General features: G+C 44.9%; 50 protein-coding genes (1 of these 50 running past the window's edge). 14 read left to right on the forward strand and 36 right to left on the reverse strand.

Annotation, left to right across the window (positions count from 1 at the left end; translation table 11 throughout):
* Window positions 1-101 precede the first annotated feature (101 nt).
* Entirely contained in the window at window positions 102-722 is a 621-nt protein-coding gene (locus HWQ47_RS00540; protein WP_269969277.1) for a c-type cytochrome, read from the reverse strand.
* Window positions 723-891: 169 nt separating this feature from the next.
* Here HWQ47_RS00540 and yihA point away from each other — a divergent pair, with 169 nt between their 5' ends.
* On the forward strand, window positions 892-1,581 hold the full coding sequence (gene yihA / locus HWQ47_RS00545; protein WP_269969278.1) for a ribosome biogenesis GTP-binding protein YihA/YsxC: 690 nt from the start codon (window positions 892-894) through the stop codon (window positions 1,579-1,581).
* 718 nt (window positions 1,582-2,299) lie between these two features.
* On the opposite strand, the gene polA is transcribed toward yihA, so the two are convergent.
* The 6 genes from polA to HWQ47_RS00575 form a co-directional block, all read right to left on the reverse strand.
* Window positions 2,300-5,059 carry a DNA polymerase I gene (gene polA, locus HWQ47_RS00550; RefSeq protein ID WP_269969279.1) on the reverse strand — a complete coding sequence of 920 codons (2,760 nt, stop codon included), beginning with the start codon at window positions 5,057-5,059 and terminating at the stop codon, window positions 2,300-2,302.
* A 530-nt stretch (window positions 5,060-5,589) separates the two neighbouring features.
* Window positions 5,590-6,426 carry a rhomboid family intramembrane serine protease GlpG gene (glpG, locus tag HWQ47_RS00555; protein ID WP_269969280.1) on the reverse strand — a complete coding sequence of 279 codons (837 nt, stop codon included), beginning with the start codon at window positions 6,424-6,426 and terminating at the stop codon, window positions 5,590-5,592.
* Window positions 6,427-6,563: 137 nt separating this feature from the next.
* Window positions 6,564-6,872 carry a thiosulfate sulfurtransferase GlpE gene (gene glpE, locus HWQ47_RS00560; RefSeq protein WP_269969281.1) on the reverse strand — a complete coding sequence of 103 codons (309 nt, stop codon included), beginning with the start codon at window positions 6,870-6,872 and terminating at the stop codon, window positions 6,564-6,566.
* Window positions 6,873-6,942: 70 nt separating this feature from the next.
* Window positions 6,943-7,968 carry an L-threonine 3-dehydrogenase gene (gene tdh, locus HWQ47_RS00565; protein ID WP_269969282.1) on the reverse strand — a complete coding sequence of 342 codons (1,026 nt, stop codon included), beginning with the start codon at window positions 7,966-7,968 and terminating at the stop codon, window positions 6,943-6,945.
* Between the two features lie 11 nt (window positions 7,969-7,979).
* Complete coding sequence (locus HWQ47_RS00570) at window positions 7,980-9,173, reverse strand: glycine C-acetyltransferase (RefSeq protein ID WP_269969283.1); 1,194 nt, start codon at window positions 9,171-9,173, stop codon at window positions 7,980-7,982.
* Window positions 9,174-9,431: 258 nt separating this feature from the next.
* A complete protein-coding gene (locus tag HWQ47_RS00575) occupies window positions 9,432-10,079 on the reverse strand; it encodes a TetR/AcrR family transcriptional regulator (RefSeq protein ID WP_269969284.1) in 648 nt (215 codons plus the stop codon).
* A gap of 302 nt (window positions 10,080-10,381) precedes the next feature.
* Between HWQ47_RS00575 and waaA the strand changes: the two genes are divergently transcribed.
* The gene (gene waaA, locus HWQ47_RS00580) at window positions 10,382-11,647 is read left to right on the forward strand and encodes a lipid IV(A) 3-deoxy-D-manno-octulosonic acid transferase (protein WP_269969285.1); all 1,266 of its coding nucleotides are present in this window, start codon (window positions 10,382-10,384) and stop codon (window positions 11,645-11,647) included.
* Window positions 11,648-11,763: 116 nt separating this feature from the next.
* Entirely contained in the window at window positions 11,764-12,453 is a 690-nt protein-coding gene (locus tag HWQ47_RS00585; protein ID WP_269969286.1) for a DNA-3-methyladenine glycosylase I, read from the forward strand.
* Between the two features lie 118 nt (window positions 12,454-12,571).
* On the opposite strand, the gene HWQ47_RS00590 is transcribed toward HWQ47_RS00585, so the two are convergent.
* Entirely contained in the window at window positions 12,572-13,309 is a 738-nt protein-coding gene (locus HWQ47_RS00590) for a TorF family putative porin (RefSeq protein ID WP_269971628.1), read from the reverse strand.
* A gap of 451 nt (window positions 13,310-13,760) precedes the next feature.
* Between HWQ47_RS00590 and HWQ47_RS00595 the strand changes: the two genes are divergently transcribed.
* The 3 genes from HWQ47_RS00595 (at window position 13,761) to HWQ47_RS00605 (ending at window position 18,843) form a co-directional block, all read left to right on the forward strand.
* On the forward strand, window positions 13,761-14,933 hold the full coding sequence (locus HWQ47_RS00595; protein WP_269969287.1) for an efflux RND transporter periplasmic adaptor subunit: 1,173 nt from the start codon (window positions 13,761-13,763) through the stop codon (window positions 14,931-14,933).
* A 9-nt stretch (window positions 14,934-14,942) separates the two neighbouring features.
* Window positions 14,943-18,083 (forward strand): efflux RND transporter permease subunit, encoded by a 3,141-nt coding sequence (locus HWQ47_RS00600; protein WP_269969288.1) that lies wholly within the window; start codon window positions 14,943-14,945, stop codon window positions 18,081-18,083.
* 229 nt (window positions 18,084-18,312) lie between these two features.
* Window positions 18,313-18,843: a hypothetical protein gene (locus tag HWQ47_RS00605; RefSeq protein WP_269969289.1), complete on the forward strand. Its 531-nt coding sequence runs from the start codon at window positions 18,313-18,315 to the stop codon at window positions 18,841-18,843.
* A gap of 57 nt (window positions 18,844-18,900) precedes the next feature.
* On the opposite strand, the gene HWQ47_RS00610 is transcribed toward HWQ47_RS00605, so the two are convergent.
* Together HWQ47_RS00610 and HWQ47_RS00615 are read right to left on the reverse strand one after the other, a co-directional pair.
* The gene (locus HWQ47_RS00610) at window positions 18,901-20,517 is read right to left on the reverse strand and encodes an AbgT family transporter (protein ID WP_269969290.1); all 1,617 of its coding nucleotides are present in this window, start codon (window positions 20,515-20,517) and stop codon (window positions 18,901-18,903) included.
* A gap of 170 nt (window positions 20,518-20,687) precedes the next feature.
* Window positions 20,688-21,848 (reverse strand): helix-turn-helix domain-containing protein, encoded by a 1,161-nt coding sequence (locus HWQ47_RS00615; protein ID WP_269969291.1) that lies wholly within the window; start codon window positions 21,846-21,848, stop codon window positions 20,688-20,690.
* Window positions 21,849-22,111: 263 nt separating this feature from the next.
* Here HWQ47_RS00615 and HWQ47_RS00620 point away from each other — a divergent pair, with 263 nt between their 5' ends.
* The 4 genes from HWQ47_RS00620 (at window position 22,112) to HWQ47_RS00635 (ending at window position 27,564) form a co-directional block, all read left to right on the forward strand.
* Window positions 22,112-24,493 (forward strand): acylase, encoded by a 2,382-nt coding sequence (locus HWQ47_RS00620; protein ID WP_269969292.1) that lies wholly within the window; start codon window positions 22,112-22,114, stop codon window positions 24,491-24,493.
* A gap of 590 nt (window positions 24,494-25,083) precedes the next feature.
* Complete coding sequence (locus HWQ47_RS00625; protein WP_269969293.1) at window positions 25,084-25,653, forward strand: LemA family protein; 570 nt, start codon at window positions 25,084-25,086, stop codon at window positions 25,651-25,653.
* Between the two features lie 9 nt (window positions 25,654-25,662).
* On the forward strand, window positions 25,663-26,673 hold the full coding sequence (locus tag HWQ47_RS00630; RefSeq protein ID WP_269969294.1) for a DUF3137 domain-containing protein: 1,011 nt from the start codon (window positions 25,663-25,665) through the stop codon (window positions 26,671-26,673).
* A 39-nt stretch (window positions 26,674-26,712) separates the two neighbouring features.
* Window positions 26,713-27,564: a lytic transglycosylase domain-containing protein gene (locus HWQ47_RS00635; RefSeq protein WP_269969295.1), complete on the forward strand. Its 852-nt coding sequence runs from the start codon at window positions 26,713-26,715 to the stop codon at window positions 27,562-27,564.
* Between the two features lie 28 nt (window positions 27,565-27,592).
* Here the strand turns inward: HWQ47_RS00635 and HWQ47_RS00640 are convergent, their stop codons facing one another.
* Window positions 27,593-28,963: an MATE family efflux transporter gene (locus HWQ47_RS00640; protein WP_269969296.1), complete on the reverse strand. Its 1,371-nt coding sequence runs from the start codon at window positions 28,961-28,963 to the stop codon at window positions 27,593-27,595.
* A 155-nt stretch (window positions 28,964-29,118) separates the two neighbouring features.
* Between HWQ47_RS00640 and HWQ47_RS00645 the strand changes: the two genes are divergently transcribed.
* Complete coding sequence (locus HWQ47_RS00645; protein ID WP_269969297.1) at window positions 29,119-30,003, forward strand: LysR family transcriptional regulator; 885 nt, start codon at window positions 29,119-29,121, stop codon at window positions 30,001-30,003.
* Between the two features lie 75 nt (window positions 30,004-30,078).
* The gene (locus HWQ47_RS00650; RefSeq protein ID WP_269969298.1) at window positions 30,079-30,450 is read left to right on the forward strand and encodes a nuclear transport factor 2 family protein; all 372 of its coding nucleotides are present in this window, start codon (window positions 30,079-30,081) and stop codon (window positions 30,448-30,450) included.
* A gap of 60 nt (window positions 30,451-30,510) precedes the next feature.
* Here HWQ47_RS00650 and HWQ47_RS00655 read toward each other — a convergent pair whose 3' ends face one another.
* The 3 genes from HWQ47_RS00655 to HWQ47_RS00665 form a co-directional block, all read right to left on the reverse strand.
* Entirely contained in the window at window positions 30,511-31,353 is an 843-nt protein-coding gene (locus HWQ47_RS00655) for a 23S rRNA (adenine(2030)-N(6))-methyltransferase RlmJ (RefSeq protein ID WP_269969299.1), read from the reverse strand.
* Between the two features lie 60 nt (window positions 31,354-31,413).
* Window positions 31,414-32,649 carry a winged helix-turn-helix domain-containing protein gene (locus HWQ47_RS00660; protein WP_269969300.1) on the reverse strand — a complete coding sequence of 412 codons (1,236 nt, stop codon included), beginning with the start codon at window positions 32,647-32,649 and terminating at the stop codon, window positions 31,414-31,416.
* Between the two features lie 162 nt (window positions 32,650-32,811).
* The gene (locus tag HWQ47_RS00665) at window positions 32,812-35,142 is read right to left on the reverse strand and encodes a multiheme c-type cytochrome (protein WP_269969301.1); all 2,331 of its coding nucleotides are present in this window, start codon (window positions 35,140-35,142) and stop codon (window positions 32,812-32,814) included.
* 241 nt (window positions 35,143-35,383) lie between these two features.
* On the opposite strand from HWQ47_RS00665, the gene HWQ47_RS00670 reads away from it, so the two are divergent.
* Window positions 35,384-36,133, forward strand: a complete 750-nt coding sequence (locus HWQ47_RS00670; RefSeq protein WP_269969302.1) for a class I SAM-dependent methyltransferase — start codon at window positions 35,384-35,386, stop codon at window positions 36,131-36,133.
* Window positions 36,134-36,195: 62 nt separating this feature from the next.
* Window positions 36,196-36,735, forward strand: coding sequence for an MAPEG family protein (locus HWQ47_RS00675; RefSeq protein ID WP_269969303.1), 540 nt, complete (start codon window positions 36,196-36,198; stop codon window positions 36,733-36,735).
* 661 nt (window positions 36,736-37,396) lie between these two features.
* Here HWQ47_RS00675 and HWQ47_RS00680 read toward each other — a convergent pair.
* The 22 genes from HWQ47_RS00680 to gpM all read right to left on the reverse strand — a co-directional run.
* Window positions 37,397-40,792, reverse strand: a complete 3,396-nt coding sequence (locus HWQ47_RS00680; protein WP_269969304.1) for an RCC1 domain-containing protein — start codon at window positions 40,790-40,792, stop codon at window positions 37,397-37,399.
* 50 nt (window positions 40,793-40,842) lie between these two features.
* A complete protein-coding gene (locus HWQ47_RS00685) occupies window positions 40,843-41,844 on the reverse strand; it encodes an OmpA family protein (protein ID WP_269969305.1) in 1,002 nt (333 codons plus the stop codon).
* Window positions 41,845-42,695: 851 nt separating this feature from the next.
* On the reverse strand, window positions 42,696-44,273 hold the full coding sequence (locus HWQ47_RS00690; RefSeq protein WP_269969306.1) for a hypothetical protein: 1,578 nt from the start codon (window positions 44,271-44,273) through the stop codon (window positions 42,696-42,698).
* Window positions 44,270-44,755 carry a baseplate complex protein gene (locus HWQ47_RS00695; protein ID WP_269967203.1) on the reverse strand — a complete coding sequence of 162 codons (486 nt, stop codon included), beginning with the start codon at window positions 44,753-44,755 and terminating at the stop codon, window positions 44,270-44,272. Before HWQ47_RS00695 ends, HWQ47_RS00690 begins: the two co-directional genes overlap by 4 nt.
* The gene (locus HWQ47_RS00700; protein WP_269969307.1) at window positions 44,752-44,970 is read right to left on the reverse strand and encodes a hypothetical protein; all 219 of its coding nucleotides are present in this window, start codon (window positions 44,968-44,970) and stop codon (window positions 44,752-44,754) included. Before HWQ47_RS00700 ends, HWQ47_RS00695 begins: the two co-directional genes overlap by 4 nt.
* A 38-nt stretch (window positions 44,971-45,008) precedes the next feature.
* Complete coding sequence (locus HWQ47_RS00705; RefSeq protein WP_269969308.1) at window positions 45,009-45,311, reverse strand: hypothetical protein; 303 nt, start codon at window positions 45,309-45,311, stop codon at window positions 45,009-45,011.
* Between the two features lie 112 nt (window positions 45,312-45,423).
* On the reverse strand, window positions 45,424-47,862 hold the full coding sequence (locus HWQ47_RS00710) for a phage tail-collar fiber domain-containing protein (RefSeq protein WP_269969309.1): 2,439 nt from the start codon (window positions 47,860-47,862) through the stop codon (window positions 45,424-45,426).
* Window positions 47,863-47,872: 10 nt separating this feature from the next.
* The gene (locus tag HWQ47_RS00715; protein WP_269967198.1) at window positions 47,873-48,442 is read right to left on the reverse strand and encodes a phage tail protein; all 570 of its coding nucleotides are present in this window, start codon (window positions 48,440-48,442) and stop codon (window positions 47,873-47,875) included.
* Complete coding sequence (locus HWQ47_RS00720) at window positions 48,432-49,619, reverse strand: baseplate J/gp47 family protein (protein ID WP_269969310.1); 1,188 nt, start codon at window positions 49,617-49,619, stop codon at window positions 48,432-48,434. Before HWQ47_RS00720 ends, HWQ47_RS00715 begins: the two co-directional genes overlap by 11 nt.
* On the reverse strand, window positions 49,606-49,944 hold the full coding sequence (locus tag HWQ47_RS00725) for a DUF2590 family protein (RefSeq protein ID WP_269969311.1): 339 nt from the start codon (window positions 49,942-49,944) through the stop codon (window positions 49,606-49,608). The genes HWQ47_RS00720 and HWQ47_RS00725 overlap by 14 nt, the downstream gene beginning before the upstream one ends.
* Entirely contained in the window at window positions 49,937-52,579 is a 2,643-nt protein-coding gene (locus HWQ47_RS00730) for a phage tail tape measure protein (RefSeq protein WP_269969312.1), read from the reverse strand. The genes HWQ47_RS00725 and HWQ47_RS00730 overlap by 8 nt, the downstream gene beginning before the upstream one ends.
* Window positions 52,579-52,767, reverse strand: a complete 189-nt coding sequence (locus tag HWQ47_RS00735; RefSeq protein ID WP_269969313.1) for a DUF6890 family protein — start codon at window positions 52,765-52,767, stop codon at window positions 52,579-52,581. Before HWQ47_RS00735 ends, HWQ47_RS00730 begins: the two co-directional genes overlap by 1 nt.
* Complete coding sequence (locus tag HWQ47_RS00740) at window positions 52,767-53,024, reverse strand: putative phage tail assembly chaperone (protein WP_269967194.1); 258 nt, start codon at window positions 53,022-53,024, stop codon at window positions 52,767-52,769. Before HWQ47_RS00740 ends, HWQ47_RS00735 begins: the two co-directional genes overlap by 1 nt.
* Window positions 53,021-53,311, reverse strand: a complete 291-nt coding sequence (locus HWQ47_RS00745) for a hypothetical protein (RefSeq protein WP_269969314.1) — start codon at window positions 53,309-53,311, stop codon at window positions 53,021-53,023. The genes HWQ47_RS00740 and HWQ47_RS00745 overlap by 4 nt, the downstream gene beginning before the upstream one ends.
* Window positions 53,308-53,817: a hypothetical protein gene (locus HWQ47_RS00750; protein ID WP_269967192.1), complete on the reverse strand. Its 510-nt coding sequence runs from the start codon at window positions 53,815-53,817 to the stop codon at window positions 53,308-53,310. The genes HWQ47_RS00745 and HWQ47_RS00750 overlap by 4 nt, the downstream gene beginning before the upstream one ends.
* Window positions 53,807-54,286 carry a glycoside hydrolase family protein gene (locus HWQ47_RS00755; protein ID WP_269967191.1) on the reverse strand — a complete coding sequence of 160 codons (480 nt, stop codon included), beginning with the start codon at window positions 54,284-54,286 and terminating at the stop codon, window positions 53,807-53,809. Before HWQ47_RS00755 ends, HWQ47_RS00750 begins: the two co-directional genes overlap by 11 nt.
* Window positions 54,286-54,729 carry a phage protein gene (locus tag HWQ47_RS00760; RefSeq protein WP_269967190.1) on the reverse strand — a complete coding sequence of 148 codons (444 nt, stop codon included), beginning with the start codon at window positions 54,727-54,729 and terminating at the stop codon, window positions 54,286-54,288. The genes HWQ47_RS00755 and HWQ47_RS00760 overlap by 1 nt, the downstream gene beginning before the upstream one ends.
* On the reverse strand, window positions 54,729-55,874 hold the full coding sequence (locus HWQ47_RS00765; RefSeq protein WP_269967189.1) for a DUF2586 domain-containing protein: 1,146 nt from the start codon (window positions 55,872-55,874) through the stop codon (window positions 54,729-54,731). Before HWQ47_RS00765 ends, HWQ47_RS00760 begins: the two co-directional genes overlap by 1 nt.
* Window positions 55,875-55,883: 9 nt before the next feature.
* Entirely contained in the window at window positions 55,884-56,528 is a 645-nt protein-coding gene (locus HWQ47_RS00770) for a hypothetical protein (RefSeq protein ID WP_269967188.1), read from the reverse strand.
* Entirely contained in the window at window positions 56,521-57,024 is a 504-nt protein-coding gene (locus HWQ47_RS00775) for a phage tail protein (RefSeq protein ID WP_269969315.1), read from the reverse strand. The genes HWQ47_RS00770 and HWQ47_RS00775 overlap by 8 nt, the downstream gene beginning before the upstream one ends.
* Complete coding sequence (locus HWQ47_RS00780) at window positions 57,021-57,476, reverse strand: head completion/stabilization protein (protein WP_269969316.1); 456 nt, start codon at window positions 57,474-57,476, stop codon at window positions 57,021-57,023. The genes HWQ47_RS00775 and HWQ47_RS00780 overlap by 4 nt, the downstream gene beginning before the upstream one ends.
* 116 nt (window positions 57,477-57,592) lie before the next feature.
* A protein-coding gene (gene gpM, locus HWQ47_RS00785) for a phage terminase small subunit (protein WP_269969317.1) crosses the window boundary here: on the reverse strand, window positions 57,593-57,671 show its final stretch. The gene runs 596 nt beyond the window's last position; the window shows 79 of its 675 coding nt (coding positions 597-675); the start codon falls outside the window, past its right edge; it ends in the stop codon at window positions 57,593-57,595.

The raw sequence follows: 57,671 nt of genomic DNA on the forward strand, positions 1-57,671 counted from the left end.
TGTGATCAGTGTCAAGTCTGTTTTTAGGTGAAGTTTACGTAAAGGTAACGTTAAGGTGTAAAAAAAGGTGGCCAAGCCACCTTTTTTTAACATGTCAAAACCTAGTTAAGGCTTGATATATACTTAGATAATGCCGCTGCATCTTCAGTTGTAAGCTTGCTGGCGATATCTTGCATCATGCCGTTTAAATCGTTGTTACGACTTGTATCACGGAATTTATTAAGCTGGATTGTAAGATAATTTGCATGTTGTCCACCGATAGCGGGAAAACCTGCTAATTCAGAACCAGCACCATCCGGTCCATGACAAGCTATACAGGCTGTGATGCCACGAGTGACATCACCACTCTTGTACAACTGCTCACCGAGTTCTGGAATTTCTGCTATTTCGACTTGAGTTTGTGTCTGGGAGGCGTAAAATGCCGCAACATCTTTAATACCTTGGTCATCAAGCATCATGGCCATTCCGCCCATGATGGGATCATTACGACCTTCTTTGCCACCTGTTTGAGCAGCACTTCGGAAATCGATTAACTGCTTTTCAAGGTAAAGGGCTTGTTGTCCAGCAAGTTTAGGATACATGTCTATCATGCTGTTACCATCAACACCGTGACAGGCTGAGCAAACGATGGCTTTGGTTTTTCCCGCTTCAGCATTACCTTCTGCCATCGCTGGTGAAGAGATTGAGGCTAAAACAGATAGCGCAAGAGCAAACTTTTTCATGGCGTTCCAACTTATGGTTAAATTTTTTTGTCCTGAACTTACTAGCATAGCTTGCAAGCGTGATAAAATGTACTAAATGTGATCGAGGTAATATTTTACACGAAATTGTGAAAATGTAAGCAACTCTTCGATATTTAAAGTACAAAACGTTATATTTTTGGAGTCGGTAGTGACTGAATCTCGTATGGATTTTCGTAAAGCAAAGTTTTTAATCAGTGCTCCTGATATTGCGCATCTTAACCAGTATTTACCGGGGGATGCAGGAGTCGAAATCGCGTTCGCTGGCCGTTCAAACGCAGGTAAGTCTAGCGCGTTGAACATGCTAACCGACCAAAAAGGGCTTGCCAGAACCAGTAAAACACCGGGAAGAACACAGTTAATTAATGTGTTCGAGTTAGATGAGCACCGTCGATTAGTCGATCTCCCTGGCTATGGTTTTGCTCAGGTTCCTCTCGCGTTAAAGAAAAAATGGCAGCATGCGTTAGGTGAATATCTGCAGGAACGTCAATGTTTGGCGGGCGTTGTTGTGCTAATGGATATCAGACATCCGCTTAAAGATCTCGATATGCAGATGATTGAGTGGGCTGTTGAGAGTGAAATTCCTGTATTGGCGCTGCTAACTAAAGCGGACAAGATGAAGCAAAGCGAGCGAATGAAGATGATTAACGAGGTGAGAAAACACCTCGGGGATTATGATGACCGAGTTAAGGTTGAACCATTTTCATCGTTAAAGGGATTAGGAAAGCCAAAAGTTTTGAGCATTTTGAACGAGTGGTGTCAACCGCAATGGTTAATGGATGCGATTGCAGAAGCTGAGAGTGCAGAAGATATAGCAGAAGAGAGTGAAGGTAAAACTTAACTTTAATGCATTGATTTTGTTTTAAGAAAATAGGCCCTAGTTTCATTTTGAAGCTGGGGCTTTTTGTTTTTAAATTTAATTAATGTTGAGGATTTTAGGCAAAAAAATAGCCGATGGAAAAACCATCGGCCCAATTAGCTCTTTTGGGGAGAAGCTAAATTCAACAAGACTCAAGTATCATCAAGCTAGGCTTTTTGACACTCAATATCGATAGCATACATGGAATAGGTTTAAGTTTAAAGTAAATGCTCTAAAATATAATTTAGGCGAAAAAAAGCCCCAGCAAACCAAGTTGCTGAGGCGCCATAATCTGGCTATTCACTATAATTAGCGAATTAAAAAGGTCTGAAAGATAGAACATCTTAACCTCTGTACCCTACGTAGCGAATACTACATCATTGACCGCTATATGAAAAACTGTTTTTCATATAAAACCTAGTAATGTGACGCAGATCCAAGCTCGTGAAGTTTTTTTACACAGAATATGATCTCTATTTTTTATTTATTTGTTTGTATATTAATCGGTTAATTGGATAAGGCTAAAAAAAGCACTTGTTTTGATCTTTTTACCACATTTAGGTTTTTCATAGGAATAACGGCTAAAGCTCAGTATTTTTCAGAAAGAGCAGCGCGGTGAAGTAAGTTGTTTTATAGCAGAAGTCTAGAAACAAAAAGGCCCCAGCAAACTGGAGCCTTTTATTAGTGAGTAATGGATAGACTAGTGGGCCTGTTCCCAGTTGTCACCTATTCCACCTTCAGCTAAGAGTTCAACATCTAAGCTAACGGCATCAGCCATCATTTTGCATACCTTAGCCTGCAGTGTTTCTGCTTTATCACTGTCGACCTCAAAGACTAATTCATCGTGTACTTGCATGATCATAGTGATCTCACCCTGGGTATCTGATTTAATCCACTGGGCGATATTGATCATCGCTTTCTTGATGATGTCAGCTGCAGTTCCCTGCATTGGTGCGTTAATCGCTGCACGTTCAGCTCCTTGTCGGCGCATGGCGTTTCTATCTTTGATCGCAGGAAGATATAATCTGCGTCCGTAGAGAGTAGAGACGTAGCCAAGATCTGCGGCTTCAGCTCGGGTGTCTTCCATATACTTGAGTACACCAGGATAGCGTTTAAAGTAGGTATCAATATACTTTTGTGCTTCGGCGCGTGGGATATCGAGCTGACGAGCGAGTCCAAAGGCTGACATACCGTAGATTAAACCGAAATTGACGGCTTTAGCACGGCGACGTTGCTCTGTGGTGACTTCGCTAAAGTTGACACCAAATACCTCTGCAGCGGTTGCTTTATGGATATCTTTGCCTTCGGCGAAAGCCGTTAATAGCCCTTTATCTTGGGATAGGTGTGCCATGATCCTCAATTCGATTTGAGAGTAATCGGCTGCCAGTACTTTTTTACCCTCTTGAGCAATAAAGGCGTGACGAATGCGTCGACCCTCTTCCGTACGAATTGGGATATTTTGTAGGTTAGGCTCACTAGAAGATAAACGACCCGTTGCTGCATTCGCTTGGTGATAGCTAGTGTGTACTCGCCCCGTTTTAGCGTTAACCATTAACGGCAGCTTGTCGGTATATGTGCTCTTCAGCTTAGCTAAGCTTCTGTGCTGTAATATGATCTTAGGCAGAGGATAGTCCAGAGCAAGTTCAACTAACACCTCTTCGGCTGTTGAAGGCGCTCCCTTAGGTGTCTTTTTAATGACGGGGTAACCGAGCTTCTCAAAGAATAGGACTTGCAGTTGTTTTGGTGAGCTTAAGTTAAAGGTTTCACCTGCTATTTCAAAAGCATCTTGCTCGAGTTTATCAATTTTAATCGCTATCTCTTGACTCTGTTGACCTAACATCATGCTATCGATCAGTACGCCTTCACGTTCAACATCAGATAAAATTTGGATTAAAGGCAACTCGATGTCGGTAAACACCGAGGCGAGTTTAGGATCTTTTTGTAATCTAGGCCAAAGGTGCTGGTGTAGTCGCAACGTAATATCGGCATCTTCTGCGGCATAGGGAGCTGCTATTTCTAGTGGGATCTGGTTGAAGGTGATCTGCTTCACCCCTTTTCCTGCTATCTCTTCAAAGCTTATTGTTTTGTGCCCTAAATATTTCAGCGCCAAATCATCCATGTTGTGTTTTGAAGCGACTGAATTAAACACATAAGATTCGAGCATAGTGTCGAAAGCAACACCTTGTAATTTGATGCCTATGTTGGCAAAAATACTGATATCATACTTAAGGTTTTGACCGACTTTTTTTAATTCTGGGTTTTCAAGCAAAGGTTTAAGTTTAGCGAGGACTTCCTCTAGATCTAGCTGCTCTGGAGCGTCGAGATAATCATGGGCTAATGGTAAATAAGCGGCTTTGCCTGCTTCAACTGCAAATGAGATACCAACCAATTTAGCGACCATATAATCAAGACTTGTGGTCTCTGTGTCTATGGAGATAAGTTCAGCTGTTGATAGTTGTTCGATCCATCTGTCTAATGCTTCATGAGTTAGAATTGTTTCATACTCTGTCGCGATCTCTTGAGCTGTGACTTGGTCTTCGTTAGCACTGTCGTCTGAGGTTCTAGCGATCCCAGTCTTGTTATCTAATACTTCAGCTAACCAACGCTTAAATTCCATCTCACCATAATACTTAATGAGGTCATCTTTATTGGCTGGAGTGATGGTTAACTCTTTCCAATTTTGCTCCATTTCAACGTCAAGTTTAATGGTAGCAAGCTCATAGGAAAGTTTGAGCATATCGCCATGTTCAGCCAGTTTGGCTGGCATAGTTTTAGACCCTCTGAAGCCTAGTGCTGGGATCTTCTCCGGTGCCGCCAATATCTGTGCGACACTACCCGCACCTGTTAGCATAGCAACCGCGGTTTTCTCACCTACACCAGGTAAACCTGGGATGTTATCGGCTTTATCACCCTGAAGTGCAAGTAGATCAATGATTAGCTCAGGCCCTACACCAAACTTTTCAGTGACCTCCGCTGGTCCCATAATAGTATTGGTCATGGTATTGATTAAGGTAACGTTCTCATCGACTAGCTGAGCCATATCTTTATCGCCAGTGCTGATCAGCACGGCGCGTCCCTCTTTGCTCGCTTGTGTTGCAATTGTTCCTATCACATCATCGGCTTCTACGCCGGATACACAAATAAGAGGCAATCCTAAAGCGCGAATGATGTTGTGTAGCGGCTCTATTTGCGTGCGCAGGTCGTCCGGCATTGGGGGACGCTGTGCTTTATAGTCTTCGTACATATCATTACGGAAGGTTTTTCCCTTTGCATCAAAAACTACCGCCATCTGATCTGGCTTATATTGATTAAGTAAACTACGCAGCATGTTGATCACGCCATATACAGCCCCGGTAGCTTCCCCTTTAGAGTTTGTTAAATGTGGTGGTGCATAATAAGCTCGATAGAGGTATGAAGAACCATCCACAAGAACGAGAGGATTTTCGGCAATTTTCGGCATAATGAGTATTCGACTTTAGTTTCGAGTGATGTTTTCGATAGTGGCGCTAGCATGCCACAGAAGGGAGTTTTCGGCCATGGGAATTTATCAATAAGCCTGTGGATAAGTCTGTGTACTAAAATAAACACCAGCCGATGTTATTAATCAATCAGTATAAATGAGGTATTTGTAAGCCATTGAATTTCAGGGGTAAAGAAAAAAAGTGTGAACTACGTTGTAGTTTCCTTATTTTGGTTTTATTTTGTGGACTTTTTTATTTAATCATTTACAACATTCTTGATTTGGCTAAATAAACAGCGCTTAATATAACTGATGCACTAACTTAGCATGAAAAATAAACTGATCAAGTTATTTGTTGCACCCTTGTTAAAACAAAAAAATATATATAGAGGAGTTTTAATGAAAAAATTGCAGCGTTAGTGGCTTGTTCAAAGGTTTTCGATAATCGAGAGGCTCATGAGTCTGTTTTAGCCATATTGTTCCTCTCGAAATGAGGGTTTTACTATTAGTGTAAGAATGGGGTTGAGGTTTTAGCGCCTTCTCTTACTGTCTATAAAACCTTGAGTAAGTCCTACCATTAATCCACCTATATGGGCACCATTAGCGATGGAGAGACCGAATAAATCGGTAAAGCCAAACACTAGCCATAACAGCATAAAGCTCATGTATGCTGGTGGAAGCTCTATACCAAGTTCGGGGCGCTTCACTCCCATAATCCAAGTGTATCCGACAACAGCGTAAACAACGCCGGATAAGCCACCGAAATTAGGTCCGTCAATGTAATACTGTAATAAATTGGGTAAGGTGCCAGCGACAATCAGTAAGATGAGCAGTGGAGCAGTACCTAGCTTATTTTCAATTTTACCTCCTAGATACCACCACCAGAGTAAGTTAAAGATGATATGCAACGCGGAGAAGTGTAGGAGTGTTGGGGTGAAAATACGCCACACTTGGCTTAGGTTGGAATCAGGTACCGCATTAAAGAAAGAGAGATATTCATAAATTGGGTTAGCAAAGCCCAGATTAAAACCGGCAAAGATGACGATGCAGATAAAAAAGATGGATAGAGTCAGTGGCCCTGCGCCCGAGATAAACTGGGTCAATAGTTGCAAAGAGGGGGCACCATAATCCATTTTTATCTGAGTATCGCCATTATCCCAAGAGGCCTGTAGGTATTTATCATCGTGGGGGTTTTGGATAAAGCGTTGAAACTCCATCGCTGCTTTGATGCTATCTTGATCTCGAACTACCGCCAGACTTACTCCCTGTTCAATGGGGATCACTTTACAATCGATTTTCTCGCCTTTAAGGTAATCGACTAGCGCTTGAGCTGCTCTTTCATTAGGTAACCTGCCAATTTCAATCATAGGTTGAACCTTATATCTGGTAAGGGAACATTAAATAGAATAGCACTCTTTGACTCAGTAGAAATAAGTATATACAGCTAATACAAAGACTAAGGGGCTAGCTTGATAGAAGTCCAGTGGTTAATAAACGAAAAATATCAACTTTCTGATTCGCGCCATGCTTGGTAACCACCATCTAAGCTGTAGACATCATCGAAGCCCTGTTCCACTAGATACAGTGCGGCGCCTTGGCTACTGATCCCGTGATAACAGACAACAATCAGAGGTTGGTCCATATCGGCCTCAGCGACAAAATCAGCAAGATTATCATTACTTAGATTGACCGAGCCCTTGATCTTCCCAGCTTCAAAGCTGGCAGCATCGCGTATGTCCGCTATTTGAATTTCTTGATCTGTTTGTGCCAATTGAATAAGTTGGTTAACACTAAGGTGTTGAAAATTAGACATGATATTTATTACTTAAGTTATTGAGTGAAAATGTAATAAGGCTGACATTGTCAGCCTTATTACTATGAGATTAGTCCCAGTTAAGAATAACCTTACCTGATTGACCTGAGCGCATAGCATCGAAGCCCTGCTGAAAGTCATCAATATGATAATGATGAGTAATAATCGGAGAGATATCGAGCCCTGATTGGATAAGACTCGCCATCTTGTACCAGGTCTCAAACATCTCACGACCGTAGATCCCTTTGATGATAAGCCCTTTGAAGATGATCTTACTCCAATCGATCGCCATTTCGCCGCCAGGAATACCTAACATGGCTATTTTCCCACCATGATTCATGGTGTCCAACATTGCGTGAAATGCAGAAGGAACACCAGACATCTCAAGGCCGACATCAAAGCCTTCGCTCATGCCAAGTTCATCCATGACATCTTTGAGATTCTCTTTTGCGACATTAACAGCACGAGTCGCGCCCATTTTTTGAGCGAGCTCAAGACGGTACTCATTGACGTCAGTTATGACCACATGACGTGCGCCAACATGACGGCAAACCGCCGCTGCCATAATACCGATAGGGCCAGCGCCTGTGATCAATACGTCTTCGCCTACCAGATCGAAAGAGAGCGCAGTGTGTACCGCATTACCAAAGGGATCGAAGATGGAAGCAAGATCATCAGATATATCATCAGGGATCTTAAAGGCATTAAATGCAGGAATGACTAAGTATTCTGCAAAGGCACCGTCACGGTTAACGCCCACTCCTGAAGTATTACGACATAGGTGAGTACGGCCAGCACGGCAGTTACGGCAGTGACCACAAGTGATGTGTCCTTCACCAGATACGCGATCACCGATCGAGAATCCTCGAACTTCTTGACCAATACCGACCACTTTACCCACATATTCATGGCCGACTACCATAGGCACCGGAATGGTGTTTTGTGACCACTCATCCCAGTTGTAGATATGGACATCAGTGCCACAGATAGCGGTTTTACGAATTTTAATCAGCAGATCGTTATGCCCCATCTCCGGTTTCGGAGCATCGACCATCCAGATCCCTACCTCAGGTTTCAGTTTGCTTAGTGCTTTCATCCCATAAACTCCTAAATGATGCCCATCTCTTTAGCGATACGAGTAAATGCCTCGATTGCTTTGTCTATCTGCGCTTTAGTATGTGCTGCAGACATTTGAGTTCTGATACGTGCTTGTCCTTTAGGGACTACAGGGAATGAGAAACCAACCACATAGATGTTCTCTTCAAGCAGTCGACTGGCAAAATCGCCAGCGAGCTTAGCATCACCGATCATAACCGGAATAATAGCGTGATCGGCACCACCTAAAGTAAAGCCTGCCTCAGTCATCTTCTCACGGAAATAACGACTGTTTTCCCATACAGCTTCGCGAAGTGCTTGACCCGACTTAAGCATCTCAAGTACATGAATCGATGCAGTCACGATTGATGGTGCTAGAGAGTTTGAGAAAAGGTAAGGGCGTGAGCGTTGACGTAACCAGTCGATAACTTCCTTTTTCGCTGATGTGAATCCACCCGATGCACCGCCAAGGGCTTTACCTAATGTGCCGGTAATGATATCGACGCGATCCATGACTTGGCAATGTTCATGGGTACCACGGCCATTTTCACCGACAAAGCCAACAGCGTGAGAGTCATCGACCATCACGAGTGCGCCGTATTGATCAGCAAGATCGCAAACGCTGTTTAGGTTCGCTATCACACCGTCCATGGAAAATACGCCATCGGTGGCGATCATGATATTGCGGGCACCAGCTTCTTTGGCTGCTTTGAGTTGAGTTTCAAGCTCGGCCATATCGTTGTTGGCATAACGGAAGCGCTTAGCCTTACACAAACGCACCCCATCAATAATAGAAGCGTGGTTAAGTGCATCAGAGACGATGGCATCTTCTGGGCCTAATAAGGTTTCGAAAAGACCGGCGTTAGCATCGAAGCATGAAGAGTAAAGAATGGTGTCTTCCATGCCCAAAAATTCGCTAAGACTTGCTTCGAGTTGTTTGTGAATGTCTTGAGTGCCACAGATAAAGCGTACTGAAGCCATACCAAAACCATGATCGCTAAGCCCTGCTTTGGCAGCATTAACGAGCTCAGGGTGATTAGCTAGACCTAGATAGTTATTGGCGCAGAAGTTCAACACTTCGCTACCATTTACTTGAATCTCAGTTTGTTGAGGAGAGACGATAATTCGTTCACTCTTGTATAAACCTTCGGCTTTTACTTGGGTAAGTTGTTGATTCATTTGATCGTAGAATGAGGTCTTTGCCACCTGAATTCTCCTTATATTAGCATTATTTTGTTTATTGGAGTGACGGTATTTTAACCTTAAACTTGCTCGGGCTTACAGCCTTTTTTGCTGGGGCTAGCTAGATTATTTAGATTAGGGGTACAGGAGAGTTCACATTAAAAAAACTAATCAATAGCAATTTAACGCTAGTTGTCAGGGAATAAGGTCCTAAGGCTTGATAATAGAGGATATTATTTAAAATAATATCCATTCAATAGAGTGAAGTGTGTTCTGGAGCGTTTACTCGGTTGGTGCGGCTGCAAGTTCTCGATAATGTTGCTCTAACCTCATGAAGGTGGTTAGCGAATCTGGTGTCGAGTAGGCCTTGGATATCATTAATATTCTAAGTAACCCTTCATATAGAGAGGACTTAGTGATCTCCATATTGCTCGAGTGAGTCTGTTTATAACCAATCCAAAAACAAACAATCATGCGGATTGTTTCAGCTAGAGGGAGAATATCTTTCTTGTCTATTGCTATTACATCATCTTGACTGAGTTTCGTTAATACATGACTGCAACGTGTGAGTACCTGCTGTTGAGCGTCTAGGTAGAGTTGCTTTAAGACTTCATCACGATTCAAGATATCAGTGAGATTGGCATACATAAACCGGAACTCCCACATGGCATAGAACATGGCATCAAAGTAACCGATAAGCAGATCAAGCGTAACGGGTTCACCTTCATAGGGTTGAAACCCCGTCTCCAGATGACTCTGGTATAAGGTAAAAATAGATCGAATGATATCCTCTTTATTACGAAAGTGATAATAGAGGTTACCAGGGCTTATCCCTAAATGGGCTGCGATATGGTTAGTGGTGATACTCCGTTCACCTTTTTCATTAAACAGCTCCAGGCTGGCATAGATTATTTTATCGCGGGTTTTCATTGTCGTCCTAATTGAATCGATGTTAAGTATTCAGGTCGATTGATACTGCCCAACATAGCCCTGATCTTGGATGAATATACCCAACCACTTCAAGGTGCCGAATTAAGCAGTCATGAAATGGTTTGAGTATACTAGCACTGACAGAATTCATCAGGCAAAATTGATTTACCCTAGTGACTAATTAAATTAGGCATAAATAGAGTGAGTCGCGAGCATAAACCGTAATGCAGCAGGGTATCTGATTAAGGTATGTTAGCATTACTCTACTAAACCGCTAATACGTTAAATAAGTATCAGATCAAATGAATCGTTCTATATATTCAGCATTACTTTACCTCTTGTTACCCTTGCTCGTTTTGTACTTAGCATTTAGATCCATAAAAAGCCCAGACTATCGACGTCGTTGGGGAGAAAGGTTTGGTCTGACTAAGTTAAAACACAGTGATCTGTTGATCCATTCTGTATCTATGGGAGAAACGTTAGCAGCGATTCCTCTCATAAAGGCGATCCAACAGCGCTATCCTCAGATGTCGATAACGGTTACGACTACGAGTCCTACAGGGTCTGCCGAGGTGGTTAAAGCCTTTGGAACGAGTGTTCAACACTGTTATTTGCCGTTTGATATCTCAATCTGTGTGGGACGTTTTTTACGTCAGGTATCACCTAAACAGATCGTTATCATGGAGACAGAGCTCTGGCCTAATCTGATCCATCAGGCATCCTCGCAAGGCATGAGGTTGATGCTAGCCAATGCAAGATTATCTGACAAATCAGCACGGCAATACAGCAAGCGAATGAAACTTATCCAGCCGATGTTACAGAGTTTAGATATCATTGCAGCGCAATCACAACAAACAGCTGATCGCTTCATTGAGTTAGGTGTCAGTCCTAGCAAAATTAACGTGTGTGGCAGTTTAAAATTTGATCTCTCGATCCCTGAGGATAAAATCACCCAAGCAAAAGCTTTGCGTCAGCAGTGGCGAGAACAGAGTGCGCCAATCTGGGTGGCGGGGAGTGTTCATCCAGGTGAATTCGACGCGATAATAGAGGCTCATAAGCGCTTATTAGCCTACAAAGCTGATGCGCTGTTGGTTATTGTCCCGCGGCATCCTGAGCAGTTTAATGCAGCAGCAGAGAAGATTGTTGCATCAGGCCTAAGCCTGGCTCGTCGTAGTCAGTGTGATGAGGTGGACTCAAGTACCCAAGTATTGCTTGGCGATACTATGGGTGAACTGTTGACCTTTTATGGCGCTGCCGATCAGGCCTTTATTGGTGGCACACTAATCAATAATGGTGGTCATAATCCATTAGAGCCTGCCGCGTTTGGTTTACCTGTCTATGTAGGCCCTAATCATTGGGATTTTGCTGAGATAACTTGCTTACTGCAAGATGCTGGAGCCTTGAAAGTGATCGCATCTGCCGATGAGTTGGCCGAAGAGTTGATTGCGAAGTTTGATGATAAGCTGATTTACCAGACTGTTAGTGAAGCCAGTTTGCGTGTCGTTGACACTAATAAGGGCGCATTGAAACAACAGTGTGAACTAGTTTGCCAACTCATTGATAGTTAACTTTTGAGGGACTCGCTCTACATTGTTGCTAGGTATTGTTTACTGGTACTAGATTGCTTTATCTCATCATTTTCATACTATAGAGGACCATATTTGTTTGAGTGTCAGAGTTTACAATGAGCCAACTTGAATCTTTTGCATCAATTTATCAAAGAGCCAGTGATCGTAAAGGTGGGGATGAAAGTCTCGAGAGCCTGTTGAGTGGCAGTTTAACTGAAGATGAAATCGGTCAGTACAAAGATGCTGAACTGCTCTCTGAAATGAGTAAAAAAGTATTTCAATCTGGGTTTGTATGGCGAATTGTTGATAATAAATGGCCAGCTTATCAGGAGGCTTTCTTTAATTTTGATCCAAGCAAAGTCTTAATGCTATCCCATGAACAGTTACAGGAGAGGGCAAGCGATCCTAATCTGATCCGTCATATGAAGAAGACGATGGCTATCTATGATAATGCGCTTATGACCCATGATATCGCACTTGAGCATGGCAGTTTAGCCGAATATATTGGTCGTTGGCCTGCTGAAGAAATCACCGAACTTTGGGCTGTACTTAAGCGTCGAGGTACACGTTTAGGTGGCAATACTGGCCCCTACTTCTTGCGGGCAATAGGCAAAGATACGTTTCTGCTAACTGGAGATGTTCAAGGTTACCTCACCTCCCATGGACTGGTGGACTTTGGTTTTAGTTCTAAGAGTGGTTTGAAGCAAACTCAAGGGGTATTTAATGCTTGGCAACAAGAGTCGGGTAGAAATCTGGCCGATATCAGTCGTGTTCTGGCTTGCAGTGTCGGTGATAATCGGATTTAAATTCTATGTTACGTGAGTAAAAAAACCAGCCCGGGTGGGCTGGTGCGAGATTGCTGAATAATTAGCAATAAATAGAGGTAGAGCTTTGTTGCAGGGTAAAACGTTTCGAACTTAAAAATTAAAAGCTTTTGCTGATGCCGACAACAAATCGGTCATCAAAAATTTCTGTCTGTGTACCATAAACCTTGTGTGTACCATCAACAGTGCTGCCGTGATACCTAAGATCAAATTTTAGGCCTGCATAGGTTTTACTTAGGCCTAAGTTCCAGTGTCCCCAACCTTCAGCACCTTCGCCATCAAGATCTTGGTAACCTACTGAACCAGATAAATTGATCCCGTTACTAAAAGCATAGCTGGGGTGAATTGCATAGTTAACCCCTTGCCAGCCATCGACACCAAACCAATCATCGAGAGTGGGTGTGACTTCCAATTGTACATTTGCTTGACCAAACTGCTTACCGACTTTAAGCCAAAGCTCGGTATAGTTCGAGTAGGAAGCGCCTGGATACAGATACGAGAAGACCATGACATCATAGGTAAAGCCGCTGTCACCAAGCTCTCCTGCTTTACCGATAAATGGTGCGGTGACGATCTCAAGATTCGGATCGGCAAATTTGATGTTAGAGGCAAAAACACCGCCGTACCAACCATCATCATTTCCCCAGCCTAACGTACCTTGTACTACGGGTACATCGCCGTCCATCGTTTCAGATTCACCACGGAAAACATAGTCAGATGCAAAAGTCAGGTTGCCATTGATGGTCCCCCCGAGTACTTGATTGCTATCTTCCGCCTGAGCCATTGATATGCCTGACAGCAATAAGCCACAGATAATTAACTTGTGTTGAAGTTTCATTTTGATGGTCATGAATGTCATCTCGTTTAAAGTATTCGTAAGCGCAAGGGCACTATAGGGAGAACTTGTGAATGACAATGATGTCTGTGATGAATCAATAGCTAATGAATGTGAAAAATTATGAACGAATTGATATTCGGAAGAGAACAGCAGGTGGTGATAATGTTTTTTCCCATTCTTACAATACTTTCAGCTGTAATCATACAAGTGAGCAACAATGATATCTGCAACAACTTAAATTTAACCATTCGTTAACATAAGGGGCTGTTTTTATGTGATAATTAGTATTGTTTTACAATTTTATTCCGCTTGCTCTTGTTGGGAAAGGCCAGTTGTGAGATAAAGTAAGGTTCAAATCTTACACAAAAATATGCTACCCATGTATAAAGCTGCAGAGTTTTCTGCTGTCAGTATATGCACCTTTGATTGGTGGCATCGATTAGGAGTTCTCATGCGGCAAATAGTGAAAATTGCCTCTGTTATTAGCGTGGCGTTATGGATAACTGCTTGTGGGCAAAAAGCGAATGAAAATCAAGGCGCGGGTGCACCTAAGAGTGTCGAAGTTAGCGTGATGGACGTTGTGTCTGGCCCTCAGTCTATTTTTGTAGAGCTCCCTGGTCGAAGTAAAGCCTATTTAGAAGCTGAGGTTCGTCCTCAAGTTTCGGGAATTATTACCGAACGTAGTTTTATCGAAGGTGGGGATGTGGAAAAGGGGCAGTCGTTATATCAAATTGATCCCGCCACTTATAAAGCTGTGGTGATAAGTGCTGAAGCTGATCTTGCCCGTGCAAATGCAAGTCTGGTATCGGCTAAAGCCAAGGCTGCACGTTCTAATGAACTGGTTAAGATTAACGCTATTAGTCAACAAGATTTCGATGATGCTGAGGCGCTATATAAAGAAGCTTTGGCCAGTGTGACGGTAGCGGAAGCTGCAATACACACAGCTAAAATCAATCTAGAATACACGCAAGTGCAAGCCCCTATTTCTGGCCATATTGGTGTGTCTAATGTGACTGCTGGTGCGTTGGTTACGGCTAACCAAACGCAAATTTTAACTAAAATTCAACAGCTAGATCCTATTAACGTGGATATCGCTCAGTCGAGTGTTCAATTGCTTCGGTTAAAAGCTAAATTGAAACAGGGTGAATTAAAAGCGACTAATAATGCTGATGTCAGTTTGGTTTTGGAAGATGGTACTACTTATCCTCAAAAAGGCTTGTTGCAGTTCTCTGAGGTGAGCGTCGATGAGAACACGGGGTCTGTGATATTAAGAGCCGAGTTTCCTAATCCTGACGGTATTTTAATGCCTGGCATGTATGTGCGCGCGCTGCTAAATACAGGCACAGATTCAGAAGCGATTTTAGTTCCTCAGAAGGCCATTACCCGTAATCCTAAAGGTCAAGCTATTGCCATGTTAGTCAATGCCCAGAACAAGGTTGAATCACGTGTAGTGACGACTGCTGAGGTGATTGATAACCAGTGGCGTATCACCAAAGGTTTAGCGGTTGGCGATAAGTTGGTTGTTGAGGGCTTGCAAAAAATTCGTGCTGGATCAACGGTTACTACGGTTCCCGCATCAGCCAATAAGCAGGTAAAACAGCCTGCTAGTCCATCTGATAAATAGGGTAATATTATGGCACGTTTTTTTATTGACCGCCCTATATTCGCATGGGTTATAGCCATTATCATTATGCTCGCTGGGATATTGTCAATTTTCATATTGCCAGTGTCCCAGTATCCAAGCATTGCACCACCAACTGTGGTGATCACAGCGACTTATCCAGGAGCTTCAGCTAAGACCGTTGAAGATTCGGTGACTCAGGTTATCGAAGAGCGCATGACGGGTATCGACAACATGCGCTATTTTTCCTCAACCAGTGACAGTTTCGGTAATGGCATAGTCACACTGACTTTTAATGCTGGAACTGATCCTGATATTGCTCAAGTTCAGGTGCAAAATAAGCTGCAGTTAGCCATGCCATTGCTGCCTCAGGAGGTTCAGGCTCAAGGTGTTAAAGTCAATAAGTCGAGCGCTGGCTTTTTGATGGTGATCGGTTTTGTGTCTCAGGACGGATCATTAAATAAGAATGATATTGCCGATTATGTAGGGACTAACGTTCAAAATCCCATGAGCCGTGTTACTGGCGTTGGTGAGATTGAGATGTTTGGTGCTCAGTATGCGATGCGTATCTGGCTTGATCCTCTGAAATTGACCCAATATAACCTGACGAGTATCGATGTTATGTCATCGATCAGAGAGCAGAATGCTCAGGTCTCAGCAGGTCAACTTGGTGGTGTTCCGTCTTTGCCTGGTCAGCAGTTAAATGCGACCGTTTCAGCTCAGAGTCGTTTGAGTACGGTTGAGCAGTTTCAAAAAATAATTGTCAAATCAGATACGTCAGGCGCAATAGTTCTTCTTTCAGATGTGGCTCGTGTAGAACTGGGGGCGGAGAGTTATGCGGTTGAGTCATTCTATAATGGTCGCCCAGCTGCGGGTCTTGCTATTAAGATTGCAACCGGTGCTAACGCATTGGCGACAGCAACTGCTGTTCGCGAAAAGATTGATGAGCTAAAACCCTTCTTCCCTGAAGGACTTGAAGTGGTTTATCCCTACGATACGACGCCATTTGTTGAGAAGTCTATCGAAGGGGTTGTGCACACCTTGCTGGAAGCAGTGGCTTTGGTGTTCGTCATCATGTACCTGTTCTTGCAGAACTTCCGTGCAACCTTAATTCCTACCATTGCTGTACCTGTGGTTTTGCTGGGTACATTTGCGATTCTTAATGTCACAGGTTACTCGATTAACACCTTGACCATGTTCGCCATGGTATTGGCTATCGGTTTGCTGGTGGATGACGCCATCGTGGTGGTGGAAAACGTTGAACGCGTGATGCAAGAGGAGGGACTGAGTCCTATTGAGGCGACAAAAAAATCGATGGATCAGATCACCAGTGCCCTTGTCGGTATTGGTTTGACCTTGTCGGCAGTATTTGTCCCTATGGCCTTTATGTCGGGTTCAACCGGTATTATTTACCGTCAGTTTTCGATCACAATTGTCGCGGCTATGGCATTGTCAGTCATGGTTGCTATCATACTGACTCCTGCGTTATGTGCGACGATGCTCAAACCAATTCCTAAAGGTGGAAGCCATGCTACAACAGGTTTCTTTGGTTGGTTTAACCGTAGTTTCGACAAAATGACTTCACGTTATGAAGCCAGTGTCGCGTCGATGATCAAGCGTACTGGTCGTGTGATGCTAGTTTATCTAGCCTTGACGATTGCAGTAGGTTGGATTTTCATGCGCATGCCAACGGCCTTCTTGCCTAATGAAGATCAGGGCATCATGTTTACCCAAGCCATCTTACCAGTGAACTCGACCCAAGAGAGCACGGCGAAAGTGATGGAAGAGGTGACCGACTACTATCTAAATAAAGAGGGCGAGAATGTAAGTTCTGTATTTAGTGTCTCTGGTTTCAGTTTCGCTGGTAGTGGTCAGAACATGGGTATGGCTTTTATCAGCTTGAAACCTTGGTCTGAGCGCGAAGGAGTAGGTCAAGGGGTGCAAGATGTAGCTGCTCGCGCCATGGGCACATTCATGTCATGGAGCAATGCTATTGTGGTTGCTTTTGTTCCCCCAGCTGTGATTGAGTTGGGAACGGCGAATGGTTTTGATATGTATCTGCAAGACCGAAATGGCCAAGGACACGAACAACTAGTTCAAGCTCGTAATGAACTCTTAGGTATGGCGGCTCAAAATCCTAATCTAGTGGGCGTACGTCCAAACGGTCAGGATGATGCACCTATGTATCAGATTTCGATCGACCAAGCTAAGATTAGAGCCCTAGGCATAGATATTAATGCGGTTAATAGCGTGTTAGGTACTGCCTGGGGGGGATCCTACGTCAACGACTTTATTGATCGTGGTCGCGTGAAGAAAGTTTATGTACAAGGTGATGCTAAGTATCGGATGCAAGCTGAAGACCTTGATTCTTGGTATGTGCGAAACAACCTAGGTGAGATGGTACCATTTTCTGCTTTTGCGACTGGTAAATGGGAATATGCCTCGCCTCGTCTAGAGCGATTTAATGGATTACCCGCCATGAACATTCAAGGAAGTACAGCGCCAGGTTACAGTACTGGAGCTGCGATGGATGATATGGAAGCCATGGTGAAGAAGTTGCCTACAGGATTTGGTGTTGAGTGGAACGGTTTATCCTATGAGGAACGTCTCTCGGGTAATCAGGCTCCTATGCTATATGCCTTATCTGTATTGGTTGTATTTCTGGTACTTGCGGCGCTATACGAGAGTTGGTCTGTACCATTCTCGGTGATCTTAGTGATCCCACTGGGTATTATTGGTGCGCTTATTGCCATGAATGCGCGTGGTCTGCCTAATGACGTATTCTTCCAAGTTGGTCTACTGACAACGGTCGGTCTGGCGACTAAGAATGCTATCTTGATTGTAGAATTCGCGAAAGAGTTCTACGAGAAAGGGGCTGGACTGGTAGAGGCCACTTTGCACGCCGTTCGTGTTCGTTTGCGTCCTATCTTGATGACGTCACTCGCTTTTGGTCTAGGTGTAGTACCATTAGCCATCAGTACTGGTGTCGGTTCTGGTAGCCAAAATGCTATCGGTACTGGCGTACTTGGCGGCATGATGAGCTCGACCTTTATTGGTATTTTCTTTATCCCAATCTTCTTCGTTGTGGTTGAGCGTATCTTCAGTAAACGTGAGCAGAAAAAGAAAGTTAAAGCTGAGACATCACCTGAATAAAGAGGTCAGTCAGTTTTGATATGAAAGCCCGGCATTCGTCGGGCTTTTTGTTGGTTTAAATTCATTGGTATTTACATTGAAATGTGCACTCTGCCAGTGAAAAAATCTCCTCACTTTCATCTTTCAATAATCTTTATAAAGACTTATACATCAGCTATTCACTTAAGACCTCCTATAATATAACTAATGAGTTGGTTTTCTTTTGATATTTTTCTTCAGGAGGAGGGCTATGATTAGTCGTAGAAACTTAAAGCAGGAACATGAGCTCGCTGTGTTGAACTCTTTTGCTGAGCATTTAAAAATGGAGGGGAAATCACTCGAAATTCTGGAGCAACCAGATCCACCTGAAGCTATTGTTAATATAAATAAAATTAAAACGTGGATTGAAATTACTGACGCTTTTTTAGATCAGGAGCATGCCCGTAGCTTGATGAGCAGTATTGCCGATGAGGTGCCTCATATTGTCGATGAGACAAGAGTGGAGGATGAGATTAAGCCTGATTTTCAATCTGTGGTTCATGGGGTTATTGCTAAGAAATATGATAAAAAAACAATGCTGCAAACCCATAGCACATTTGGTCGAGGGATCTTACTGGTAGGCATCTTTACGCCCTTTAATTCTGCTAGTGGCATTGCTCTTGAGGAGAGGGAAAACATACGCGAGTTGGTAGACAATAAGTCGATGGCTATTTTCGATAAAATTTATGTCTATGACGGTACCCTAGAGCACAAATTTTACCTATTATTTGAGTTGATTTAGTCAGTTAGGTTGGCAACATTGCTCGGGAAATCAGATTTCCCGAGCAATGTTTATATCTTAAGGTGTGTAATAAGTCGCTGCACCAGGTCCTACAGGAAGGCCTAGAACGAACACCCAAAGGAAAAAGAAGCAGGTCCAACCGATAAAGAACACGATGGAATAAGGCAACATGGTGGCGATTAGGGTGCCTATTCCTAAATTTTTCTTATATTGGGAGGCGACCGCTAAAATCAGGCCGAAGTAACTCATCATAGGTGTGATGAGGTTAGTGACGGAATCTCCGATCCGATAAGCCGCCTGAATGGTTTCAGGTGCATAACCTACCAACATCAACATCGGCACGAAAATCGGTGCAGTAACGGCCCACTGAGCCGAAGCGCTGCCTAGCATCAAGTTGATAACGCCACACATCATGATAAAGAGCACAAATACCAATGGGCCGGTAAGGCCGATGGCGCTTAGGGCATCAGCACCTGACACTGCCAGTACAGCTCCCAAATTGGTCCACTTAAAAAAGGCAACAAACTGTGAAGCAAAGAAAACGAGCACAATATACATGCCCATGGAGCTCATGCTGTTGGACATGGCATCAATAACATCTTTATCGCACTTCATGGTGCCAACGACTTTACCGTAAACTAATCCTGGAATTGCAAAGCAGATAAAGATAAAGGCGACAATTCCCTTAAGGAAAGGTGAGCCTGCAACCAGACCTGTTTCCTGATTTCTAAGGGGGCCACTCTCAGGTATGACGGTTAGCGCCAGTAGTACTGATAAGATCAATATCGAGATCCCCGCGGCTTTTAAGCCTCTTTTCTCAAGTTGAGTGACCTTATCCATAGACTGGTTCGATAGGTCGATATTGGCTTCATTTGGATCATATTTTCCCAGTTTAGGTTCGACAATCTTTTCGGTGACTAATGCGCCTAAACCTGTGATAAGGAAAGTTGACGCAAACATGAAGTACCAATTTGCCTCTGGACCCACTAAGTAATCTGGATCGATCATCTGTGCGGCGGCTTCAGTGATCCCTGACAGCAAAGGATCGACGGTACCTAGCAACAAGTTGGCACTATAGCCACCTGATACTCCAGCAAATGCAGCCGCAAGGCCGGCCAATGGGTGACGCCCAAGGGAGTGAAATATTAGCGCGGCCATAGGGATGAGCACTACATAGCCCAGCTCTGAGGCGGTATTAGATACGATACCTGCAAATACAATGGTTAAGGTGACAAGTCGCTTAGATGCGCCCATGACCAGTAAGCGCATTGCTGCCGATAACATGCCTGAACGTTCGGCAACTCCGACTCCGAGCAGTGCGACTAGTACTGTGCCTAGAGGTGTAAATCCGGTGAAGTTGGTGACTAGATTAGAGACTATCATTCTCAATCCTTCACCGTTCATTAAGCTGACTACATGGATAAGACCATCTTCGCTTCGTCCCGATGAACCTACAGGTCTTGGATCGACCACGGTAAGTTCAAAATAGCCGGCAATGCCGCTTATCACTATGACGGCCATGCATAACATGGCGAAAAGTGTAATGGGGTGAGGAAGTAAATTACCTAGACGTTCGACAACATTAAGAAAACTGACAAACCAGCCGCTTTGTTTCTCTGGAGAACCCGGAGAGTGGTGAGGCGAAGCCACGCTCTCGTCTTTATTCAATCCCATTTATTATCCTTTCAATTTTTGTTTTTCGCCGTCTTTGGACTAACCAGTGTTAGTTGCGGCTTTTTTATTTAGGCTCGGAATTTCCGAGTGGACCATCCATAGTGTCCTAGAAGCTTTAATTCAAACTTAATTTGGCTTAAAAGTGGGCGTTGTAGCGAGGATAATAATGATTATTCAGGTTTACTGTTTTTTTTAAACTGTTTTGGCGTCATCTCTGTTCGACGTTTAAATTCGGTATAAAAAGAGGACTTACTGTTATAACCAACTTCATAGGCAATATCGATAATACTCATCTGAGTATCTGCAAGCAACTGTTTTGCATCTTGAATCCGGTATTGATTTATCAAGTCGAAATAGTTGTCTTGGGTTTGCTGATTGATGATCTGAGACAGGTGATGGGTGCTAATATCCAGCTGATAAGCCAGTTTACCTAGAGAGAGGGTGGCATCTTTATAGATCCCACCCTCCATCAATATATTGAGATTATGCAGCACTTCTTTCGCTAAGCTGGTGGTTACTGATGAGCGGTATTGCTTATGGGGCCCATCAGTCCGTGGATCATTTATCTTTTCCTGAGGTTTTTTAGGCAGTAACTTATGCAGGGCATCATCTGAGATTAACTTTTTACCCAGTACCGGTAGATAGTAAAAAATCATGCAGCTTATTGCCGTCACAATCAACAATACGCTAGAGATCATCCAGGTAAATTGGTGTGGAAGACGGAACAGAAAAAACAGAAAAATCACCATAAAGCTGAGGCTAATGCCTAGAAATGCACGCTTGAGTTTACTCATCTCTCTGAGGACATCTTGTTTCTTATTATTTAGCTCAATATGCAGCTCTTGCCAGCTCAAATAGAGGTAAATCAGACCTAAGGTGCTGATGAACAATAAGCGGGAAAAGCGGATCGGTGTCATGGACAGTGGCCAGGAGACGGCTTCTCCGGCATAAATCTGCGAGAAAAAATGGGCTTTACCCATTTCATCTAAAAGGTTGTAGGGCATCATGATCGCGAGATAGATAAGGGGGATTAGCAGGTGCTTAGTATTCTGCCATTGAAACTCATCATTTAGGCCGACACTGGCTTTAAAATAGAGGTAAAAAAAGATTGGAACAGAAACAGATAAGGGGCCAGAAACTGAAATGATATAGAGAAAACTTCCTCCCTCTTCAAAAATAGCTAACTCGATCATTAAGCTAATTAAGCCCACCAACATCAAGGAGAAACAGAGCCGAGCTTTGGCATTCTGGTGGGGAGTGGTAGCCACATATCCCATCATAAACACGCTCATTCCCATAGCGATAAGCAATAAGATTGTCATTAACTGCATGGCTTTCCTCTGCTGTGCCTATAAAGATGATAAGTGGGTGGTGTTACTGTAATTTAACAAATTAAAACTAAAAATTAGGCTGCCAATTATAAATAACTGATTTTATTTGTAAATCAAAAAGTCCGAACGGGTCGGGACGGTCGAGTTAATCCAAGTTAGATAATAAAGTAACAAATGGTTATCAAACCGTGAACTTTTGATTAGATGAAATAGTGTAGCCAATCGGTTCTTACCTAGCGGAAGCTACTAGAGGTTTAATTGTGATGAAAAATAATAATAAACAGAGATACCTTACACCTATCGCACTGGCGTTATCATTTGCGCTAGCCGGCTGTAATAGCAGTGACAGTGATCCGGAAGAGGAAGTAGTATTACCGAGCAGTGCCAAAATTGAATATACCTCCTTCGGAGTTCCCCATATCACAGCATCAGATTTCCGCTCTCTGGGTTATGGACAGGCCTATGCCCATGCGCAAGAAAACATGTGCACTTTGGCTGAGCAGATCATTGAAGTGCGGGGGGAGCGAGCACTGACATTTGGTGCAGGAAGCAACAGTGCAAACGTGCTCACAGACTTTGGTACAAAGGCGTTAAACATCTATAGCGATGCAGAAGCAGCACTGGATTCTATGACCGATGAGCAGATGGATCTTCTGTCTGGCTATGCGGCTGGATTTAATCAGGCAGTACAGGATAAAGCGGGAGCACAAAACTACCCTTCGCCTTGTCGTGGTGCTGATTGGGTTCCTGAAATTTCAGTCACTGATCTGCAGGCTTATCACCTAAAACTCGCCTTATTTGCCAGTGGTGGAGCATTAAGTCATCAAATTGCTATGGCATCGCCTATTACCAATGAGAAACCATTGGGGCAAACCTTTGATGAGATTGCCGCTCAAAATGAGGGGCTTGGCAGTAATGGTTGGGCATTGGGGCGCGATAAAACTGAATCTGGCAGTGGCATGTTGCTGTCAAATCCTCACTTTCCTTGGAGTGGTAATTTAAGATTTGTGGAGAATCATCTGCAGATCCCTGGAGAGATGAATGTTACTGGTGTTTCGTTTGTCGGTGTTCCTGGCGTGCTTATCGGTTTCAACGAGAATATAGCGTGGACGCATACTGTTTCTCAATCTAAGCGTTTCACGACTTATCGTCTAACATTGGACCCCGCCGATCCGACTCGTTATCTTTACGATGGCGAGTATAAACAGATGACAAGTCAAGATTATAGCGTCTCGATTAAGAATGAAGATGGCACCAGCTCAGAGATGAAAAAGACCCTTTATGCTTCCCATTATGGGCCTATGATTGGTTGGTTTCCTGATGGCAGCGCAGTGACCTATCGTGATGCAAACCTTAATAACGGCAATATGGTTAGTCAGTGGTTTGCTATGGGACGTGCCAACTCTATCGAGGAGTTTGAGGAAGCATTTGAGACCTATCAGGGGATCCCTTGGGTAAACACCATGGCCACTGATAATAAAGGCAATGCCTTTTATATCGATGGTTCAAGAGCACCTAACCTAAACTCTTTTGCGGCAATTCTAGTAAAGGATTTTGTTAATAACGATCCTGTGGGCAAGGCCTTGTGGCAAGGTGGTCGGGGTCAATTAGTGTTAGATGGCAGTATGTCATTGTTTGAATGGGTTGATACTGGTACAACGCCGATCCCCGGCGTCGTACCATTCGAACGAGCACCAAAAATTCTGCGTAGTGATTACGTGTTTAATGCCAACAGTAGCCATTGGTTAACTCATGCAGAAGAACCACTAAAGGGATATTCTATTGTTTATGGGCCAGAGCAGACGGTTCGTAGCCCAAGAACACGTATGAATGCCATTATGCTAGAGGAGCACTCTACACAAGGGATCTCAGGCGCTGATGGTAAATTCAATATCGATGAACTTAAGAGTGTGGTTACGAGTGAGCGGGGCTTGTTGTCTGAAATACTTAAAGCGCAAGTGATTGAACGTTGTAATGGCGTAACCAATATTACGCTGGAAAGTTCTGATGTGGTCGATATCTCCGCAGCGTGCGATACCCTATCGAACTGGGATGGTTTATATCGTAATGAGAGTCAGGGCGCACACGTCTTCAGAGAGTTCTTAAAGGTATTTGATGTCGGTGGCGAACAGGTATTGAGTGATAGCCTATTTAGTCAGGCATTCGATGTTAGAAAGCCTGTTACGACCCCGTCACAGTTAATGAAGCATGATGGAACCGTTAATAGCGATCCTGTATTACAGGCACTAGCCGGTACTGTTCAGCACCTTGCCAGCGTTAATATCCCATTAGCGGCACCATTAGGCAGTATTCAATATCATATGAAAAATGATGAGAAGCTTGCCATTCCTGGTGGTGGCACTATCGATGGGGTGTTTAATATCAATACAGGTAGTAGTGCTAAGGTCCCGAGTTATGGATACCCCGTGTTCCATGGTGCGAGTTGGTTGATGGCACTGGAGTTTACTGAGTCCGGTCCTAAAGCTGAGGCTTTCTTAACTTATGGCCAGTCCCATGATCCGGAATCTGAGCACTTTGTTGATCAAACGCGTTTATTCTCTAAAGGAGAGTGGCGTCCAGTGGTCTTTACCGCTGAGCAGATACAGGCAGATTTAGTCGACACTATCGAGTTAACGCTTGATTAGGAGTGAGCGTTAGGTAAAAAAATGGACTCATGTCTGGTAAACATGAGTCCGAAAGGGATTATGGTTGAGCGGCTAATCTTTAGGGAGTTCCTGAAGGTTAGTTATTTGGTTCGAACCTAATATAACGATTGATTGCTGTACCTCTGCTGAATAATGCTACAAAAGCGAAAACTAATCCTTACTCCAGCAAATATTTCCCCTCTAGTAAGCATTTAAGTAGGTTTAGTTCGAGATAATCGTTAAGAAGTTGATCTTTATTTGAGGTGTTGTTCATTTTTTACCGTTTTAATTTTATGCTTAGTTCTATTTTTAACAATGGCTTATATTACAAATCACTCATAAATATATTTTAAATCGTATTTAGACGCTTTAATTACAAAATTAACATTATCCTCTTCATTACATCGAGTTTAAATTGGTGTTAAACGACTTTTGAGAGTTAGTTCTATGAAATGTGCACAATTTACACCCATTTGTTTAGAATTTTCATGTAGATAAATATCTGGAAATAGAGCAAAAAATAGGTGATGTTAGGGGGTTAAGAGATGAGCTTGATACGAAGTAATAATTAGAACAATTAAGGACATAATATGGATGGAGTGTTATTAGGTTTAGGCCTGATTATTATTATTGCCTACCTTTGGTACGTTAGTCTGGTTAAAAAACGTAATGCGGGTCGTGAAGCACTGTCAGGGGTAGATGTACAACTGAAGAAAAGAGCTAATATTGTTCCGAATATTTTAATTATTGCAAAGAAATTTATGGAGCATGAAAAGTCACTGCTTACCGAGATCACTGAATTAAGAACCCAAGTAACTAACAGCTATAACAAGGGCGATGCCGCTGAGATTAAACAGCATCTTGCCGCTGCTGAACGTCTAAACAGTAAGATGGGGCAGCTAATGGTAACGGTTGAGAACTATCCTGAATTAAAGTCTGACAATACTATGCTACAGGCTATGCAGACCTATAATGAGGTTGAGGCACATATCTCAGCCGCACGTCGTTTCTATAACTCGGCGGTGACCGAGCTGAATAATGCGGTGGAGATTTTCCCCGGTTCAATTATCGCTTCGATGGCGAATATTAAAGTTATGCCTTTTTACGAGGCTGACGAGGCGGATAAAGCTTCAGTGAATGCTGACGATTATCTAAATTAAATTAATTTAATGAATATTATAAGCTTCATTTTTGGCGCTCCCATCAAGCCTAAGCGTCAATCTAAGCCCTTGGTTGCTGTTGACGATGAATTATCGTCACTGCAGGTACATTATGATGAATATATTGAGCCGTTAACACGTAAGTTTGAAAATCGGCGAGTGGCGACATTAAAAACTCTTAGGCAGCGTTTCTACATGAGTCTTGCTATCTTCTTAGGGATATTTTTTGTCTCTATTTTGATTGATCGTCAGCAGAGATTAATGATCCCTTGGGTGTTTTTTTTACTCCCCCTTATCCCGCTTGTCTGGTGGTCATTTAGACCCGTTTCACGTTATAAATCTGATGTAAAAGAGCGTGTTTATCCTAAGATTTTTCGTTATTTCGGTGACGACTTTATCTTTAGTCCAACCGACAGCATGAATTTGTCGACACTAAAACGTTCTAAGTTGCTTCCAAGTTATGATGATGCCAATTTTGAGGACTATGTTCAGGGAACGTATAAAGGGATTGAAATTGCGATTAATGAGCTTGAGTTAACCAAAGAGGTGAAGCGAAATAAGCGTCACGAGAGTCAAAGGGTGTTTAAAGGTGTGATGGTACAGTTAAGCTGCCACAAAAAATTCATCGGCCACACGGTAGTGGTAAAAACTCGCGGTGGTTTTATCAATTTTATCTCCGACTCTTTTAAGAGCTTATCGCGAGCAAAGCTTGAAGATGTTAGGTTTGAAAAACAATTTGATGTGTTTTCTTCTGATCAAATAGAAGCTAGATTTTTGTTAACTGTGACCTTTATGGAGCGACTTCAGGAGCTTGCTAGCTGTTTTTCAGGCAAGATACAGTGTGCATTTTACGAGGATAAATTGCTTATCATGTTGGCAAGCAGTGAGAATCGGTTTGAGTTAGGTTCTATCTTTAATGGTGCAACCTTTGAATATGAGTTTAGCCAGATAAATAAAGAGATGCGACAACTCTTTGCTATGATTGAAGTACTCAAACTCGATGAATATACGGGCTTATAGATGATATTAGAGCGCAACGAGAAAGGGCGATATGGCCTCATGCTTGTGTTATCATTTTTCTCTATTCCCCTACTCAGCGTTACTGTCCAAGCTGATGACAAACCCCATTATAAAGCGAGTCGTTCTGCTAGTGGACTGGCGATCACAGGTCAAGCGGTAGCGAAAAACACTGAGATTGTTGAAAAAAAAACCTTGAATAACGCTAGTGCACTAAAGGTGAAGCAAGCTCTTTCTCGCGCCAATAACCTAGCGAGTTTAGGCCGTCTACCCCCCCATAAAGTATCTGGGCATATGTTGGATAACAGTAGTGCTTCAACACAATATACTTTAGAAACAACGGCTGATGACCGAGTCAAAGTGTATCAGTATCAAGATAACAATGGCGTTGTTGTATTTACCGACCATGCCCCAGGATCGCGTGAGTATCAGGTGATCCTTTATGACTGTTATGCCTGCAGACCAGACTCAGATCTTGATTGGAAAAAGATGCCGCTGTATTCGAAACGTTTCGATGATCTTATACAGCGTGCCGCAAAAAATTATCAGCTGGAGCCAGCTTTGATCCGAGCGGTTATCCACGCAGAATCGGCTTTCGATATCTACGCTATCTCTAAAACCGGTGCTATGGGTTTGATGCAGCTAATGCCCGATACCGCAAAAGAGCTTGGAGTGAAAGATGCCTTTAAACCTGCACAGAATATTGATGGCGGAGCGAAATACCTGGCGAAGATGCTTTCGCAGTTCAATGGCGATATTGAACTGGCCTGCGCCGCTTATAACGCAGGCCCCACCACTGTCACTCAATACCAAGGAATTCCACCCTATCCAGAGACCATAGCCTATGTAGAGCGGGTTAAGATACTGCTTAAGCGTTATCAACAGTTAGGTTGAGGGATCTAACCCCACCATACTTTATGTATTATGCCGCACTCAACCTCTGATGAGTCTCCGAATTTATGGCTGAATTCAGATGTTTCCACACCATAGGCGCAACAATTAAAAACAACGCGACATTCGATAGAGGTAATGCAAGCCAGACTCCTGTGACACCTAACCATTTAGGTAGAAAATAGAGGAAAGGCAGTTGGATCATCATATTTGCTACGGATATAAAGAGTGATTTTCCGCCCTGATTCACAGCCATAAAATACATGATGGACAATACGATAAAGCCATCTAAGTACATCGCAAAAAGATGCAGTTGAATGCCTGTGATCGTCTCTTTGAGCAGGACGGGATCGTCACTGTTAAATAACCCTATGATGCTGTTTGGAAATATATTTAAAATTAGTACCCAGAGTACACCCGCAGAGATAGTAACCTTAGTGGCAAGGATCACCATACGTTTGATATTCTTAGGCTGATCGGCTCCGAAGAAGAAGCTAACCGGTGGCTGCATACCTTCGCCTAGTCCTTCAGCGATAAAGTAATAGAGCACCATTAGGTATCCCACGATGGCGAATGCCCCGACGGTTAATGAAGATCCATACTCCATAAAGAGTCGATTGTGCAGAGCGAACACAAAGCTAGTGTAGAGGTACATTACTAAGCTAGAAACCCCTAACAGTAGAATCTGTCTGGCAAGCTTAGGGTTGAATTTGAACTTAGAAGCGATAAATTCAACTCTGGTTTTAGATGATAGAAAATAACCAATACCGGCAATCGAGACGGCCACTTGAGCTGAAATAGTGGCAATGGCAGCACCATGAAGTGCTAAATCAAATTTAACAATCAGTAGATAATCCAGTGCAATATTCAGACACGCACCCATTACCATTAGGCCTGTGGCGATATTGGGACTTTCATCGTTACGAATTAAGATGGGGATCGCGGTCGCTAGAATGGTAAACACTAGAGACCAGACAAAAGGCATAGTATATTGCTGCGCCATTAATAGGGTCTGCCCCGTTCCACCTTGCAGTTGTAACAAGGTATCGACACTGAAATTTAGTGCGAAAGAGCCTAATAGGCCAAAGACCAGAATGAGAATAATCGCACTGGCTAAGGTACCATTGATTACCGCTAAACTAGACTCCTTACTATCGCAGTGTTGAGCGTTCTCGCCACGATTTATCGACAGTAAACTGCCTGAGCCCATACCGATCATAAGACCAATACCAGCAAATACATAGATGATAGGCCAAGCCATATTGATGCCGGCTAAGCCTTGATAACCTACGTATTGACCAATAAAAATACCATCGACTATCTGATAAATGCCATTGACCAACATCGCTGCGACCGAAGGTATCGCGTAGCGCCAGAAGGTACGGTTGATGGAGGTTGGCATCTGATTCTTTGATGATTGATGGACGAACATAAGAGTCTACTGATATTGAAAGAGTGCCATAGAATATATTAAATTTTCGGATTGAATAAGTTAGTAAGTATCCGTTTTTCGGATAGTATAATAAATAGTTAAACAAGTTCACCATGGAGATACCAGTGAATTGGAACTTATATCAGCTTGAAGCGTTTGTGCTAGCGGTTAGGCATGGATCATTTTCAGCTGCAGCAAGAAAACTTGGACGAGCCCAGTCCAGAATAAGCACGGCGATTAGCAACCTTGAGGCTGATCTTGGTTTCGAGCTCTTTGATCGTAGTGCTAGACTCCCGGTGCTGACTCGTCACGGTGAAGATATGTATATCGAGGCTCAGGCGGTGCTGGATCAGTGTCAGCGGTTAGAGTCTCGTGCAATGACACTTGCTTCCGGTCAGGAGATCACGCTGACGGTTGCATTAGATGAAGCTGTGCCTATTAATGCTTTTGAGTCCCTGTTTGAAAAGGTATCAATAGCGTTTCCGCTGTTAAAATTAACCATCATTAATGGCTCTCAAGATGACATTAGCCTGTGGGTTGATAAAGGAAAGGCGGATATGGGGATACTGTTTCTTGTTAAAGAGCTGCCGGGATCTCTTGATTTTATGTCTATTGGGCAGTTCAGGCAGTCGCTTATTGTGTCACCGAATCATCCATTGGCTAAGTACCCAGCACCCAAAATTAAACAGTTGAATCAACATCGACAGCTGGTTATTCGAGACAGATTTGGAGGCAGCCAGGCTAAGGCCTTGTCAGCAAATCATTGGTATATCGACAGCTACTATTATATGACGGCATTGGTGATTAGAGGTGTAGGCTGGGCCTTGGTTCCCGAGCACGTGGCTAGCTCTGAATGGTACTCAGATGACATCATTGAACTCTCTACCGAATACATTCCCACTCCATTACTGGTTGAAATTGGGGTGGTTAATCGACGTGATAAGGCTTATGGTCCAGTTATGGAGTGGATCTTTTTAGAGATTGAGTCCATGTTTATATTAAATAAATAATTAATAGATTCAGCAACAAACCTTAATGTTTTGTTGTTGAAGTAGCACGTAGATTGAAGGGGATAAGGTGAAAGCATGCTAACTGGTTTGAAGCAACAACTCATTGAGCTTGAGCTCTATCTGCTTAAATCTGAAGTCAGAACCTCGGCTAAGGAGCTTGCATCCTTGATCCATGATGATTTTTTAGAGTTTGGTGGTTCAGGCACTCGCTTTGGTAAGCAGGAGATCTTATCGCAGCTTCCCTTGGTGAGGAGCCCTGAATATTGCGCCACTGATTTTGAACTAAGAATGTTAGCGCCTGATCTGGCCCAGCTCCTATATCGAGCGACCATGATTAAGCCCAATGAATTTATTACTCGTTATTCGCTGCGCAGTTCACTCTGGAAAGAGGAGGAGGGTCGGTGGCAACTGATCTTCCATCAGGGAACGTCATGTGAGGCATTTTAGCTCAAATTAAAAGAGCCAGCTTCTTAGCGGGCTCTTTTTTATCGGTTTATAGCGAAAATATTACTCAGGGACTTCGAGCTTCATTGTCACTTTGCCGCCACCTTGATTCAGTAAAGGTGACAGATACTGCAATATCTCATCAGCCTTAGTATCGAGCTGCCAAGGAGGATTAATGATCCACAGACCCGCCGCAGTCATACCAAACTCATCACTGTCTGCTTTTACCGCTTGTTCGATGCGAAGCTGATTCTTAATGCCACTTTGGGCAAGTAACTTTAACATGCCTTCGGTTTGGGCACGGTTTACCACGGGATACCAGAGCATATATACCCCAGTTGAGAACTTTTTATGAGCCTTAATGATTGCACTAGGCACATCTTGATAATCGGTTTTCATCTCGTAACTTGGGTCGATTAGGATAACGCCCCGTCGTTCACGGGGAGGAACAGCAGCGATTAGCCCCTTTAACCCATCATCTTTTACAATGCGGATATATCGGTCACCGGTGAACTGCTCTTCGAGTTGAGCGTAATCAGCACCATGAAGTTCATGCAGTACCATGCGCTCTTTTTCATAACGGTTCATATCGACAAAAGCTGGCGAGCCCGGATAGAAAGAGAGTTCCGGTTTGCCTTGGTTGAAGTGAACCACATCGGCTAGATACTCAGCTAATGGCTCTGGCAGATCCTCTTTTCCCCACAGCTTAGCGACACCCTCTAAATACTCACCTGTCTTTTGTGCAAACTGATCCGTTAGCGCATAACCACCGGCTCCGGCATGGGTATCGATATAGACGAAAGGTGTTGGTTTCTTGTGCATCAGTTTAAGCACTTGCAGTAAGACAGTGTGCTTTAATACATCGGCGTAATTGCCGGCGTGGTAGCCATGGCGATAACTTAACATTGGGTTCTATTGGCCTATAGGGTAAAGAGGAGGAGATTATATACTAACTCTGGGAGGGGATCATAATTTGAGGGTTTGTCGTTGCATCCACATGATGTTGTCGTTCACCAAGGGCAGTTGCCATACCGCAGTGTTGTCATCTTGATAAACGCGATAGAAACTGAGGCCTGCTTGGGTCAGATGTTGCTTTCTCAGTGCAAGATAGATTATTTGTGCTGTGTCGGATAGCGCATTGGGTGAAGAAAGTGTTGTCTTACTTATTTCAATGTCAAAACGCTCAACTTTACGTTGCTGCCATTTTTCTGAAGTGCGCTTAAATTGGCCACGGATCTCATAGCGAATAGGGGTGGTATAGCAGTCTTCATCAGTAATACAGGCAGCAAAATAGAAAATCCCACTATCTGGCGACAGATCGACTAGCGAAATGCGGATATCACTGCGCACCAATTTGTTATTATCAATTGAGAAATACAGGTCGCCATGATAAATCTGCTCATTTAAGTTTCCTTGATGCCGCCTTAGTTCTGGCAGATCCAATTTGTTATAGGTTTTTTGTTCCATTCGTATCTTAGTGGTCAAGAAACTCGATAAAGCGAGCTGGCCACCATGGCCTTTCTCACTACTAATATTTATCAGCTGTTTACCGCTGCACTCTTGGTGTTGTGTATCGGGACAGATAGCAAAACTGTCCATTTTGTCACTGAGTAAGGCGAAGCTGGTGAAGGTCTTAAAGGGGGCCTGCCAGTGTGGTTCGTTAGTTATTTGGTTTGCTAAGCGTTGGTTAGTCGATTCGGCTGACTTTATCTTACTGTCTGCCGCCGTAAATACGCGGATGATACCTTCAATATCGCTCAATTTACTGGTAATGAGGGTTTCATTATAGGGCGCTTGATGATGGTTAAAATAGCTATAGCTGAGCAATAATAGGCAAGCAATAACCGCCATTCCAAATAGCAGCGTCGCTTTAGATTGTGTTAACTGAGACTTACCTTTAGTTTGCCCTGTAAGGTGTAATACATAGCCGTGTCTTGGAATGGTTTTGAGCTCGACCTCTGGATAATTGACCAGTTTCTTTCTCAGTATACTGATGCATTGTTGTAAAGATGAGGGGGAGACCACCCGATCGAGCCATCCAGCGTTTAACAAAGCCTCGCGAGTGACAAGGCTTCCCTGATGTTTGAGCATCAACTGCAACACCGCTGTTTCCGCATAGCTGAGCTCAATACGTGACGAGTCTTCAGTATCAAACAGGTGTTGTTGAGTTAGGTTTAAGCTTAGCGTTGACGTTAGTTGCACTCTTGTTCTCTAGCAAGCCGAATATCTAATTCAGTATATTCTTAGGTGAGCTAGCGAGGAAATCTTTGCCAGTAAAGTTTGATCAACTTCTTGATTTCGATAAAGGTTGCCACCCAAAGCAACTGATTTGGGTGGCTTGATATATTTGCAGGGATATCAATTCTATAGGTTATGCACCCGCTTAAGGTTATCTACTGAGTGACAAACAGCACAAGCTTCAACTTGTAGCTCATTGGCCGTCACGCCAAATCGCCCCCCATTTTGCTCCATATGAGCACGTACGGCCTTGTTGATCACCAGCTTTCCGTCGGCATTTTCTTGTTTTGCATGACAGGCGTAACAGGTTGCAGAGACTGGAGAGCTATAGGCATCAACGGTAATGTCAATCGCTGGACTCGCTCTTGAATCAGGGTTGTAGTCTAAGTCGAGTGCCAATGGACGGCCTACCGCAGTTAGGCGTTCGACACCAAAGGTATCGCCTTCATGGCAACGGTAACAGTTGGCTTTGTCCGCTGGGAACTCAATATTACGCACGCCATTTTCACGATCTTGAGTTGCGCGTTGATTAGTGTGCAGAGAGTGCATCCACACTTTATGATCAGGATGACTTACCGTTAACTGTTCAACGTAATCCCAGTCGCTAGGCTTAGTATGCATCTCTCGAATCGCTTGAGTTGGTGGGGTATTCGGATTATGACAAGCTAAGCAAGGATCGATAATATCCGCAGTCGAGCTGAGGAAGCCCGGTTTACCGCTGGGCATCATAGCGCGTGCTTCGAATGGACGTACATGCTCACCCAGTTCATCGTGATCATGACCTGAGAAGCAGGTGGTATCAGCTAGCTCTTTGTTGATCTCGGTGTTGCGGCTGTGACAGCTGCGACATGCAAGTTCTGTGTTGTCATTAAATGCATCATAACCATGGCAAGTGCCGCAGGTTCTGTTGCTAACAATCACAGGACGCTTAGCTTCAGGTGCGTCGGTTAGGCCATCTTTGTTGAAGAACCAACGTTTATTCGCTTCTGCATTTTTAGTGTGACCAGCTTGGTCACAGCTGACTAAGTTCTGGGCGCTGTCGAAGCAGTAGATAAAACGGTTAGTGATGAAACCAGTATCAGCAAGTAGATCGCCAGAGAACTGGTCTTGAGTCACGACAGGCCCCATCAGATATGTGAAAACATTGGCTTCAGACTTTGCCAACGGCGTACGAGCTCGCTCACCAGCAGGGGTAATACCGTCGCTGCCATCTTGAGTAATGTCCTTCTTGTTACTCTTTACAAAAATGCTATAACCGCGGCTGGTGGTAAAATCAACCGAGGTACCCCAATTGACGTATAGCTGTAAGTTTTTAATCCAATCTGCATCGGCAGGATTATTGTTCTGTACTGTGATGCGTTGGCCTTGTCTGTCGAGTAGAGAAAAGCTGATCTCAGCAAAATACTGACCCTTTTTTTCGACGAGCTTAGCTTGTTCAAGACTGATATTAACGATGTTACGCTCATCTTCTGCTATGGCTTTTTCTGATTGACTCAAGTGCACATCATAGGTGTTTTCTGGTGAGTGACAGGTTAAGCAATTGCCATTATCAGGCTGAGTACCGTGGTCATAAACCGGGTTGCTGGTCATGTCGTGGCAGCTTGAACAAGTCTCACGAGTGGGCACTTGATTCCAGTTAGTCGCTTGTAGCTGGTTTTCGCTGCTTTCTTTGGCGTGACAAGTGGTACAGTTACCTAGGGCTTGTGGGGTAATACCTATGTGTACGGTGTGAGCCAGAACCGGCCAAACTTTAGCAGGATCTGTCATGTTATTGTTGGTGTGGCAACTGGCGCAGTTTTCAATCTTGTCCCCACCATGTTTAATTGAAGTAATATCATCATGACAACTTAAGCAAGATTCGCTATTAATGATGCCTCGGTTATCAGTGATTTCACTACCGTCTACCTTAAAGTCGTTAATCACTTCTGATGCGGGGATATTATCTGTCTTTAACACGCTAAACAGTAAGCGTTGGGTAAATTCTCCCTTGTGCTTAACATCACCACTAACAAGTGGCGCATGCATGGTGTAGACATAACTGCCGTCCATGTTGTCGACTAAGAGGCCGTCACAACCTTTCTCTGGTGTGCAAGTTTCATTCGCTAGTTTTTGCCATTGTGAGCGCTCACCCTTTGCTTGTGGTAATAGTTGTGTTGCACTGACCTTAATGGCTGCAATTTTAACGACGGGGATAGCAAGTTCATTTTCAGCGTTAAAGCTGAAGCTCAAGATATTGTCGGTAATCGCAGTTTTATCTATCGTTAGGGTTAAGGTTTTTGCCTGCGTAGTCACATCGTTACTTGGCTTACCATCTTCACCTGCTCTACCGTCTTCACCATCTGAGCAAGCCTGCATACCCATAGAACAGGCTGCTAGCAGTGCTAGGTAACACAGTTTAGTGGTTAACTTTTTTGGGGTCATCATCATTTTTCTCTCTGCTAATGTCGCTTGATTCATCAACGACTCAAAAAAGTGTGCCTTAAGTGTTTATTTCACGATGTGAACAGCTAGCTGTTTATAGTTATATTGAAGTTTTTTAGGTGAATTTCAGTTTATTTGAGCTATTTTGAGGTGTTTTCGATGAGAAAATGACGCTAGATTAGGCCTCTGCTGGTTATTGAGTGCCATGTAGTCGATATTGTTTCTGCGTGAGGAGTGGTATCATTCGTCGGTCAGTATTCAACAATAGAGCCTAATCGTGAGCTGCATTTTCTTTAATCGACATTACCCTACACTAGAGTCTGCCTGCGAGCGCTGGGGCCTTGTATTTGACGCCAATGCTGAGTTTGAATTGGTATTTGAAAATAACTGTCTGGTGTTAAATAAACGCGATGAACCTAAGCTCAATGGGATCTGTGTTGATTTTGTTTCCGGTGCCGTAGCGCATAGACGTAAATTCGGTGGCGGACGTGGCCAGTCAATTGCCAAAGCCGTTGGACTGAAACAAGGGGTTAACCCACATGTTGTCGATGGTACTGCTGGTCTTGGTCGTGATGCGTTTGTATTGGCGAGTTTAGGTTGCAATGTGACCATGGTTGAACGTCACCCTGTAGTGGCGGCATTATTGGAAGATGGCTTGCGCCGTGCCTATGAGAGTGCTGAGATAGGTACTTGGATGCAAGAGCGTATGCGCTTGGTGCACGGCTCCAGTTTAGAGTCTGTTGCTGCATTGGGTGAGGAGGTCGATGTGGTGTACTTAGACCCCATGTATCCCCACCGTGAAAAGTCAGCTTTAGTGAAAAAAGAGATGCGCGTGTTTCAATCTTTGGTTGGCGCCGATCTTGATGCCGATGGCCTGCTAGCTCCAGCTATGGCCCTTGCCAGTAAACGTGTGGTGGTGAAACGTCCTGATTACGCCGAAGACTTAGATGGTGTGAAACCGAGTATGGTTATCGCCACTAAGAAAAATCGCTTCGATGTCTATATAAAAGCAGCTATGACGGCTTAGTTTTTTTGGTGTCTACTATTTTTAGACTGTTAACAAGCGCGTTAGCTTATTTCGAGAGAATTATGACATTATCGAATAAACAAAATGGTGTGTTCAAAGGCATGGCATCGGCAATGCTGATTTCAATAATTGTAATTATTGCCTCAATTGCCTTCGATCCATTGAATTATTCTGATATGAGCCAATTATCAGAAAGGTTAACTGTCTTAGGGGTATCTTTAATCTTACCAACGTCATTTTTAATTGCTTCAATTGGAAGGCTGGCAAAATTTAGATTCTTTAGCCCAGAAGATATTGATGGTAGTGGGCTAACATCAGGTACTAGTGAAGCTGTAGTATTACAAAGCTTGCTTCAAAATACACTAGAACAAATAGTAATTACGTATGGTGTATATACGGCTTGGAGTTTGTTAATGCCGACTTCTTGGCTATCCGTTGTTCCTTTGTGTTCAGTATTATTCGCTATTGGACGTATATTCTTTTTTAAAGGTTATAGTCATGGCGCTCCAGCAAGAGCTTTCGGGTTTGCATTAACATTTTATTCAACCGTATTGATGTTCTTAGTGCTTGTAGTGTATCAATTAATGGTAGTTATAAGCTAATAGATGTATGAACTCCACCATCATACTAACTAATTTAAGATGGCTCTAATGAAAAAATACAAGAGTTTTTTTATGACTAATGCTCTGGTTATGGTTATGTCTTTTAATTAAGATATTGAAAGCGGGTAAGGGTATCTCCTTAGCCAAGCAAAGCCACTGTTAAGTGCTTTTATATTAGCTTGAAAGCCTTGTACAGCAAGGAACTGGCAATTCGCTGACCACGCATTGACCACACCTAACCGTTAGGAATGAAAAAACCGCCTTAATTGGCGGTTTTTTATTGCTTAGATATGTAAATAAAGAACGCTTTGAGTATCGTTCTAAACCGACTTGAATTCGGGAGTAACAAGACCTAATAAGAAAGGCTCCATAAAGGTTCCTTATTTGTTGATTTAAGTCACTGTATCTCAAGTTGTTACTGTTTTTATCGTCCACTTTTTGTCATCGCTTGAACGATTTTGGTTTCTTATGGCTACCTCTAGCCTCAATTCGTTTTCCTTTTTACATTTCGCTCGTTGGACATTCTTTTTTATCATCAGGTAAGCCCAGTAATGGCTATACTTGAACTGTTCAACTCTTCGAAAAAAGGCGCTTTTTGTATAGAGCTGAGGTGTTGAATTTAGGCAATAAAAAACCCCACTAAATGCGGGGCTAGTAGGATTTACATTATCGAGCTTTGTACTTTACTAAAAGAAGGTATTAATTGGTCTGCCACTGCGGAGCTATCACCAACATAGCTATCCCCCCATGTTACAACCGTACCACATTCCTTCAGTGCGATAACCGATAATTCTGTTCCATATAGACTACTCACACCGGAGGAGATCTGTTCGCTAACCGTTGAAGTATCAGCCCCCCAATTGTCAATCCCCCAGAATATCAATGAACCGTCACTTTTAAATGCTGCAAACACACCTGGCTTTGAAAAGACATCGACGACATCAGAGGCGAGTTGTGAGGCAACAGCAGAAGAGCTCCCTCCCCCAGCGGCATGGCCCCATGTCACTACTGAACCATCATTTTTCAGCGCCGCAAAAGCCGTTCTATTTGAAAAAATCTCTTTTACGCCTCCTGAAAAATCCACCCATCCGCTGTTGCCACCGAATTCAGAGTTTCCCCATGTCACCACGTTGCCGTCTTTCTTTATTGCGGCAAAAGTTTGTTGATTAGAATAAATTGCCTCTACACCGCCAGAGAAGTTCACTCCTGCGCTGTTACCGCCTTGTCGTTCGCTTCCCCATGTCACCACGCTGCCACCTTTTTTTACTGCGGCAAAAGCGGTTCTAGTTGAATAAATCTTCTCGACACCGCCAGTGAAGTCTACTCCTGAGCTGTCACCGCCGTTGGTGATATTCCCCCATGTCACCACGTTGCCGTCTTTTTTCACTGCCGCAAAGGCATAACCATTTGAATAAATCTTCTCGACACCACCAGTGAAGTCCACTCCTGCACTGTCACCGCCGTTGGTGATATCCCCCCATGTCACCACGCTGCCGTCTTTCTTTACTGCCGCAAAGGCATTATCATTTGAATAAATCTTCTCGACACCACCAGAGAAATCCACTCCTGCACTGTCACCGCCATAGATAGAATTCCCCCATGTCACCACGCTGCCGTCTTTTTTTAATGCAGCAAAGGCGATAGCAGTTGAATAAATCGTCTCAACCCCGCCGGAGAAGTCCACGCTCGCACTATCGCCTCCATTATTAGCATCCCCCCAGGTGACCACACTGCCGTCTTTCTTTACAGCAGCAAAGGCGGAAACAGTTGAATAAATCGTCTGGACTCCACCAGTGAAGTCCACTCCTGCACTGTCACCGCCATCGATAGACTTCCCCCATGTCACCACGTTGCCGTCTTCTTTCACTGCCGCAGCAGCTCTATCAGTTAAATATATCTTCTCAACCTTAGACACTTCATAAACACCATACTCAGCGGTCTTTTGCTTATAAGCATCCTCACCCGTCACTTCTAGACGAATATTAAATCCAGAATCACTGGTTTGATATGTGTAAGTTGATGCAGTCCCTGCAGTTAAGCCGTTAATCATCCACTTGTATTGGTACTTAGTTGTGTCACACGTAGTGCAAGTCACTTTGGCTGTCAGTGTACTGCCGATTGTAGGTTTACCCTCAATCGTTAGCGCAGTTATTTCAGGGGCTTCATGTGGCTCAACATTAATGGTGATTTTCCCGTGCGCAAATTGCGTAGGAGCATGGCCATCTTTTACGGTATAAATTAGCTTATCTTGGCCGAACTTGCCCTCGATAGGTGTGTAATTAAGCGTATCACCTACTATGGTAACAACCCCTAATTCTTCACCTCGAACACTTACTAGCGTCAACGTTAAGCCATCAACATCGGTAGCGTCAGTCGATACGTTTGAGAGCCAATCAAGACGAGTAGCAAAAGTGCTGCCAGCCTCTACTCTGACAGTAAAGTCTTTCGCAATTACAGTGTGGTCTGCATCAGGGTTCACACCTATCACAACAATTCCCTGAGTGCTTAGCTCTCCATCACTGACGGTATACGTTAATAGCGCCGTTCCCATGAAACCATTCGGGGTGTAAGTAATCGTTTTACCAGCCAAGGTTACGGTCGCTGGAAGAGCTACTCCTTGTAAATTACTGACTGTCAGCTCACTGTTTGCTGTTTCGACGTCAGAAATGTAATCTTCTAAGTTGATGCTCACGGCTTCGTCGTGCAGTGTTGTTAGCTGGGCAATATTTGCAACCGGTGCGTTCGGGTTGTGATGAATAAACTCAACTTTAACCGTACTCATTGCTATGCCACCCTTACCGTCAGTGACTACATAGGTGAAGTCATCTTGAAGGCCTTGTGAGGGCGATGGCGGGGTGTAATTAATGACCAGTGGATTGCTTGCATCTATTGCAACTGTACCATTTTCGCCAAAAACATCGATTAGCTGTAACTCGTCATTATCTGTATCGACAACAGACGTTGTGACATCAATTAAAATAGGACGGAAGTCATTATCTAATATGTTTTTGATAACGATTGGCTTTGCGGTCGGTATCGCATTGCCTGGCGTTGAATTACTGACGGTTACGGATATTGAGCCTGCCGCGTAACCTTGCTTACCATCAGTAATGATGTAGGTAAATTGGTCTATTCCAGTGAAACTACCGGGCGTATAATCAATCGTGGTCGCGCCAGACTTTATCGCTCGGTTGTTGCTGCTGTAAATGTGAGCAATGCTCAATGTGTCGCCATCTGCATCACTGATTAACCCGAGTGTAGCGAGGTCTATAGACCAAGTCGGGAGCGTTTTACTATCAATGTTTTGTGCAAAATCTTTTGCTACAGGAAGGGTATTAGGTATGCTTGGGTTAGCCTCTCTTGAGGTAATAACAATAGATGCGAGCGCATAACCACCTTGACCATCATCAACGCTGTATACCGCTTGGTCTACCCCTACAAAACCCGCAGGCTGAAAAGTGACAGTGTAACCATCTTCGCCTAACGTAAATCGGCCAGATGCTGTAACCAGATGTTTTATCTGTAGAGCATCGTTGTTGATATCCAAAATGAACTGATTTAAATCAACATTAACACTTTGATTGCTTAGTGTTTCTAAGATGACATTTTTTGCAGACGGCGGCGTATTAACATCAGGCTCGCCCGTGTCTTTAGCGTTGATAGCAACTAGGACTGTAGATGTAGAGGTTAGCCCACCCCCTTGAATTTCATAAGGTAACGATGCGATGCCTGATGTCTTGGCTGAGTAATCAAAACCCGTCTCTGTTTCTTGAGTGATTTCACCGAGTCCATTGCTATCTTGTACGTTAGTCAGCGCCCAAGACGATATGTTTACAGCCAAAACTGCATCAGCTACATCAACAGTCAGAGTATCACCTTCGATTAGCATAACGGCTTTAGGGAGGGCTCTTAATGATTCAGTTGTCGGAATCGTCGGTGGCGGAGTCGGCGGCGCTGGCTCATCAAGCAATCCTGAGTCATCCCCACCACACCCCATTAGCCCGAACACGAGCGAGGTGATAATCAGTGTTTTTAAATGTAATTTGTTTTTCATCATTCTATTCTCCGACGCGGTCTTTTTACTATGCATCATCTTTGGTAAATACTTCATATAATCGTGGGTGATTTAATTTCAAACGGCTGAACAACCATTTCCACACGTCGATTCATCGCTCGGCCCATTTCTGTGCTGTTATCTGCTACCGGCTCCGATTCGCCTTTACCCAGCACGTTAATTCTGGCCTTATTGACCCCCTCGGTAATAAAGTAATTCGCTACCGAGTGTGCTCTTCGCTCTGACATCCACTGATTATACTTTTCAGGCCCAGTGCTATCGGAGTGCCCTGTAATCGTGATAACCGAAGTTGGATATTGAGCTAAAAATGCCAAGGTTTTCTCAAGCGGCTTAGTGCTGACTAATTGACTTGAGTTGTGAGCGAAAATTGTATCGCTATCTACACCTGAAACAATATAGGTCTTTACTTCCACGGGTTTTTCAATAATCACTTCAACCAACTTTTCCTGAATAATTGGTTCTGGTTTTGGCGAAAAACCAAACCGCCAACTCACACCAATAGTGGCTAAGTGGTGGTCGGAAAAGCCAGCGGCGCTATCACCCAATGATTGAGTGAACTGGTATTCAGCACGTAGGGCTAGATTATCCGTCAGCGCATAAGATAGTCCTGCACCAAACACTGGTGAGAATCCATCGGTATCTACATTATTTAAGCCTTTCACATCGCCCATCCAGCCCGCACCGCCCACTTTAAGGTAAGGGTACAGGTTATCCGTTACTGGATAGCCTAAGCGTGCACTCATGACACCTTGCTGAAACTCAGCAGATATCTGACCATTGTTGTAATTTGCATAAGCTTTACCTAAATATTGATAAGCAAGCTCAGTAGAAAAGTAGCCGTTAAACTGGTAACCAAGGTGTAGACCACCGGATAGTCGGTTTCGAGTGCTATCGTAAGACGCCTCATTGCCTCCATTAGCGTAATAGCCTTGTCCGATATCAACACCGGTATACCAAAAGTTCTCTGATGTTTCGGCAACGGCGTGCGATAAGGGCGCTCCACAACATAAAGCAAAAATAAGTGATTTTTTCACAAAACAAACCTCCAAAAAATGAATATTTTCAAATAAAACACTGCTAAAAAAATTGACAGTAGGTCAATATATTGACAGCGGGGTGGAATGTAATCTAAAAAATATTGATTGGCTATAATATTTGCAATCAATGTCATTATTTGACTTTAATAACAATCATTTAATTAGAGGGTGGTTAATTAGTTGGTAATCAATTAATCAATTAATCAATTAATCGATAATTGGTCGGTGGTTAATTGGTGTTGTTAATACAACCATTTCGCAAGACGGCGGTAGAATAGGTATGGCTAGCAGATTTTAGCACATCGAATTTTTTAGGTTAATTAAGGTAATGTGCTTTTTTACCTTAGTTTAATTGTGCAACTTTGTGCAGTTCCAGTTTTTGCTAATATGCTCTGCAATGCCCGTCTCTTCTCGATCTTTGCGATCACTCACGATCTTTTTTACTTCACTGTTTTTATCTACACTCCACGGAAAATAGAGGGTTTTTAAATATTATCAATTAGTTAGGTAGTTTTGGTTGTATGGGTTTGATCTTTCATTTCTGCACAAAACTGCAATTTCTTGCACACTTGTGCAGAAATATACAATCTGTTTTACCTTATTGCAGCCCATACGGGGCGTGGCTTGCAGCCTTTTCGCATAGCAAAATATTTCTGCAATTTTTTAGTGTAAAAGCCCGCAGCTTTGGGGGGGGAGTTGTGCGGATTCCGTGGGTTTTACGTGGCTCTGTAGATTCCGTGGGATGAAGCGGTGTGCTTCGCTATGATGATTTCATGCTTTATTTGATATGACGGCACACAAACAATTAGGCACGCTGTAGAGCGTGCCTAATTCGTTTAAAGACTGGTTTAAATAAGAGGGGAGAGCGTGGTTTGCAGTTGCTTGGCTGTAGATGATTGCCCGGTGAAGTCACCAGCTTGAAGTGGGGCGCTGGTTGGCGTTCCTGACTTGCTAGAGGTGTGTGTGTGACTGCTGGCCGTCTTGGCCAAGGTTTCAACCACAGACATGATCTGCAATAAGAGTTGATAGATGTTGGTGTCTTTGCTGCCAGCCCAATGAGTTTTAGCAATAGACTGCCTGAGGTTAGCAACGGTCTCAAGCAACGAACCGTTCGCTAACAGCTCATAGTCCTTGTCTGTGCCAAGCTGCAGCCCTGACAAACCAAGCAAGGATAAGATGTTAGCCTGAATAACACGATGCCCTAAGCTGCTTTCAGTATCATGCCCATCAACTTGCCTCGTATGCTCTCCTAGCGTCTGATTAAGGTGATCGGTATTCAACGTCATTCCCTGACTAATGAGTGCGATTGCCTGCTCTGAATGAAGTTGCTGACTGCCGCCAGAGTCGATTCGATGGAAGCCTTCATTAAACTGAGTGAGATGGTCACCATAATCCACGCCTGGCATTGACCAGTTCAGCCCCAAGATAGTGCGCACAAATGGCTGATGGGTATGGCCGAACGCAAAGCCCAGTTCAACCACACAATCAGTTTGAGGGTAAGCAAATTGGCCTTGGCCATGATGTGTTGCACCAGGTAGTGGAACATTGCGAAACACCGGCACTGCTGTGTTATCGCTGCCATCAGGATTAAGCAGCTGCACATCAACCCCAAATGCGGGCCGATAGGCAGTTTGGATATGTCCTGGTGAAACCGCTTCGCCAATCGCAACCACGCGGCCCAGTAGTGCCAAATGGGTCAATGATGCCAATTCTGGAAACTGTTGTTTCATATCGCGCTGGGTGGCACTCTCCTTTTTGTGCCATTGCAGTGTTAATTGGGTACCGTCAAACAGCACGTTCCCCACTCGTTGCCCGTTGAGCATACAATCAGGGCGCACGGCGGGCAGCATGGGGATCTGCACTCCAGTCGCTACTTTCTCGCCAGAGTAAAGACGTGGGTCTAAGTCTATAGGGCGTGTTGCCCAATGGCATTCATCCCAATCACCAAGCCAGATAGAACCATCTGGCTGACTGAACCAGGTATAACGCTTGATAGCGAACATAATGCCCAGTTGAGCCATCAGCGCGTAGCCGGTGCCGGCGTGAGTCATGTTGGCTATCTGCTTAGCTGCATCGATGTCACTGCAGCAAAACACCAACCCGGTTTGAGCCGTTATGTTATCGAGTAAGTGCTGTAATGTCGGATGCACCATTGAGATTGGTAAGGTGCTGGCGAGGATGGCGGCAGGTTCACGTATAATTGCACGATGATACACTGCAGTCATTTGTTCCGTTGATTCGACAAACCCTGTAAACCAAGTGCGTACTTCATCATATCCAAGTTCGATTGATAGCAGCTGGCCAACGTTTAATGCTGTGGTCGCCGTGACAACTGCTCGTCCAGCGGTGTTATTGCTGAGCATTGCTTTGATGCTGGCTATGGGGGTGACTCGCTCACCTTGTCTTAATTGTTGATGTAATCTCACAGCGCCACCTTATTCGACCTAATCAGTGCCTGTTGAAACTGGGCTTGATCGACTTGCTGGGCAGAGCTGCTTCCTCTTTGCGTACGACTCTCCTGTTGCTCTGCGACACTCTTTACCTCACGTAAGGTAAAACTGATATTCCATGCCATTAAATTGATTTGCTCGGATAAACTGAGAGTGCCTGCAAATTTGACCTGACGGCACTTGATGATCCTTGCTGTGCCGTTGCCAATACGAAATACTTTTCGACTGCCGTCTTTTTCTGTCATGCGGCTCAGCTCAAACAGTCGCGCGGCAGTTGCCTCGTTGGTGTAGCTCAGTTGTCCAGAGACTTTGAGCTCCATGGCTTTCACTCCTTCTTCGGCACTGTCAGCCATAGCACTTCGACCTGAAACATCGGTATCGGCGAGGGTTTGTGACACACTGAGCGTCATATTATCCAGAGGGATCCCTTCGCCATCGAGCGTGAGCATAATGGTCATAGGCTTTCAAACTCCGCAATAGGGGTTGCGTTGATGATGACGCAGGCCACAAAATAATTGTGCGCCGGCAAGGTCATTGAAGCGATGGATTGCTCAAGCTGTACGGCATTCCCTGCCGATTTCCACGACCACAATTCATGTGTGCCTGGAGCTTGATCCAATATGGCTTGATGATGCTGTTTAGCCGTGTCGATTTTATGTTTAAGTTTGGCCAATTGTTCTGCTATGGGGTTAGGTTCGGCAGCAATAGCGTCTAGTGCAATTGTGCTGATTGCTGTTTACGGCTAAACACGCTGTGGTGATAGGGCATTTTTCGCCAATAGTTGCTCTGTCTACTTGGCTGCAAAAAATTATCTTGCTCGAGGAGCGCTTTGATTCGAGCAGCCTCGCTATTCCACCAAGAGAAGCCGTACTCATCCTGAAATCCTGCTAGTTTTCGAGACAAACCATGAAGATCGTGAGCAAAAATAGCATGCATGTAAGCATGCCATTGTCCCGCAGGAATACGCACACTGTTAAAGGTGTGTTGATGGGAGTTGATGAGTAATATTTGCATTGTTATATGTCTTAATTAATTTTACGCAGGATTGACCTACTGAACTGAAAACACTTTAGTGACATAAATGTGTTAGACAGGAGCCGGCAATAGTAGGTCATTGAGCAACTTCTTATTTATAGCTGTAATTAATACCTATGATTTTTAATACTCGTGAATTTTCATATGAGATCCTAAATTTCTTTTTAGATGTATCGGCCATGATCCAATACGCATATATCTCAGAGCCCCTTAAGAGTTCCATATGCTTAGATGTCCCCGCAATGGCATATATTTCATTCAGTTCATCAACAGTGATAAGCGAAGTGATGACTTTAGTTGCACTATCATTTGTTCCTACTACAGCAATTGCGTCATAATTAGACCAAGGTTGAGATAAGGTATATACAGTCGAGCCACTCGACGCAATGACTCCTGACCAAAGAGTGGTTTTACTTACCGTTCGGTTATGGTGCTCGTGTATCGCAGCGGCTTTGCCATTAGCAGCGTTAATACCTGCGGTACCTCTATCATAAGCAGCCTTAACAGCACTTGAAGTTGCATAAGTAGTCGTAGAAGTCGAGCTTACTGATGTGCTAGCTCCCCAGTTATTTACTGCACTTAAGCCCACTTCTGACTTGTTCGCCCAGCGTGTTGCGTAGACAGGGATCCCTGAGATTTGTCCCCATGTATGGCTATGACTTGCGTTTGCTTTGCCTGATGCCAAACTGTAAGCAGAATCTGCGCGCGTGTGGGCATTAATAGCCCGAGTTCGAGCGTCCGTAGCGTGGGCATATGTTTGTTGCACTGCCCCTGCCGTTGCGTACTTCACGTCACTCGTATCCGATACAGAATCAGTGGCTCCCCAGTTATTTACGACACTTAAGCCCACCTCTGACTTGCTCGGCCAGCGTGTTGCGTAGACAGGGATCCCTGAGATTTGTCCCCATGTGTGGGCATGGCTTGCGTTTGCTTTGCCTGATGCCAAATTGTAAGCTGAATCTGCGCGTATGTGGGCATTAATAGCCCTGTTTCTTGCGTCTGTAGCGTGAACATATGTCTGTTGTACCGCTCCTGCCGTTGCATACTTCACGTCACTCGTATCTGTTACAGAGCCTGTGGCTCCCCAGTTATTTACGACACTTAAGCCCACCTCTGACTTGCTCGGCCAGCGTGTTGCGTAGACAGGGATCCCTGTGATTTGTACCCATGTGTGGATATGGCTACTCGGTGGCATAGTTGCCGGCTTACCTGATACTTCTGTCCATGATGGCCAGCGAGTTGCTTGCACAGGTATGCCCTTGATCTGTGCCCATTGATGATCGTGCATGACTCTGGCAAATAATGATTCAGCCTGAGAAAGTGACAGTGTCTCAGTGTTGTCCGTTTTAAAAAACGCATCGGTGACACGGCTATAATTGATTTTGTCATTGACCTCATAGCCAATATCGTTAATCACACCCGCTTGGGTGACAAACCAAAAAGCACTGACCAATTGACCATTACCATCATTATCAGTGACGTAAGGCTTAGGGGGATATTCGCCACTGGATGCATCATAGGGCCCGAGATCGAGCACCATGCCTTGACCAATGGATATGGCCAAATCTAAACGGCTTTTCAAACCTGCGGTGACCGCTGAGCTCGGCACTGTGTCAGGATTATCATTCGTGTCATCTTGGCTGATTTGAACTTTGGCGATGTACTGCGTATGAGGATCGTTATGCTGCTTATGTTCCTCGAGAAGCGTTTGCTGCCGCCTATCAAGCCAACGATCACCTTGACGCTCAGCAAGTACCGCGCAGTAATGCTGTACACCTGCCTCATCAATATAGTCAACGGGTTCATCATTGGACTGGATGACGGTTAAATCACTTTCCCATGCGCCGGTCGCAGTACCCGCTTGCCACACATCGATGATAATGAGCGATTTATTTGCATCAGGGATTAATGCCATTACGTCGGTATCGACCCTGACGCCTTTGATATAAGCCACGCCTGGCATGAGTTGATTATCTTGAAAGAGAAACGCATCGCCGACAAAGGCGCTATTGCCGACACTTTGTATGTTCGATAAGCGCTCATCTTGCATCAGGCCTGCGAGCCGCTTGGCATAATCAATGGTCCATGTCCGCTCACTTACACTGATATGAGTTGCCGCAGCTGCGCCACTGTATGGCATGATCATGGTTTTAACGATGCTGTTGCCAGTTTGTCCAGGCGTAGAGGCAAGCTTATCTTCAACGCCCTTATATATCGCCATGGCGATAACATTATCGATACTGTTGATCAGAAACATAGCATTAAAACTAAAGTCGCCCACGCGGGTATCGAGCAGTAGCGCATATGCCACTGCATTGTGATTGATCGCAGTGATTTGGTTTACCTCAAGCTTATGGCGGTGAACCACCCAATCCTCAAGATAGCTTATCTGATCGCGGTCAACGGGCTGTTCAGGATCTAAGCCTGGAATGTTTGCCAGAATAATGGTGTCGAGAACGACTGCAGTTTTGTTGAGCTCACAATGTTGGCGGTATTGTTCAAATGCAGTGGGTATGATGTTTTGACTCATCGAACACTCGTTAATTAGCGACGTAAACGTCATGGGTAAAATGGATGCATCCGGCATAGATCTGTATCGATGCGTGGTGGGTGACTTCATAGCGATAGCGGCGGCAGGTGCGGCCATAGAGCTGAATAATGGTTGCGACTAGCGCTTGGTTTTCGCTGATAGCGTTATCGGATAGTTCAATGGTGATCACGTCCCAATCGGTATTGGGTTGGCGTTGCTTAATCGTGACGTGCCCCAAACCTAGGCGCTCAAAGATCTGTTTAAACCCGATGGCGCTGCCCGCATCTTGGTAGTTGGCCCAAGCGTATTTCACCCGCGTTCTAAATAGTGCATCTGGCTCTTGATACAGTTGTTTCACCCCCCGCTCCCAGGCGAGCAAATGCAACACTTGGATATGACAGGTCAAGGGATCTTGTTGCGATAAGGGAAACAGTAAAACTTGTGTTAACTTTTGCCAAAACACTCGCAACCCTCTAATTAAAAACATCGGCTCCTTAGGTGTTAATGGCAAGGTTTCACCGTCCATCCACCATGGGGCTTTTGCTAGGGGGACAGTAGGGGCATAGTCGTCATGCTTCATGGTGAGCATTCTCAAGAGTAAGAGACTGTAAAGCGGGGATGTTCATGGTGCTTATGATGTCGTCTTCGACAAAACGTAGACCGCCTAAGTGAGGCAAGTCGTTGTGACATTCAGCAATGAGCTGCGACAAGCTAAACGTACTCATCGGCCACACTCTGCTAATGCTACTGAGCTCACCGTGCTGGCGAAAAGCGGCGTGGATGCGCAGGGTTATATCATCTGATAATTGTGCGACATGTAACGCTGTCGCGGTGGGTGCTGGCCAGTATGAAGCCGTTAATGCAATAGGTTGGCTTGGCATTGCCATGACACGCATATCATCGCCGTGGCCGTGATAGCCCTTTGCGATATGAGCGTTTGCGGCATCAATGCTCGCTTGTGGCACATCACCCACATCGGCAAAAATATAACAGTTTGCGGTACCAGGCCCCCGGGGCGCATCATGCTCAAAGTAAATATGATCAACACGCACCCCTGAACTATTGGCGACAATATCTCGATACACGGCATCAATGTGATAATGACCGGCAGCGCCGTAACGGTTACGAATACGCAGTGACAGTGCGTCATCCGTTTCTTCATCTGCACCAGGCTGCGTTATCCAATCGGGCTCATTGCTGACAAAGGCTATGCCCTCAATGGGGACACGCAGCCGGTTAAAGTATCCTGCAGAGAGGTTATGGTTCTGGCCATTCACTGTGGCCATACAATCAATCAAGCTTGAGGGCTGCTCTGCCGTTATTTGGGTATCGTGCAAGGTTATTAATGACAACACCACACCGTTAATCGGGGCCGTGTCGATAAGGGTATTGGCTGAAACCATGATAACGGCAGTGGGCTCCAATTTTGTGAATAGCACCCGCCCCAATGTGGACTCGTCTTGGTGACGTTCAAGTCCAATATCACTGGCTTTTAAGTCTAAATAAATCTTCTTCGCTGTCGCCACAAATAGGTTTGGCAATACATGTTCAGCAACCAAGGTGTTGGTTAACCACATCGTTGGGGTGACAACCACGGCTTTTACCAGTCTCCACCAAGGTGACATGGCGCGATCGTTCGCTATTTGACTGCCAGCAGCGGTAACGGCCTGCGCTAACCTCTCGGTGATATCCGCATCCGTTGTGGGGACTCCCGATTCAGCTAACACTTGCTTAAAATCCACTTTAGGCACGTTCATTATGCAATTCCAAATTCAAGGTAATAGGCTCACCCGTATTGACGGTAGCTGTTAATTGGTAGGTTTCATGGTCTATTTCATTCACCCAAATGCTGCCGGCTTGAATGCGAAGATCATTCTCAACCAGTAATTCGATTTCCGTTAACACATCGGCACGCTCTGTACGGCTACGATCCCCTAGTAATTGACGGGCTAAACCCGATTCCATAATCGTGTGTTTGATATCCTGGCTAATGGACAGAGTGTTCATGGTTTGGATGGGCTGACCGCCGTCATCAAGTACGAGGCCACCGTCTTCAATGAGCCAATCAATGTATTTATCCAATGGTCAACATCCTCTGTTCATCAAGCCCCAATAAGCTAAATTCTGATAATGCTTTGTGGATATGAATATCACCGGTTGTCAGTGAGTTAGAGGCGCGTTGTTGCATGCTGTATTTGCGCTGCTCCTCTAAAATACCTTGTTGAGGAACTGGGCTGAGTGTTTGCTTTAAGGGATCAAGGTGCTGGATCGTATTAATGGATTGAGTGAGTACCGGTTGAGCCGGCGCGATAGCCGCCATCATTTCAGTGTGATAATCATTATTGCTGACGTTGTGATTAACCGTGGGCTGAATGCTTTGCACCTTGTTTACATCTTTGATAACAGGGCTTGCCGATACGATATTTTCCATTGGGAACAAGGGCTGAGCCAGAGCCGGAGCTTGTGCAACTTCGGTGTTATTCTCATTATTGTTGTACTGATAATGAATAATGGATGGGATACTTTGCACCTTGTTGGACTCTGCCACTGTGGGGCTGATAGCAGCAGGTGTTTGAGTTGGTATTAATGGAGATAATACCGGCTGGACACTTTGCACCTTGTTGGACTCTGTCACCGTGGGGCTGATAGCAGCAGGTGTTTGAGTTGGCATCAATGGAGATAACACCGGCTGAACGCTTTGCGTCTTATTGCTGTCAGCCACTATCGGGCTAGCAGGCTCTAGGGTGATGGTGGAATCATCACGCACGAGGGCGTCGATTTTAGGCAGTTCTATTTCAATGCCAGGGATCTTATTGAGCAGTGAAATAACACCGTTAAACAGGTTCATCAGTCGCTCACCGATGGCGCTGAAGAAATCCCCAATCATGCTGCCGACCATCATACCGGTAGAGGCAAAACCCGCGAGTTCATCATTGGCATACTGCAGCGGCGTTAACCATCCGGTCATCGCTTGCCAAACACCGGTGACACAATCCCAAATCCAGCTAAATACGGCGCCCAGTGGTGCAAAAGCATCAAATAGGCCGGTTGCCCGTAATCCCTCAACAAAGCCACCAAAAAACGCTTTTATCGGCTCCCAATAGCGCATCACCATCATGCCGCCAATCGCTAATCCCGCAACCAATAAGCCTATCGGGTTTAGGCTCATCACCAGGTTTAACATGGCTTGGCCAGCGGCTAATGTTTTCGTGACGGCGGCTTGGCGAATACTGGCCAGTGTTAAGCCTTGCAGCATCCGTGTCATTGAGGTGTATCCGTTACTGACCGTCATCTGCAGCGTGATTAATTGCCCATAAGCAAAGAGCTGGGCCCGAGTCGATAAGGTTTGTAGCCATTGGGCACCGGTCAGTAATTTCGTTTTCGCTGTACTCAGTACATTGGCAAGCGTGTAGCGCCCAGTGGTTACCGTGAGGGTTGATAATACCGATTGGACTAATGTAAGTACGGGCGACATGGCTGTCATGCCAACACGCATCATCGCAATACTGGCGCTACCAAGACTAATGGCGGTGGTGAACGCGGCGATAACCAATACGGTAGCAATCACTGCCGTGGTTAACTGGGGAAACGCTTGGGTAAAGTCATTGATCCAATCAATGCCGGTAATAAGTGCTGAGCCCACAACGGTCACAACGGGCATGACTGCCTGACCAATATTCTCACTAAAGGCAGTCCAACTGCCTTGGAGTTGTTTAAGCACATCGGTGTGGTGCGCGGCCATGGCATCAAGTTCGTTAGTGCCATTGGATAGGTTCATTTTTGACAGTGAAGACTCGAGCTTGTCACTCTGTCTTAGCAAAGTCTGGAGTACCATACCTGCATCACCAGCAGTTTGGTCTAACAACTCAAAGTCGCTACTATTTAGATCGCCAAACTTAGTTTTTACTTGATCTAATATGTCTAGAATCGGCCGCATTTTCCCCTCAGCATCGAGCGTACTAATGCCTAACTCACCTAATTTACTGCCTTCTCGGATAAAGGCTTCATAGAAAGATGATGCATCTCCTTCGCCATATTCAGTCTGTTGGATCACTCCCATAATGGCCATTTGCTCTGGCAGGCTAATATTATAGTTTTTCGCCAGAGAAGAAATAGACTCCATGCTGCCTGCCATTTCATCGGCTGACACACCAAACTCTTTGGCCGCAATGGCAGTCATGTTCGCCATGTTAGAAATGAAATCGACTTTACCGATTTTATCGGCTTCATCTTGATAGGTATGGTACAAGCGGCCAAGGTATTTGCTGACCTGAGCCACATCAGATCGCGTTGCGTTCGCAAGCTTTGCGGTTGCCGATGTGATTTGAGCCAGCTCAGTCTCATTCACATCACCAATGGCGCGTTTCATGGTGGCAGCATGGTTCACAAATTCACTGCTTGTGCCGCCAAAGTCTTTGGTGAATTGCTGGGCAGAGTCACGAATTGCGCCCAGCTCACCATCAACGCCTAATGCCTTGAGTGCACGTAAACTGCGCTCAAGTTCGACATTAGGCATGATGGCCGCATAGATACTGGCACCGGCACCCATGGCGGTACCCACACCCGCCACCATATCGTCAAAGTTACCACGCAGCTTTTCTTGAAAGGCAAGGGTGCGTTGATTCAATTGCTCAAGGTTGCCACCAATCTTACCAAGCCCACTGGAGAGCTTATCCTGTAGACTGATCTTAACCTTTAAATCTTCGCTTTTTGCCATTACTGCCCCGTAAATGCTTTGCTTATGCCTATTGCGGTTGCCATGCCCATTGATTGCCAATGATGCTTATCAAGCCACAATGCGGTGGCGAGGTTGTCGTCTGAGTCATTCTCATGGGGCAAGTAGTGCTGGCGTAGCGCCAATAACTGCCCCAAAGGATTACTCTCTAATGCCTCAACGGAGGCCATTATTTTTTTATGGACACCTCAATGCGTGGTGCAAATTCAGCAATGAGCACTTCCCCCATGATTTGCGCAGCGGCAGGGTTGTCGGCTAAGAACGGACTGAGCTGCGCCTTTTGTTCGGGGTCCACGGTGCTTTCTAATAACTGGGTGACAGCACCGGCAGGGTTTTTACCTGAGCCGTTAATTAACCGGTTATACGCTTGCATGGTGAGGTTAAATGAAAAGTCGATGCCGGCAGCGGTTAAGGTGATTTTTGTCATGATGGTTTCCTCTGTATTTTTAATTCAATCAGCTCAAAAAAGTGCTGAAATTGTTTTTCCATATTGCGGTTAATTTGCTCGGCAAATTTATCCAGATCTTGTTTCTTGCAGTAGTGCTCAGCGACGATACTTTTGAATTCATTCATTTGGTCTTTGTTCTGTTCAATCGCGAGTCGAATAAGCTCCATTTGCTGAGCGTGATGACGAGCAATGGGCACCACAATGGCGATGATGGTGCCCATGACCGCCAATAGCAGACTGATGAAATCAATCAGTGAAATGGTCATACGTTCCCTTTTTTGAAGAGGCTGTTTTTAGGGTTGGCGCCCATCCAAAAATTAACCACCGAGGCGGTAAAACCAATGATTTGGCCAAAAATGAACATGGCCATATCACGGTTCTCTGCGGGGATGGATTCACGCACAACCACATAAGAGATCAAGGCGGTCATCAATAAAAAGGCGAGGGTAAGCACGGACACCATCGGGTGATCTTTATTGTTGAGGCGTGCATCTTGTACATCGTTAATCAATCGTTGTTCACTGGCTGCGGCGGCCTGTATTTCACTTAACTGCAGTTGGATTAATTGTGCCTTGTTCTCAAATTCCAACTTTTGCAGTTCAATTAACAACTCAGGGTGAGCATTGAGCGCATTGGTGATATCGGTTGGGGTCGCTGGCACACCGAGCGCCCCTGCGATTAAGTTACCGACTTTCTCGCCGCTACTGCCTGCGAGTAATGAGCCCAGTAATGGCGCGGCACTGCCAATGATGTTTTTTACGCTATCCCACATGGCTATGTCCTTCATATTGCGCTAGCCATTGCCCTGACAGCATTTGCTGCTGATGACGTTTGGCGCGGTTAGGTGTTTGCAGTGCCCAGGTACTGTCCATCATTTCAATGGCGGCATCGGGCCAGCGATCACCCGCCACCGCGTTGAGCATCATCTTGAAATTGGCCAACCCCGTGACGCCCATTTGGTACGCCATCGAGACAAGCACGGCGCGGCGCGCATCGTTGCAATTAGCCAGGGCATTGCAGATCAACGGGTGTCGCTCCATCGCGGATAGTGTTTGCTCGATAAGTGACGTTAACCAGGTATCGCAAATCGCATGGGTGAGCCTGAATTGGTAGTGTTCAAGCGGGGCACCTTTGGGCCCAATGCGAAAACCATCACCAATGGTGGGATAGCCTTCTGTGCACAGATATGGGACGAGCTTTCGTCCCTCTTCAACCTTGAGTAACGTGATGATGTTGGCCATTAGAAGTCCCTCACATCGTCTTTTGATAGGTAATTAACGCCATCAATTTTGATGAAATCGGGGCTTGTCACAAAGCCATCCAATTTGGTTTTGCTCTTATCGGCACCGCCGTTATCGAGGTTGATTACGTCGGTGAGTTTAATTTTCACGCCAAACACTTCAATGTGCTGCTCTTGCTTGAATGCCTTGCCAAAGCAGTCAATATCAAAGGGCTCAATATCACGCCATGAGCCGGCACTTTTGGCCACTTCGGTTAATAGCGCGAAGTTTTCACTGTCGAGCTCAATACTGACAGCCGCTTCGACGCTGCCACGGGTATAACCATTGGTGACACCTCGCGTCATGGCCACTTGGGTGTTGTCAGTGATTGAAACACTGAGTGTTTCAATCATGATGAGCTTGCCGCCTAAGCGGATATCAAAATTCATTGCACTGAGTTTCATTACGCGGTTGCTCCTGTGTCGCTTAAATCCAGCATCACGCCAATGTCGATGGCCTTAGGTGAGTTCCATGGTTGCACCTTAATAAACAAGCTCAACGTGCTGTTACTTTGCCAAGTCAACCCGATGGCATCGCTTTCTGGCGGACGTATTTCCCCCTCAAACGGGGTGTCACCAATTTTTATCCCCTTGGACATGTCGCGCAGTGGCTTAGCAAAATAGCTTTTGGCGGCAGCGGTACTACTGGCAGAGTTATTGAGGCTACGGTCAGCAATGCGAGGAATGGCCAATAGACGAACGCGGCGGGCCGCTTTCATCAAGGGACGTAAATACTCAATCACCTGTAAGTCACCGCCCTCGGCATCCAAGGTGCGACCATCCGCCCAATAGGTACCGGCGTAATCAGGGAACGTGGCAATGACATTGAAGCGGTTTGTTTCCAGGGCTTGCAAGGTGGCGCTATCAATCTCACTATTGGTGCTATCGAGTACTGCTTGACCTAGGCCAACGAGTGCCCCTGTTTTGACTCGCATCGGACTGTCGGCAATGGTGACATTGCGGTTACACAGTCGCCCAGCTAACACGCCTAAGTTATTGGTGTGGGTTGGCGGGACTAACATGACCGCTTGCGCTTTAATGCCAGTTTGAAGTGCGGCCATTATCGCTAAGTATTGCGCCCATGTTTCGCTGGCAACGGCGGCTTTGCTTTTTGCCGCTGCAGTGCTGAGCAAGCTGCGGGTTTGCAACATGATAAATGTCCAGCGCGCCCACGTTGATACCAGTTGGATATGTAAGGTGTTGGCAGCGCTAATGTCATCTGCAGTGGTAATGGGATCACACACCACAATGGCTTCAAATGAGCCGGTTAACTGCGCCGCTAAGGTGGCTTGGCTAAAGGTTTGGTTTTCAGCCAATGCCCAAATAGCCGCGGTCCAGTTTTGGCCGCCATTGAGTTGGGCGGCGGTGACCGTGGTCTTTAATGGGCTATCGGTGGTGAATAATGTATTGATGTCCGTTTGCGCATTAATGGCTATCAGGCTGCCTTTATTGGTGATGTTAGCCGCACCGATAAACAGAAAGTGACGTTCAATTTCATTGCTTTCGCCTTGGCCTTGGTTGAGTAAACTCACATTGATTGTGGGATACATGCTTTTATCCTATTGATTAATAAATTGACGTATTTCAGCCATGACAACATCAGGATGTGTTCCTAGCATTTGCCTGGGTGATAAGGTGATATTCCAGCGCGATTTGCCTTTGGTGCCCCGCAGGTTGTGCAGCTGCGCCACGCATTGGCGTTCCGTTAGGTTTTGCTTTATCCAACTGAGCGTGGGCGAGATGGTTTTACTGCGCCCTTTGGCCATGGCTTTGGTCGTGGTATAGCCAGCTTGCTTTAAGGCCTTGGCGAGTTTTGAACTTGGCGGTCCATCATTTTTGCGTTTGTACATCCGAGCCATTTGAGCGGCAGTGCGTTGTTGTTTAAAGCCGGCGTGTTGTTGACGCGCGATAACGCCACGAAAGCGGGTTTTAAACCGAATGAGCACGCTGCCATCATTTTGCAAACGGTAGGTGAGGTGTTTGCCCATGCCTTCAAGTTTGCGGCCTTGGGGCTTTTTACGCTTACGTTTTGGGGCATGCCAAGGCTTACCCTCTGGGGTTAGGCGTTGCTTGGTGTGCTGACTGTTGGCTTTGACCGCCGCGCGAGCTATGCGCCTATTAAGCTTTTTGCGTTGCTCACTGTTAAGGCTCATTAACTGCAGTTGTTCAATCAGCTGGGCGGCTTGCACCTGGACATTAATCATCAGTGGTGCCCACCGTAATATCGATACTGTCTGCCACCCTGAATATCGGGGTCGTTAAGGCATAGTGTTGACCATCAAAGGCGATTGAGCCGCTCGCATCACCGACCATGCTGATGAGCTCACAAAACATCACATCGATGTCAATATCAATGGTGTCATCATCCACTTTTTCGGTGTCGATTAAGATTTGGCTTTCATCACTGCCAAGGCGCGTTCTTTCATTATCATGTTCAATAAGCCAGGCACTGACTTGGGCAAATAAACTCGCGGTGTCGATGAGCTTAAACGGCACGTTCTCAATACGGATCGTTGTGGTGTACGTCATCCACCCAAGCTCTATGCCTACGCCGGTATCTTTGGCGGCAAGCGCAATACTTGATGGCTGCATCCAGCTTTCAACCAGATGGTGAAGGTTGCTGGGTAAGAACTGCAACACTGCGGCGGTTATGGCCTTATGCATGCGGCCAATGCCTTGGTTATCACTGTGATGACTCATAGCAGTGTCACTCGAACGTCACTCACTTCTAGCAAACGGTTGATGTGTGAGTTCGCCTCGGCTTGCAACGAATCAACACTGTCCTCTTCTTGTTCATAGGCATTGTTGGCTTCTTTACGCTGCACCACGGATGAAAACTCGGGCAATAAAAGCGATTTAGCCTGGGCGAATACGGCGCTTACATACAGCGATGACGCCCAGCTCACGCCTTGGACATTCATCCCTGCAATGTCATTCGATGAGGTGAGGTTGTCGTGTTGGTATTGAGCTTGTTTCTGGCTTAGCGTGTGATTGATGTGCGTCGCACTGTTCATCAACGCTGAGATAATGTGCGACTCATCCAGTGAAGGCGGTAGTTTGCGACTATGGATAAAATCAGCCACGACTAAATCAGGCCAGAAGATATTGCTAATCACCGCTTTTGATAAGGTGTCTGATTTACCGTTAAACATGGCTTTGCTCGCACTGTTTTCAACAATTGGGTGCGGTCAAATCAGAGTGACAAGGCCAATAATCAACATTCAATGATGTGGTTTGCTTCTCTGACCGACCGCTTTTGGGGTTGTCGTTACTGCGCGGCTAAGGCTTTCAGCCGCATTTCAATTCGGTTTCGGTGGGTCTTAACCCCGATTTTGTAATGTTCCTGC

Origin of the sequence: Shewanella sp. MTB7, from assembly GCF_027571385.1 — a bacterium.
GTDB lineage: Bacteria > Pseudomonadota > Gammaproteobacteria > Enterobacterales > Shewanellaceae > Shewanella.

Excerpts from the sequence above, each read along its gene's own strand:
- HWQ47_RS00540 (WP_269969277.1), bottom strand. The coding sequence starts at position 722 with ATGAAAAAGTTTGCTCTTGCGCTATCTGTTTTAGCCTCAATCTCTTCA.
- polA (WP_269969279.1), bottom strand. The coding sequence starts at position 5,059 with ATGCCGAAAATTGCCGAAAATCCTCTCGTTCTTGTGGATGGTTCTTCA.
- glpG (WP_269969280.1), bottom strand. The coding sequence starts at position 6,426 with ATGATTGAAATTGGCAGGTTACCTAATGAAAGAGCAGCTCAAGCGCTA.
- glpE (WP_269969281.1), bottom strand. The coding sequence starts at position 6,872 with ATGTCTAATTTTCAACACCTTAGTGTTAACCAACTTATTCAATTGGCA.
- tdh (WP_269969282.1), bottom strand. The coding sequence starts at position 7,968 with ATGAAAGCACTAAGCAAACTGAAACCTGAGGTAGGGATCTGGATGGTC.
- HWQ47_RS00575 (WP_269969284.1), bottom strand. The coding sequence starts at position 10,079 with ATGAAAACCCGCGATAAAATAATCTATGCCAGCCTGGAGCTGTTTAAT.
- waaA (WP_269969285.1), top strand. The coding sequence starts at position 10,382 with ATGAATCGTTCTATATATTCAGCATTACTTTACCTCTTGTTACCCTTG.
- HWQ47_RS00585 (WP_269969286.1), top strand. The coding sequence starts at position 11,764 with ATGAGCCAACTTGAATCTTTTGCATCAATTTATCAAAGAGCCAGTGAT.
- HWQ47_RS00590 (WP_269971628.1), bottom strand. The coding sequence starts at position 13,309 with ATGAAACTTCAACACAAGTTAATTATCTGTGGCTTATTGCTGTCAGGC.
- HWQ47_RS00595 (WP_269969287.1), top strand. The coding sequence starts at position 13,761 with ATGCGGCAAATAGTGAAAATTGCCTCTGTTATTAGCGTGGCGTTATGG.
- HWQ47_RS00600 (WP_269969288.1), top strand. The coding sequence starts at position 14,943 with ATGGCACGTTTTTTTATTGACCGCCCTATATTCGCATGGGTTATAGCC.
- HWQ47_RS00605 (WP_269969289.1), top strand. The coding sequence starts at position 18,313 with ATGATTAGTCGTAGAAACTTAAAGCAGGAACATGAGCTCGCTGTGTTG.
- HWQ47_RS00610 (WP_269969290.1), bottom strand. The coding sequence starts at position 20,517 with ATGGGATTGAATAAAGACGAGAGCGTGGCTTCGCCTCACCACTCTCCG.
- HWQ47_RS00615 (WP_269969291.1), bottom strand. The coding sequence starts at position 21,848 with ATGCAGTTAATGACAATCTTATTGCTTATCGCTATGGGAATGAGCGTG.
- HWQ47_RS00620 (WP_269969292.1), top strand. The coding sequence starts at position 22,112 with ATGAAAAATAATAATAAACAGAGATACCTTACACCTATCGCACTGGCG.
- HWQ47_RS00625 (WP_269969293.1), top strand. The coding sequence starts at position 25,084 with ATGGATGGAGTGTTATTAGGTTTAGGCCTGATTATTATTATTGCCTAC.
- HWQ47_RS00630 (WP_269969294.1), top strand. The coding sequence starts at position 25,663 with ATGAATATTATAAGCTTCATTTTTGGCGCTCCCATCAAGCCTAAGCGT.
- HWQ47_RS00635 (WP_269969295.1), top strand. The coding sequence starts at position 26,713 with ATGCTTGTGTTATCATTTTTCTCTATTCCCCTACTCAGCGTTACTGTC.
- HWQ47_RS00640 (WP_269969296.1), bottom strand. The coding sequence starts at position 28,963 with ATGCCAACCTCCATCAACCGTACCTTCTGGCGCTACGCGATACCTTCG.
- HWQ47_RS00650 (WP_269969298.1), top strand. The coding sequence starts at position 30,079 with ATGCTAACTGGTTTGAAGCAACAACTCATTGAGCTTGAGCTCTATCTG.
- HWQ47_RS00655 (WP_269969299.1), bottom strand. The coding sequence starts at position 31,353 with ATGTTAAGTTATCGCCATGGCTACCACGCCGGCAATTACGCCGATGTA.
- HWQ47_RS00665 (WP_269969301.1), bottom strand. The coding sequence starts at position 35,142 with ATGAATCAAGCGACATTAGCAGAGAGAAAAATGATGATGACCCCAAAA.
- HWQ47_RS00675 (WP_269969303.1), top strand. The coding sequence starts at position 36,196 with ATGACATTATCGAATAAACAAAATGGTGTGTTCAAAGGCATGGCATCG.
- HWQ47_RS00680 (WP_269969304.1), bottom strand. The coding sequence starts at position 40,792 with ATGATGAAAAACAAATTACATTTAAAAACACTGATTATCACCTCGCTC.
- HWQ47_RS00695 (WP_269967203.1), bottom strand. The coding sequence starts at position 44,755 with ATGACCATTATGCTCACGCTCGATGGCGAAGGGATCCCTCTGGATAAT.
- HWQ47_RS00705 (WP_269969308.1), bottom strand. The coding sequence starts at position 45,311 with ATGCAAATATTACTCATCAACTCCCATCAACACACCTTTAACAGTGTG.
- HWQ47_RS00710 (WP_269969309.1), bottom strand. The coding sequence starts at position 47,862 with ATGAGTCAAAACATCATACCCACTGCATTTGAACAATACCGCCAACAT.
- HWQ47_RS00715 (WP_269967198.1), bottom strand. The coding sequence starts at position 48,442 with ATGAAGCATGACGACTATGCCCCTACTGTCCCCCTAGCAAAAGCCCCA.
- HWQ47_RS00720 (WP_269969310.1), bottom strand. The coding sequence starts at position 49,619 with ATGAACGTGCCTAAAGTGGATTTTAAGCAAGTGTTAGCTGAATCGGGA.
- HWQ47_RS00730 (WP_269969312.1), bottom strand. The coding sequence starts at position 52,579 with ATGGCAAAAAGCGAAGATTTAAAGGTTAAGATCAGTCTACAGGATAAG.
- HWQ47_RS00735 (WP_269969313.1), bottom strand. The coding sequence starts at position 52,767 with ATGGCCTCCGTTGAGGCATTAGAGAGTAATCCTTTGGGGCAGTTATTG.
- HWQ47_RS00740 (WP_269967194.1), bottom strand. The coding sequence starts at position 53,024 with ATGACAAAAATCACCTTAACCGCTGCCGGCATCGACTTTTCATTTAAC.
- HWQ47_RS00745 (WP_269969314.1), bottom strand. The coding sequence starts at position 53,311 with ATGACCATTTCACTGATTGATTTCATCAGTCTGCTATTGGCGGTCATG.
- HWQ47_RS00750 (WP_269967192.1), bottom strand. The coding sequence starts at position 53,817 with ATGTGGGATAGCGTAAAAAACATCATTGGCAGTGCCGCGCCATTACTG.
- HWQ47_RS00755 (WP_269967191.1), bottom strand. The coding sequence starts at position 54,286 with ATGGCCAACATCATCACGTTACTCAAGGTTGAAGAGGGACGAAAGCTC.
- HWQ47_RS00760 (WP_269967190.1), bottom strand. The coding sequence starts at position 54,729 with ATGAAACTCAGTGCAATGAATTTTGATATCCGCTTAGGCGGCAAGCTC.
- HWQ47_RS00765 (WP_269967189.1), bottom strand. The coding sequence starts at position 55,874 with ATGTATCCCACAATCAATGTGAGTTTACTCAACCAAGGCCAAGGCGAA.
- HWQ47_RS00770 (WP_269967188.1), bottom strand. The coding sequence starts at position 56,528 with ATGATTAATGTCCAGGTGCAAGCCGCCCAGCTGATTGAACAACTGCAG.
- HWQ47_RS00775 (WP_269969315.1), bottom strand. The coding sequence starts at position 57,024 with ATGAGTCATCACAGTGATAACCAAGGCATTGGCCGCATGCATAAGGCC.
- HWQ47_RS00780 (WP_269969316.1), bottom strand. The coding sequence starts at position 57,476 with ATGTTTAACGGTAAATCAGACACCTTATCAAAAGCGGTGATTAGCAAT.